This is a genomic window from Isoptericola sp. 178, assembly GCF_030586525.1.
Classification (GTDB): domain Bacteria; phylum Actinomycetota; class Actinomycetes; order Actinomycetales; family Cellulomonadaceae; genus Isoptericola; species Isoptericola sediminis.
Map to the genome: position 1 here is coordinate 677,551 of NZ_JAUQYN010000003.1, position 57,671 is coordinate 735,221.

At 73.2% G+C, this 57,671-nt stretch carries 50 protein-coding genes and 1 tRNA gene (1 of these 51 running past the window's edge); 19 read left to right on the top strand and 32 right to left on the bottom strand.

Annotation, left to right across the window (positions count from 1 at the left end):
- Window positions 1–75: 75 nt before the first annotated feature.
- The gene (locus tag Q6349_RS12365) at window positions 76–2,553 is read right to left on the bottom strand and encodes a glycogen/starch/alpha-glucan phosphorylase (RefSeq protein WP_304604316.1); all 2,478 of its coding nucleotides are present in this window, start codon (window positions 2,551–2,553) and stop codon (window positions 76–78) included.
- A gap of 166 nt (window positions 2,554–2,719) precedes the next feature.
- Between Q6349_RS12365 and Q6349_RS12370 the strand changes: the two genes are divergently transcribed.
- A complete protein-coding gene (locus tag Q6349_RS12370; protein ID WP_304604317.1) occupies window positions 2,720–3,508 on the top strand; it encodes a hypothetical protein in 789 nt (262 codons plus the stop codon).
- A 16-nt stretch (window positions 3,509–3,524) separates the two neighbouring features.
- On the opposite strand, the gene Q6349_RS12375 is transcribed toward Q6349_RS12370, so the two are convergent.
- The 9 genes from Q6349_RS12375 to Q6349_RS12415 form a co-directional block, all read right to left on the bottom strand.
- The gene (locus tag Q6349_RS12375) at window positions 3,525–6,893 is read right to left on the bottom strand and encodes an ATP-binding protein (protein ID WP_370375618.1); all 3,369 of its coding nucleotides are present in this window, start codon (window positions 6,891–6,893) and stop codon (window positions 3,525–3,527) included.
- Window positions 6,890–7,597 (bottom strand): DUF4194 domain-containing protein, encoded by a 708-nt coding sequence (locus Q6349_RS12380; protein ID WP_304604318.1) that lies wholly within the window; start codon window positions 7,595–7,597, stop codon window positions 6,890–6,892. The genes Q6349_RS12375 and Q6349_RS12380 overlap by 4 nt, the downstream gene beginning before the upstream one ends.
- On the bottom strand, window positions 7,590–9,122 hold the full coding sequence (locus tag Q6349_RS12385) for a DUF3375 domain-containing protein (protein WP_304604319.1): 1,533 nt from the start codon (window positions 9,120–9,122) through the stop codon (window positions 7,590–7,592). The genes Q6349_RS12380 and Q6349_RS12385 overlap by 8 nt, the downstream gene beginning before the upstream one ends.
- Window positions 9,109–12,090 (bottom strand): leucine--tRNA ligase, encoded by a 2,982-nt coding sequence (gene leuS, locus Q6349_RS12390; protein ID WP_304604470.1) that lies wholly within the window; start codon window positions 12,088–12,090, stop codon window positions 9,109–9,111. The genes Q6349_RS12385 and leuS overlap by 14 nt, the downstream gene beginning before the upstream one ends.
- A gap of 112 nt (window positions 12,091–12,202) precedes the next feature.
- On the bottom strand, window positions 12,203–12,859 hold the full coding sequence (locus Q6349_RS12395) for a vitamin K epoxide reductase family protein (RefSeq protein WP_304604320.1): 657 nt from the start codon (window positions 12,857–12,859) through the stop codon (window positions 12,203–12,205).
- Between the two features lie 14 nt (window positions 12,860–12,873).
- Window positions 12,874–14,079, bottom strand: coding sequence for an MFS transporter (locus Q6349_RS12400; RefSeq protein ID WP_304604321.1), 1,206 nt, complete (start codon window positions 14,077–14,079; stop codon window positions 12,874–12,876).
- A 75-nt stretch (window positions 14,080–14,154) separates the two neighbouring features.
- Window positions 14,155–14,853: a metal-dependent transcriptional regulator gene (locus Q6349_RS12405; protein WP_171247924.1), complete on the bottom strand. Its 699-nt coding sequence runs from the start codon at window positions 14,851–14,853 to the stop codon at window positions 14,155–14,157.
- Between the two features lie 21 nt (window positions 14,854–14,874).
- On the bottom strand, window positions 14,875–16,581 hold the full coding sequence (locus Q6349_RS12410) for a metallophosphoesterase (protein WP_304604322.1): 1,707 nt from the start codon (window positions 16,579–16,581) through the stop codon (window positions 14,875–14,877).
- A 57-nt stretch (window positions 16,582–16,638) separates the two neighbouring features.
- Entirely contained in the window at window positions 16,639–18,189 is a 1,551-nt protein-coding gene (locus Q6349_RS12415; RefSeq protein ID WP_304604323.1) for an MFS transporter, read from the bottom strand.
- A gap of 103 nt (window positions 18,190–18,292) precedes the next feature.
- Here Q6349_RS12415 and Q6349_RS12420 point away from each other — a divergent pair, with 103 nt between their 5' ends.
- Complete coding sequence (locus Q6349_RS12420; protein WP_304604324.1) at window positions 18,293–18,823, top strand: TetR/AcrR family transcriptional regulator; 531 nt, start codon at window positions 18,293–18,295, stop codon at window positions 18,821–18,823.
- A 9-nt stretch (window positions 18,824–18,832) separates the two neighbouring features.
- Here Q6349_RS12420 and Q6349_RS12425 read toward each other — a convergent pair whose 3' ends face one another.
- The 3 genes from Q6349_RS12425 to Q6349_RS12435 all read right to left on the bottom strand — a co-directional run bounded on the left by Q6349_RS12425 (window position 18,833) and on the right by Q6349_RS12435 (window position 20,821).
- Window positions 18,833–19,624: a Ku protein gene (locus Q6349_RS12425; protein ID WP_304604325.1), complete on the bottom strand. Its 792-nt coding sequence runs from the start codon at window positions 19,622–19,624 to the stop codon at window positions 18,833–18,835.
- A gap of 39 nt (window positions 19,625–19,663) precedes the next feature.
- On the bottom strand, window positions 19,664–19,885 hold the full coding sequence (locus Q6349_RS12430) for an SCO4848 family membrane protein (RefSeq protein WP_304604326.1): 222 nt from the start codon (window positions 19,883–19,885) through the stop codon (window positions 19,664–19,666).
- A gap of 69 nt (window positions 19,886–19,954) precedes the next feature.
- Window positions 19,955–20,821 carry an SGNH/GDSL hydrolase family protein gene (locus Q6349_RS12435; protein ID WP_304604327.1) on the bottom strand — a complete coding sequence of 289 codons (867 nt, stop codon included), beginning with the start codon at window positions 20,819–20,821 and terminating at the stop codon, window positions 19,955–19,957.
- Between the two features lie 116 nt (window positions 20,822–20,937).
- Here Q6349_RS12435 and Q6349_RS12440 point away from each other — a divergent pair, with 116 nt between their 5' ends.
- The gene (locus Q6349_RS12440) at window positions 20,938–23,478 is read left to right on the top strand and encodes an ATP-dependent DNA ligase (protein WP_304604328.1); all 2,541 of its coding nucleotides are present in this window, start codon (window positions 20,938–20,940) and stop codon (window positions 23,476–23,478) included.
- Between the two features lie 2 nt (window positions 23,479–23,480).
- Here the strand turns inward: Q6349_RS12440 and Q6349_RS12445 are convergent, their stop codons facing one another.
- Window positions 23,481–24,164 carry a class F sortase gene (locus tag Q6349_RS12445; RefSeq protein WP_304604329.1) on the bottom strand — a complete coding sequence of 228 codons (684 nt, stop codon included), beginning with the start codon at window positions 24,162–24,164 and terminating at the stop codon, window positions 23,481–23,483.
- Window positions 24,164–24,952, bottom strand: a complete 789-nt coding sequence (locus Q6349_RS12450; protein ID WP_304604330.1) for a hypothetical protein — start codon at window positions 24,950–24,952, stop codon at window positions 24,164–24,166. Before Q6349_RS12450 ends, Q6349_RS12445 begins: the two co-directional genes overlap by 1 nt.
- Window positions 24,953–25,091: 139 nt before the next feature.
- Between Q6349_RS12450 and Q6349_RS12455 the strand changes: the two genes are divergently transcribed.
- Both Q6349_RS12455 and Q6349_RS12460 read left to right on the top strand, forming a co-directional pair.
- Window positions 25,092–26,015, top strand: a complete 924-nt coding sequence (locus Q6349_RS12455; protein WP_304604331.1) for an NADP-dependent oxidoreductase — start codon at window positions 25,092–25,094, stop codon at window positions 26,013–26,015.
- A gap of 122 nt (window positions 26,016–26,137) precedes the next feature.
- Window positions 26,138–26,950, top strand: coding sequence for a DUF2599 domain-containing protein (locus tag Q6349_RS12460; protein WP_304604332.1), 813 nt, complete (start codon window positions 26,138–26,140; stop codon window positions 26,948–26,950).
- Window positions 26,951–27,008: 58 nt separating this feature from the next.
- Here Q6349_RS12460 and Q6349_RS12465 read toward each other — a convergent pair whose 3' ends face one another.
- Together Q6349_RS12465 and Q6349_RS12470 are read right to left on the bottom strand one after the other, a co-directional pair.
- Window positions 27,009–28,031: an NAD-dependent epimerase/dehydratase family protein gene (locus tag Q6349_RS12465; protein WP_304604471.1), complete on the bottom strand. Its 1,023-nt coding sequence runs from the start codon at window positions 28,029–28,031 to the stop codon at window positions 27,009–27,011.
- 2 nt (window positions 28,032–28,033) lie between these two features.
- Window positions 28,034–29,383: an MFS transporter gene (locus Q6349_RS12470; RefSeq protein ID WP_304604333.1), complete on the bottom strand. Its 1,350-nt coding sequence runs from the start codon at window positions 29,381–29,383 to the stop codon at window positions 28,034–28,036.
- A gap of 37 nt (window positions 29,384–29,420) precedes the next feature.
- On the opposite strand from Q6349_RS12470, the gene eis reads away from it, so the two are divergent.
- Window positions 29,421–30,638, top strand: coding sequence for an enhanced intracellular survival protein Eis (gene eis / locus Q6349_RS12475; protein WP_304604334.1), 1,218 nt, complete (start codon window positions 29,421–29,423; stop codon window positions 30,636–30,638).
- 4 nt (window positions 30,639–30,642) lie between these two features.
- On the opposite strand, the gene Q6349_RS12480 is transcribed toward eis, so the two are convergent.
- Window positions 30,643–31,368: a hypothetical protein gene (locus Q6349_RS12480; RefSeq protein WP_171247912.1), complete on the bottom strand. Its 726-nt coding sequence runs from the start codon at window positions 31,366–31,368 to the stop codon at window positions 30,643–30,645.
- A gap of 140 nt (window positions 31,369–31,508) precedes the next feature.
- Between Q6349_RS12480 and Q6349_RS12485 the strand changes: the two genes are divergently transcribed.
- Entirely contained in the window at window positions 31,509–32,174 is a 666-nt protein-coding gene (locus tag Q6349_RS12485; protein WP_304604335.1) for a pyridoxal 5'-phosphate synthase, read from the top strand.
- Between the two features lie 129 nt (window positions 32,175–32,303).
- A complete protein-coding gene (gene mqo / locus Q6349_RS12490) occupies window positions 32,304–33,872 on the top strand; it encodes a malate dehydrogenase (quinone) (protein ID WP_304604336.1) in 1,569 nt (522 codons plus the stop codon).
- A gap of 61 nt (window positions 33,873–33,933) precedes the next feature.
- Here the strand turns inward: mqo and pntB are convergent, their stop codons facing one another.
- The 9 genes from pntB to paaI form a co-directional block, all read right to left on the bottom strand.
- Window positions 33,934–35,340, bottom strand: coding sequence for a Re/Si-specific NAD(P)(+) transhydrogenase subunit beta (pntB, locus tag Q6349_RS12495; RefSeq protein ID WP_304604337.1), 1,407 nt, complete (start codon window positions 35,338–35,340; stop codon window positions 33,934–33,936).
- Window positions 35,337–36,938, bottom strand: a complete 1,602-nt coding sequence (locus Q6349_RS12500) for a Re/Si-specific NAD(P)(+) transhydrogenase subunit alpha (RefSeq protein ID WP_304604338.1) — start codon at window positions 36,936–36,938, stop codon at window positions 35,337–35,339. The genes pntB and Q6349_RS12500 overlap by 4 nt, the downstream gene beginning before the upstream one ends.
- Before the next feature lie 160 nt (window positions 36,939–37,098).
- Window positions 37,099–37,536 (bottom strand): DUF1801 domain-containing protein, encoded by a 438-nt coding sequence (locus Q6349_RS12505; protein ID WP_304604339.1) that lies wholly within the window; start codon window positions 37,534–37,536, stop codon window positions 37,099–37,101.
- A 4-nt stretch (window positions 37,537–37,540) separates the two neighbouring features.
- Window positions 37,541–38,911, bottom strand: coding sequence for an NAD-dependent succinate-semialdehyde dehydrogenase (locus Q6349_RS12510; protein ID WP_171247906.1), 1,371 nt, complete (start codon window positions 38,909–38,911; stop codon window positions 37,541–37,543).
- Between the two features lie 11 nt (window positions 38,912–38,922).
- Window positions 38,923–40,176, bottom strand: coding sequence for an ectoine hydrolase (gene doeA, locus Q6349_RS12515; protein WP_171247905.1), 1,254 nt, complete (start codon window positions 40,174–40,176; stop codon window positions 38,923–38,925).
- Between the two features lie 17 nt (window positions 40,177–40,193).
- Window positions 40,194–41,438 (bottom strand): aspartate aminotransferase family protein, encoded by a 1,245-nt coding sequence (locus tag Q6349_RS12520; RefSeq protein WP_304604340.1) that lies wholly within the window; start codon window positions 41,436–41,438, stop codon window positions 40,194–40,196.
- Between the two features lie 260 nt (window positions 41,439–41,698).
- Entirely contained in the window at window positions 41,699–42,322 is a 624-nt protein-coding gene (locus Q6349_RS12525) for a TetR/AcrR family transcriptional regulator (protein ID WP_304604341.1), read from the bottom strand.
- A 68-nt stretch (window positions 42,323–42,390) separates the two neighbouring features.
- The gene (locus tag Q6349_RS12530; RefSeq protein WP_304604342.1) at window positions 42,391–43,695 is read right to left on the bottom strand and encodes an AMP-binding protein; all 1,305 of its coding nucleotides are present in this window, start codon (window positions 43,693–43,695) and stop codon (window positions 42,391–42,393) included.
- Window positions 43,696–43,741: 46 nt separating this feature from the next.
- Entirely contained in the window at window positions 43,742–44,212 is a 471-nt protein-coding gene (paaI, locus tag Q6349_RS12535) for a hydroxyphenylacetyl-CoA thioesterase PaaI (protein WP_304604343.1), read from the bottom strand.
- Between the two features lie 185 nt (window positions 44,213–44,397).
- On the opposite strand from paaI, the gene paaA reads away from it, so the two are divergent.
- From paaA to paaZ, 11 genes are all read left to right on the top strand, one after another.
- Complete coding sequence (paaA, locus tag Q6349_RS12540) at window positions 44,398–45,366, top strand: 1,2-phenylacetyl-CoA epoxidase subunit PaaA (protein WP_304604344.1); 969 nt, start codon at window positions 44,398–44,400, stop codon at window positions 45,364–45,366.
- Between the two features lie 40 nt (window positions 45,367–45,406).
- Window positions 45,407–45,712 carry a 1,2-phenylacetyl-CoA epoxidase subunit PaaB gene (paaB, locus tag Q6349_RS12545; RefSeq protein ID WP_171247900.1) on the top strand — a complete coding sequence of 102 codons (306 nt, stop codon included), beginning with the start codon at window positions 45,407–45,409 and terminating at the stop codon, window positions 45,710–45,712.
- Window positions 45,709–46,533 (top strand): 1,2-phenylacetyl-CoA epoxidase subunit PaaC, encoded by an 825-nt coding sequence (paaC, locus tag Q6349_RS12550; protein WP_304604345.1) that lies wholly within the window; start codon window positions 45,709–45,711, stop codon window positions 46,531–46,533. Before paaB ends, paaC begins: the two co-directional genes overlap by 4 nt.
- A complete protein-coding gene (gene paaD, locus Q6349_RS12555) occupies window positions 46,530–47,039 on the top strand; it encodes a 1,2-phenylacetyl-CoA epoxidase subunit PaaD (RefSeq protein WP_171247898.1) in 510 nt (169 codons plus the stop codon). The genes paaC and paaD overlap by 4 nt, the downstream gene beginning before the upstream one ends.
- Window positions 47,040–47,066: 27 nt before the next feature.
- Entirely contained in the window at window positions 47,067–48,176 is a 1,110-nt protein-coding gene (gene paaE / locus Q6349_RS12560; RefSeq protein ID WP_304604346.1) for a 1,2-phenylacetyl-CoA epoxidase subunit PaaE, read from the top strand.
- Window positions 48,177–48,200: 24 nt separating this feature from the next.
- Window positions 48,201–48,989, top strand: coding sequence for an enoyl-CoA hydratase/isomerase family protein (locus tag Q6349_RS12565; protein WP_304604347.1), 789 nt, complete (start codon window positions 48,201–48,203; stop codon window positions 48,987–48,989).
- Complete coding sequence (locus tag Q6349_RS12570) at window positions 48,986–49,432, top strand: PaaI family thioesterase (protein WP_370375619.1); 447 nt, start codon at window positions 48,986–48,988, stop codon at window positions 49,430–49,432. Before Q6349_RS12565 ends, Q6349_RS12570 begins: the two co-directional genes overlap by 4 nt.
- A gap of 95 nt (window positions 49,433–49,527) precedes the next feature.
- Window positions 49,528–50,733, top strand: coding sequence for a thiolase family protein (locus Q6349_RS12575; RefSeq protein WP_304604348.1), 1,206 nt, complete (start codon window positions 49,528–49,530; stop codon window positions 50,731–50,733).
- Window positions 50,730–51,503 (top strand): enoyl-CoA hydratase/isomerase family protein, encoded by a 774-nt coding sequence (locus Q6349_RS12580; RefSeq protein WP_304604349.1) that lies wholly within the window; start codon window positions 50,730–50,732, stop codon window positions 51,501–51,503. Before Q6349_RS12575 ends, Q6349_RS12580 begins: the two co-directional genes overlap by 4 nt.
- Window positions 51,500–52,393, top strand: a complete 894-nt coding sequence (locus Q6349_RS12585; protein WP_304604350.1) for a 3-hydroxyacyl-CoA dehydrogenase family protein — start codon at window positions 51,500–51,502, stop codon at window positions 52,391–52,393. The genes Q6349_RS12580 and Q6349_RS12585 overlap by 4 nt, the downstream gene beginning before the upstream one ends.
- Before the next feature lie 30 nt (window positions 52,394–52,423).
- Window positions 52,424–54,457: a phenylacetic acid degradation bifunctional protein PaaZ gene (gene paaZ, locus Q6349_RS12590; protein ID WP_304604351.1), complete on the top strand. Its 2,034-nt coding sequence runs from the start codon at window positions 52,424–52,426 to the stop codon at window positions 54,455–54,457.
- Window positions 54,458–54,633: 176 nt separating this feature from the next.
- Here paaZ and Q6349_RS12595 read toward each other — a convergent pair.
- The 5 genes from Q6349_RS12595 to nadD form a co-directional block, all read right to left on the bottom strand.
- Window positions 54,634–54,706, bottom strand: a tRNA-Ala gene (locus Q6349_RS12595).
- A gap of 66 nt (window positions 54,707–54,772) precedes the next feature.
- Complete coding sequence (locus Q6349_RS12600; protein ID WP_304604352.1) at window positions 54,773–55,459, bottom strand: histidine phosphatase family protein; 687 nt, start codon at window positions 55,457–55,459, stop codon at window positions 54,773–54,775.
- Between the two features lie 4 nt (window positions 55,460–55,463).
- A complete protein-coding gene (rsfS, locus tag Q6349_RS12605) occupies window positions 55,464–55,907 on the bottom strand; it encodes a ribosome silencing factor (RefSeq protein ID WP_171247890.1) in 444 nt (147 codons plus the stop codon).
- A complete protein-coding gene (locus Q6349_RS12610) occupies window positions 55,904–56,722 on the bottom strand; it encodes a hypothetical protein (RefSeq protein WP_304604353.1) in 819 nt (272 codons plus the stop codon). The genes rsfS and Q6349_RS12610 overlap by 4 nt, the downstream gene beginning before the upstream one ends.
- A 388-nt stretch (window positions 56,723–57,110) precedes the next feature.
- Window positions 57,111–57,671: the 3' portion of a nicotinate-nucleotide adenylyltransferase gene (nadD, locus tag Q6349_RS12615; protein ID WP_304604354.1), read on the bottom strand. 45 nt of this gene lie beyond the right edge of the window; 561 of the gene's 606 nt are visible here — the last part of the coding sequence; the start codon falls outside the window, past its right edge — the gene reads right to left on this strand; its stop codon occupies window positions 57,111–57,113.

Consider the following 57,671-nt stretch of genomic DNA (forward strand, 5'->3'; position numbering starts at 1 on the left):
CTCTTCCCCGCCCGCGCGGGCCGGGCCCGCCGTCGGGCACCGGTGACGCACCGGTGCCCGACGGCGAGGCGGCGGTCAGGACTCCAGCGGCTCCGCGTGCCAGATCCGGTCGAGGTAGTCGCGCATCGACCGGTCCGAGGAGAAGAAGCCCGACCGTGCGACGTTGAGCACCGCGGACCGGCTCCAGGCGTCCGGGTCGCGGTAGGCGGCCTCGACGCGCTGCTGGGCGTCCAGGTACGACTGGTAGTCCGCCAGGACCATGAAGCGGTCCTCGCCGAGCAGGTTGGACACGATCGGCTCGAACGTCTGCCGGTCCCCGCCGGAGAACTCGCCACGGGCGATCAGGTCGAGTGCCCGCCGCAGCGTCGCGTTCTCCTCGTAGTACGTGGCCGGCCGGTAGCCGGCCTCGGCGACGGCGGCGGCCTCGGGCTCCGTCAGACCGAACAGGAAGAAGTGGTCGTCACCCACGAGCTGGCGGATCTCGACGTTCGCCCCGTCGTCGGTGCCGATCGTGAGCGCACCGTTGAGCGCGAACTTCATGTTGCCGGTGCCCGAGGCCTCCTTGCCGGCCAGCGAGATCTGCTCCGAGAGGTCCGCGGCCGGGATGAGCGTCTCCGCCACCGTGACGTTGTAGTTCGCCGGGAAGGCCACGCGCAGCACCCGGGAGACCTCCGGATGGTTGTTGACCACCGCCGCGACGTGGTTGATCAGCCCGATGATCTGCTTGGCCATGGCGTACCCCGGGGCGGCCTTGGCACCGAAGACGACGGTGCGCGGCACCACGTCCTCGAGCGCGAGGCGGCCGGAGACGATCCCGTCGTAGAGGGTGATGACGTGCAGGATCTGCAGCGTCTGGCGCTTGTACTCGTGCAGGCGCTTGACCATGACGTCGAGCATCGTGTCGACCGGGACCTCGATCCCGTCGCGCCGTGCGAGGAAGTCGGCGAGCCGCTCCTTGTTCGCCGACTTGACCTCGCGGAACCGACGCCGGAACTCCGGGTCGTCGGCCAGCGGCTCCAGCTCGCGCAGGCGGTCCAGGTCGGTGACCCAGCCGTCACCGATCGCCTCGGTGATCAGCTCCGACAGCCGCGGGTTGGCCATCCGGACGAAGCGGCGCGGGGTCACGCCGTTGGTGACGTTGGTGAACTTCTCCGGCCACAGCCGGGCGAAGTCCGCCAGCACCTTGTCGCGGAGCAGCTGCGAGTGGAGCTCGGCGACGCCGTTGACCTTCGTCGCGGCCACCGTGGCCAGGTGCGCCATGCGCACGGCGCGTCCGGGGTGCTCGGCGATGATCGACATCCGCCGCACGAGGACCGCGTCGTCGCCGGAGGCCTCGCGGACCTCCTCGAGGAACTCGTCGTTGATGCGGTAGATGATCTCCAGGTGCCGGGGCAGCAGCCGACCGAGCAGGTCGACGGGCCAGACCTCGAGCGCCTCGGGCAGCAGGGTGTGGCAGGTGTAGGCGAAGCAGCCCTGGGTGACCTCCCACGCCTCGTCCCAGGCGAAGCCCTCCTCGTCGACGAGGATCCGCATGAGCTCGGGCACCGCGATGACCGGGTGCGTGTCGTTGAGCTGGAAGCAGACCCGCTCCGGCAGCCGGTGCAGGTCGAACCCCTGCGGCAGGAGCTGGTCGATGAAGTCCCGCAGGGAGCAGGCCACGAAGAAGTACTGCTGCTGCAGCCGCAGCTCCTTGCCCTGCGGTGTCGAGTCCTCCGGGTAGAGCACCTTGGAGATGTTCTCGGCGAACGTCTGGGCGCGCACCGCCTCGGCGTAGTCGCCGTAGTTGAAGGTCTCCAGGTTGAAGGCGTGCGTGGCCCGGGCGCTCCACAGCCGCAGCGTGTTGACGCACCCGTTGCGGTAGCCGGGGACCATGTAGTTGTAGGGCACGCCGAGGACCTCCCAGCCGGGCACCCAGCGCGACGTCTCGACGGCGTCGGCGCCCTCCCCCTCGGAGACCGTCTCGACGTGACCGCCGAAGCTGACGGTGACCTCGTGCTCGGGGTGGGCGAACTCCCAGGGCGAGCCGTTGTCGAGCCAGCGGTCGGGCTTCTCGACCTGCCACCCGTCCTCGAACTTCTGCCGGAAGATGCCGTACTCGTAGCGGATCCCGTAGCCGATCGCCGGGATCGCCATCGTCGCCAGCGAGTCAATGAAGCAGGCGGCCAGCCGGCCGAGGCCGCCGTTGCCGAGCCCCGGCTCCACCTCGGCCTCGCGCAGCTCGGCCACGTCGATGCCCAGGGAGGCGAGCGCCTCGGAGGCGATGTCGGTGAGGTCGGCCGCGATGAGGGCGTTGTCGAGCTGCCTGCCCAGCAGGTACTCCGCGGACAGGTAGGCCACGGCCTTGGGCTGGGTGCGCAGGTGCTCGCTCGTGGTCCGCATCCAGCTCGCCATCAGGTAGTGGCGGACGGTACGGGCCAGGGCCAGGTACTTGTCGTTCGTGCTGGCGCGTTCCAGGACCGTGCCCTGGGTGAAGTTGAGCTCGCGCAGGTACTCGCGCACGAACCCCTCGACGGAGGGCTCGGGGCTGGCGATCAGCGGGGTCGATTCGGTCACACGGGTGACACTACCTACGCGTCCGCGCGCTGTCCTCGGGTGGTGCTCGGCGGACGCCGGATCGTCACGTCCGCGAACCATGCCCGACACATCGGCCCTGCAGGGCCGTGTGACGGATGTCGCTATAGTCCTGCTCATCCTGATGTCGCGCCCCCTCGGAGCACCCATGGCCGCCGGTCCCCGCCCTGTTCGCCGACGCCTCCTCGGCGTGCTCCTCACCGTCGTCGTGGCGCTCTCCGGGACGCTGGTCGCGGCGCCCGCCGCGACGGCGGCCGACGACACCCCGCCCACGACTCCCCAGGTCACGCAGAAGCGCTGGCTCCCGCCGAAGGAGCCCGACTTCTCCGGCATCTGGTGGTGGAAGCCGCGGGCCACGTGGACGGCGTCCCGGGACGACAGCGGGGTCACCGGCTACCAGGTCCAGGTGCGGCACCCCGGCAGCCACTGGCACACGCCCGGCTCGACCACGTGGAGGTCGCCCGACAGGCTGAGGTACCGGCTCCTGCTCGAGCCCGGTGAGCAGGACTGCCTGCGCGTCCGCGCCCGCGACGCCGCCGGGAACGTCAGCCGGTGGTCGAAGCGCCGTTGCACCACCGCGCCGCTGACACCCCTCATGGACTTCGTCGACACGACCCTGGTGAAGGACGACGGCGCACTCACCCACCCGTACGCCTACCTCACCACCACGTGGGGCGGCCCGACGAAGACCGAGGACAGGTTCACGGACGTCCGCGGCGTCCGCCTGCGGGTGCGCACCGGGCCGAAGGCCGGGCGCACCACGGTCTACGTCGGCAGCCGGCGCCTCGGGACGATCGACGCCCGGTCCTCGACCGGTCGGTGGCGCACGATCACGATCCGCGTGCCCGCGGAGGACGCCCACACCGGCCGCATCCGGTTCGTGCCCCGCACCGAGGCCCCCGTCAAGATCCGGTTCGTCTGGCCGATCGGCCGCTGACCCGATCCGCGGCCGGTCACGCCCCCACGAGCGTGACCAGCCGGGAGCGGCCCACCGGGTCCTTGACCGCCTGCAGCACCACGTCCACGTGCGGCTCCAGCGCACTGACCTTGTCCAGCGGCGCGCCGATGACGAGCTGGAATCCCAGCCCCTGCCACGCCCCGACCGCACGTCCGGCGAACCGGGCGTCGGCCTTGATGAACGCCTCGTCGAGGAACACCGGCGCGTACCGGGGGCGCTCGGCCCCGGCGTCACCGAGCTGGTACCGCAGGGCCGCGCCCACGATGAACGCCACGAGCTCCTGCGACTCCCCGCCGGACTTGCCGGCGATGTGGTCGTACACCGAGACGTGGTTCCCGTCGAGGTCGACGCACTCGGCGCTGATCCGCACGTGCTCGCGCACGTCCACGAGCCTCCGCCGCTCCGGGGAGTCGGGGCGGATACGGTCGACGAGCCGTGCCATCCGTTCGTAGCGCCGCTGCCGCTCGGCGGGGGTCTGCTCCCCCGGGTCCGCGGCCAGCTCGCGCAGGCGACGCCTGAAGGACACGACGTCCCGCGCCTCCGTCACCTGCGCGGTGATGCGCAGCCGGTGGGCGTCGTCGCGGAACGGCAGGGTCGCCAGGATCTGGTTGACCGGTTCCATGCGCTCGCGGATCTGGGCGACGGACCGGCTCATCACGTTGCCGAGCAGGGTCAGGTCGTGGCCGCTGAGCCGCCCCAGGGTCCGCGACCACCGTTCGGTCAGCTCGTAGAGCCGCTGGTCCTCGATCTCGGCGAGGATCCGGGCGAAGTCGTCGTAGGACGCGTCCGGGTCCGTCCCCAGGTCGGGGTGCGGCCAGGCGTCGCAGAACCGTTCGAACACGCCGCGCAGACCCGCCCGGGCGGCCTCCGCGGCCGCGACGGAGGCCTCCCGGTCGCGAACCAGCTCGCGGGCCACGGCGGTGGTCGCCTGGTCCAGCGCGGCCAGCGGCAGCCGGTCGGGGTCGCCGGGCGCCACCGCCGTCAGTGCCGACTCGAGCCGGCGCTCCTGCACCTCGGTGCACCCCACGCCCGACTCCTCGGCCCCCTCGACGGCGTCGGTGACCTGGTCGACGAGGTCGGTGATGGCCGCCCACTGCTCGCCGAGCTCGCGGACACGGTTCTCGGCGTCGGCGCGCTCGCGGTACAGCGCGGTCAGCCGGGCTCGCAGCTCCTGCTCGTCGTCGCCGAGGGCGCGCACGACGTCGGACCCGTCGCGCAACGACGCGAGACGCGCCTGTCGCACGGCCAGGGCCTCCTCGGCCCCGTCGACGTCGACGTCCTCCCAGCTCAGCCGCAGGAGCTGGCCGGCGGCGACGAACTCGTCGGTGTGCGCCGCCTGCCGCAGCCGTGCCCCCTCCAGCGCCGCGCCGGCGTCGTGCAGCGCGGTGCGTGCGGACTCGATGTCGGCGGCCAGCCGGTCACGACGTCGCGCGTTGGAGAACCCGAGCACGGATCCCCGCGGGCTGCCGCCGTGCGCGCCGCGGCTGCCGTCGGCGATCTGTCCCGTGCGGGTCAGCGCCCGCCGGTGCTCGCGCAGCTCTGACGGGTCGTCGACGCAGACGTGGTCGAACCGGTCCGCGAGCCGGTCGGCGAGCCATCCGCCGAACGGTCCGGCCTTGATCTCGAGCCGTCCCGGCAGGGTGCGCGGGTCGGCGTCCTCCCCCATGGGCCGGTGCGTGGGGACGCCCTCGAAGCGCAACCGGCGGCGCAGCGGGACGCGGTCGATCGCGGACCGGAAGTCCGCCAGGCGCTCGGCGTCGACGAGCAGCGTGGTGGCGAAGCCGCCCAGGGCCAGACCGATGGCGTCACGCCACGGCTCGTACTCGCCGCGGACCTCGAGCAGCTCGCCGACGAACGGCAGCTCGTCGGCGTCGAGGCCGGCCGCCTCGGCGAGCGCGACCCGGGCGGCGTGGTCCTCCGCGGAGACGTTGCCGCGACGCCGGGACAGCGAGGCCGCCTCCTGCTCCAGCCGGGCCAGCCGCTGCTCGGCGTCCGTGACCGCGCGACGGGCGCCGTAGACCGCGTCCTCGAGCTCGGCGGACCGCTCGGAGCGGTGCTCGACCAGGTCGTGCGCGGCACGCCGGACGCGGTCGAAGTCACGGCGGGAGCCCACCGACTCCTCGAGCACGGCGAGCTGCGTCTCCAGGCTGGCGCGGGCGGTGTGCACCTGCGCCATTTCCTCGGACCGGCGGCGGATCTCCCGCTCCGCCGCCTCGATGGCGTCGCCGCCCTGGCGTCGCAGCGCGGCCCGGGTCTCCTCGAGGTCGGACTCGGCGGTGGCGATCCGCGCGGCGGCGGCGGTGCGGCGTTCCTCGGCGGCACGGTGCGCGGCGCGGTTGACCTCCTCCTCGGCACGGACGAGCGCGAGCCGGCGGCGGTCGCGCCACACGCTGAACGGTGTGGTGGTGGCCTCGGCGCCAGAGCCCGGCGCGCCCAGCGTGTCGAGCAGCGCCACGGCCGCCTCGGCGTCGTCGACCCGTGCGCGCAGCTCGCGCATCGGACGCAGCACCTCGACCTGGCGGGTGGCGGTGAGCATCTCGGTGCGCACGGCGCTGAGCTCGTCGAAGTGCTCCACGGCGCGGTCGGCCACCTCGAGCGTCTCCGGCTCGGTGAGCACCATCGCCTTGTACAGGGCGTCGACGGTGGTGATCGCCTGTCCGGCCTGGATGCGTCCGAGCAGCTGCATCGCCCGGTGCCCGTCCCCGGCCGCCCCGATCCCGAGCGCGGCGTGCAGCCGGGTGGCGAAGGCGATGTCGGTGTCGAACGGCGTGAGCCCGGCCTCCGCCAGCCCGGGGCGCGCGAACCGCCCCGGCGCCAGAGCCTCCAGGTCCCGCAGGTCGAACGCGCCGTCGGCGGTGGCCCGCACGACGACGCACTCCTCGTTGCGGGTCGCGCCACGCGGCACGTACCAGGCACGCAACGCGGTGAAGACCTCCCCGGACTGGTCAGTCCACGACATCGCGATCGCCGTCCACGTGTCGACGCCGTCGCCGCGCAGCACCTGCTCGCGGCTGGTGGCGCCGTCCGCCCGGGACTCGTCCTGCTTGCCGCGGGCGTACGACAGGACGTTGCGCTGCTCGCGCCCGCGGGCCCGCCCCGCGGCCGCACCGTTGGACGCCCCGTTGAACGGGGTGGTGTGGCTCATCATCAGGGCGATGTAGGCGTCCAGCAGCGTCGACTTGCCCGAGCCCGACGCCCCGGACAGCAGCGTCGCCCGCGGGGAGAAGCGCACCTCGTGGTGCCCGTGGTAGCCGCCCCAGTTGACGAGCTGCATCGAGGTGGCCGTCCACTGGCGCCCGTCCGAGGCCGCGGGGATCAGCCCGAACAGCGAGTCGTTCATGCGGACCGTCGTCGTGGTGGTCACGCGTCCTCCCCCGTCCCCGCCGTGCCGTCGTGGCGGTCGGCTCCGTCCTGGCCGCTCAGCCAGGCCGTCAGCTCGCGCAGCCGGTCGACCGGCAGCAGGATCTCCACGACCGGTCCGACGCGGTAGCGCCCGGTCGCGACCTCCTCCAGCACGCGTTCGCGCACCAGGGCGGCGACGGCGTTGTCGATCTCCCGGTGCCGAGCCGCCAGGTTGGTCTCATCGTGGGCGAGGAACCCGAGCGCGTAGTCGGTCATCTCCTCGGCGTCGACGTAGGCGGCCGGGTGCCCGGCGCCCTGCTCCTGGTGGTACCGGTTGCGCACGTAGAGCATGAGCAACGTCTCGACCCGCTTGAAGGGCTCGTCCCGCAGCAGCACCGGGACCGCGAGGCCGTCCGGGCGCACCTGGCGCTTGTACGCGATCTCGTAGTCGCGGTCCACGACCAGCTCGACGAAGAGGTCGTGCAGTCGGGACGACAGCACCTGCTGGTGGGTCAGCAGCGCCGTCCACTCCGCCGGGTGCTCGGCCGCCGACAGGTACCGCCGCTGCATGACGAGCGCCAGGACGCGGCGGGCCTCGAACGGCAGCACGCCGGTGTCGCCGGCGAACAGCGCGGTGTCCTCGTCCTCGATCGCGGCGGCCTCCACGAAGGGCTCGTCGGCGCCCGTGCCCGACGGCGGCACCTCGGTCTCGGCGACGTCAGTCATCGGTCCTCCTGATCGGGGTACGGGGCAGCACGAAGTCGCGGGTGGTGCCGTCGGCGCGGGTGGCCGTGACGCGTTCGAGGTCGGCCGCGGGGACGTCGCCGGTGCCGGCTCCTGCGGTCGCGTCGGCGTCGCCGTCCGCGGCGACGAGGTCCAGGTAGCCGAGCAGCTCCACCGGGCGCCGCAGGGCGGCCGGCCCCTGCGCGAAGACCGCCCCGACCGTGCTCGGTGCCGTCAGGGCGGCCAGCCGGGCGGCGAGGTCGAGGTGGTGCGGGCCGCCCATGGCCCGCAGGTCGTCGATCGCCCCGTCGGTGTCGCCGACGTCGTCGGCGGCCCCGGGGTCGAGCTCCTCGGGCGGCGTCTCGGGTCGCAGGTCGTGCAGCGTGGTACGCAGCCGGCCGGGCACGGCACGCTCGAACCAGCGCAACGGCTCGACGCGGGCGGCGCGCGCGCTGGCCGGGAACCAGTCCGCCATGGCGGCGGTCGCCTCCCGCAGCGCGGTGTCGACCTCCCGGTCCCGCAGCGGGTTGTGGTGGCGGATCTGGGCGGTGACCGTGCGCGAGACCCGGGCCTGGGCCGCCAGGACCACCTCGATCGCCGAGACGAGCTGGGCGCGCAGCCCCTGCAGGGCGACGCGCTGCGCCGCCGGGAGCTCGGCGGCGAACGGGTGCTCGAGGATCTGCCGGACACGCTGCTCGAGCGAGTCCAGGAGCTCGGGGTCACCGAGCAGCTCCATGGCCCCGGCGAAGGCGCGTCCCTCCGGCGTGCCGTCGAGGAGGTTCTCCGAGGCGTCCAGGTACTCGGCGACGACCACGCCCGTGGACCGTTCGTCCTGACGCAGCCGGGTCACCAGGTCGCGCTGCAGCACCGACAGCGACTCCACGACGCGGGCGAAGTCCGTCGGCAGCTCCCGCACGAGGAACAGCAGGTGGTCGTACTGCTCGCCGAGGCGCTCGTCGGGGACGGGCTCGACCTCTCCCCCGGCCTCGAGCCGCGCGAGCTCGCCCTGCGCCTCGTCGATCCGGGCGCGCAGCCGGCGCATCTGCGCCTCGCGGTCCGGGTAGGCGTCCCGGGCCAGGTCGTCGAGCGCGACCAGCAGGGTGCGGATCCGCGACTCGCTGACCAGGCCCCGGCCGCCCTGGGTGCGCGCGACGACGTCGAGCGCCTCGGTGGCGTAGCTCGAGAGCTGGTAGCGCTCGGTCCCGTCGTCGTCGAGCGCCCGCACCAGCCAGCGTTCGCGCACCCAGCGCGTGCAGACCACGCGCGCCGGATCGCCGGGCACCCGGGGAGCCTGCGGCCCCGCCTCGGCCCGGAACCCCGCGAGCAGGTCGTCCACCTCCACGTGCAGCTGCTCGGTGCCCACGGTGGGACGGTCCGGCGTGAAGACGCAGCGCAGCACGGCGACCACCAGGGGCGCCTCGGCCTTGTGCAGCAGCCCGAGGGTGGGCGCGGCGAAGGCGCGCTCGACCCCTGCGAGCGCCCCGGCCAGCCGTGATCCAGGTGCCGACGCCACCTCAGACGACGACATTCACCAGCTTCGGCGCCCGGACGATCACCTTGCGGATCTCGGCACCGTCGATCGCCCGCATGACGTTGGGCTCGGCCAGCGCCGCCGCCGTCAGGTCGTCGTCCGAGATCGAGGGCGAGACCTCGATGCGGCCGCGCACCTTGCCCTTGACCTGGACCACGCAGGTGACGGTGTCCTCGACCAGGTACTCGTCCTGCGCCGTCGGGAACGGCTCCCGGGCCAGCGAGTCGGGGTGCCCCAGCCGCTCCCACAGCTCCTCGGCGATGTGCGGCGCGATGGGCGCCACCATGAGGACCAGCGGCTCCACGGCGGCCCGCGGCACGGAGTCCAGCCCGGTGAGGTGGTTGTTGTAGGTGATGAGCTTGGCGATGGCCGTGTTGGGGCGCATCTGCTCCATCTCGAGGCGGACGTCCGCGATGGTGCGGTGCAGCGCCCTCAGCGTCTCCCGGTCCGGCTCGTCGTCGGTGACCACCAGGGAGCCGTCGGTCTCGTCGACGACGTTGCGCCACAGCCGCTGCAGGAACCGCTGGGACCCGACGACGTCGCGGGTGTTCCACGGACGGGACAGGTCCAGCGGGCCCATCGCCATCTCGTAGACGCGGAAGGTGTCCGCCCCGTACTCGGCGTACATGTCGTCGGGGGTGACGACGTTCTTCAGCGACTTGCCCATCTTGCCGTACTCGCGCTCGACGGGGCGGCCCTCGTAGGTCCACCCCTTCTGCTCGTCACCGTCGACGTCGGCGGCGGGCACGTAGGCGCCGCGGGCGTCGGTGAAGGCGTAGGCCTGGATGTAGCCCTGGTTGAACAGCTTGCCGAACGGCTCGATCGAGCTGACGTGGCCCAGGTCGTGCAGGACCTTGTGCCAGAACCGGGCGTACAGCAGGTGCAGCACCGCGTGCTCCACGCCGCCGACGTACAGGTCGACGCCGCCGGCCGGGCCGGTGGTGTCGTTGTGCCGCGGCCCCATCCAGTACTCCTCCAGGGCCGGGTCGACCACGGGGCGGGTGCCGTCGGCCCGGTCGTCGGAGCCCCACGTGGGGTCCAGGTACCGCAGGTAGTACCAGCACGAGCCGGCCCAGTTGGGCATGGTGTTCGTGTCACGGCGGTACCGCTGCGGGCCGTCGCCCAGGTCGAGGGTGACGTGCACCCAGTCGTCGTTGCGGCCCAGGGGCGCCTCCGGCTCGGAGTCGCGGTCGTCCGGGTCGAACGTGCGGGGGGCGTAGTCCGGCACCTCGGGCAGGCTCACGGGCAGCCGGTCGGTGGGGATGGCGACCGGGCGGTCCTCGGCGTCCCACAGGATCGGGAACGGCTCGCCCCAGTACCGCTGCCGGCTGAACAGCCAGTCGTTCAGGCGGTAGGTGGTGGTGCCGCGGCCGGTGCCCTTCTCCTCGAGCCAGGCGATGATGCGCGCCTTGGCGTCCTCGACGCCCAGCCCGTCCAGGGAGATCTCGTCGTTGGCCGAGCGCACCGTGACGCCGTCACCGGTCCACGCGCCCTCGTGCCCCTCGGGCAGACCGCCCGCAGGCTCGACGGTGTGCACGACGGGCAGCTCGAAGGCCGTCGCGAACGCGAAGTCGCGGTCGTCACCGCCCGGGACGGCCATGATGGCGCCGGTGCCGTACCCCATGAGCACGTAGTCGGCGGTGAAGACGGGGACCGTCTCGCCGTTGACCGGGTTGACCGCCAGGTGGCCGGTGAACACGCCGGTCTTCTTGCCGGCGTCCGCCTGGCGCTCGACGGCGGTCTTGGCCGCTGCCTGGCGGCGGTAGGCGGCGACGGCCTCGGCCGGGGAGGCGTGCCCGCCGGTCCAGACCTCGCGGGTGCCGTCGGGCCAGGTGGCCGGCACCTCGTCCAGCAGCGGGTGCTCGGGGGAGACGACCATGAAGGTCGCGCCGAACAGGGTGTCGGGGCGGGTGGTGAACACCTCGATCGCGCCACCGGCGCCCGCGGCGTCGGCGTCCGCGTCCCCGGCGCCGACCACGTGGAAGGTCACGTTGGCGCCCGTCGAGCGGCCGATCCAGTTGCGCTGCATCGCCTTGACCTTGTCCGGCCAGTCGATCAGGTCCAGGTCGTCGACCAGGCGGTCGGCGTAGGCGGTGATCCGCATCTTCCACTGGCGCAGGTTCTTGGTGAACACCGGGAAGTTGCCGCGCTCGGAGCGGCCGTCGGCCGTGACCTCCTCGTTCGCCAGCACGGTGCCCAGGCCGGGGCACCAGTTGACCGGGGAGGAGTCGACGTAGGCGAGCCGCTGGGAGTCCAGCACGTCGCGCTGCTCGTTCGCGTCCAGCGCGGACCACACGGCACCGCCCGTGTTGTCGCCGTCGTGGCCGGGCACGGCACGCGCGCCCGCGGCCAGCTCGTCGCGCAGCTCGGCGATCCGTCGGGCCCTGCCGCGCTGGGCGGTCGGGCTGCCGTCGGCCCGCTTCCCGGCCTGCTCGGCGTCGGCGTCGTACCAGGAGTCGAAGATCTCCAGGAAGATCCACTGGGTCCAGCGCACGTAGTCGTCGTCGATGGTGGCGAAGCTGCGCCGCGGATCGTGCCCCAGGCCCATCCGGCGCAGCTGGCGCCGGTAGGTGACCATGTTGCGCTCGGTGACCAGGCGGGGGTGCTCACCGGTCTGGACCGCGTACTGCTCGGCGGGCAGGCCGAAGGCGTCGAAGCCCATGGCGTGCAGCACGTTGTCGCCGCACATCATGCGGAAACGGCCCACGACGTCGGTGGCGATGAACCCGAGCGGGTGGCCGACGTGCAGACCCGCGCCCGAGGGGTACGGGAACATGTCCATGATGAAGAACGGCCGACCCGTCGGCCGGGCACCGCCCGCCCCCGTGAGGTCTCCGGTCGGGTTCGCGGCGTAGAAGGTGCCGCGCTCGTCCCACCGGTCCTGCCAGCGCAGCTCGATCTCCTGCGCGAGGGCGGGGGTGTACCGGTGCACCGGCTCGTCCGGGCGCTGCGGGGTGACGGGCATGTCCGTGGTGTCGGCGTTCGGCGTGCTCACCCGGGCGAGTCTACCGGCCGGGCCGTCCGGGACCCGCGGCCTTTTCGCCGGTCCGGACCTCGCCGTCGGGCGGCGGCCCGGCTCAGAACGAGGCGACCAGCGCGGCGCCGACGGCGACGAGCAGCCAGGCGACCGCCACGACGTAGCCGATGACGAGGATCACGCCGCGGTTGCCCACGACGATGCGGCGCAGCCCGTCCCCCACCCGGAGGTCCCCCTCCTGGACGGCCCGCACGACCTGGAACCACAGCAGCGGCCACATGGCGGTCCACACGACCATGCAGGCCGGGCAGAGCGCCACGAGCACGTAGAAGCTCGTCCACATGAGGAAGAACACGAGCAGCTGGCCGAGCACGGTGCCGCCGAGCAGCCACAGGTGGTACCAGCGCGGCAGCCGGGCACCGGTGAGCAGCACGACACCGGTCGTGATCACCACGGGGAACGCCGCCACGCCGATGAAGGGGTTGGGGAACCCGAGCAGGGACCCCTGCCACGACTCCATGGCGACGCCGCAGTCGAGGAACAGGTTGATCGAGCAGGAGGTCACCCGGTCCGGGTCCTGCAGCTTGAGGATCCGCTCGATGGCCAGCCAGAGCGCTCCGCCGAAGCCGACCGCCCCGAGCACCACGAGGAGCAGGGCGTAGGGGCGGGTGGCCAGCGGGCGCGGCCCCGTCGCGGGAGCCGCGGCGTCGTCGGCGCCCGGGCTGCCGCCCGTCGCGTCCGCGGAGATCTCGGTCACGAGGTGACGGTACCTCACACGGTGCGGGCCGGAGCCGGGCGGGGCGTGCGCAGCGAGACCAGCACGACGGCCAGACCGACGACGGTCAGCCCCAGGCCGGCCCACGCGGGCGCCACGTACCCCCAGCCGCCGGCGATGACCAGCCCGCCGACGAACGCACCGCCGGCGTTGCCGACGTTGAGGGCCGAGTGGCACAGCGCCGCGCCCAGGGACTGCGCCCGCGGCGAGAGGTCCATCAACCGTGTCTGCATGGCCAGCCCCAGCACCTGCGAGGTGACCCCGAGCAGGAAGAGCCCGGCCACGGCCCCGAGCGGGCTCGTCGCGGTGAGCGCGAACAGCACCAGCGACAGCCCGGTGCTGACGAAGCCGCCCAGCACGGTGCCCACGACGGACCGGTCGGCGAGCCGGCCGCCGAGCAGGGTGCCGACGGTCATCCCCACGCCCATGACGGCGAGCACCCACGGCACGGAGCTCTCGCCCATGCCGGCCACGCGGGTCACGGTGGGTGCGACGTAGGTGTAGACCGCGAACAGCCCGCCGAACCCCACGGCCCCACCGACGAACGCGACCCACAGCGGGCCGTTGGCCAGCGCGCCCAGCTCCTGGCGGACGCTGCTCTCGACCGGCCCCTGCTCCGGCACGAACCGCCACAGCCCCAGCAGCGTGATCCCACCGAGGACGCCGATGAGCACGAACGCCACGCGCCAGCCGAACGCCTGGCCGACGGCGGTGGAGATCGGCACCCCGACGACGTTCGCCACGGTGAGTCCCGTCATCATCATCGCCACCGCGCGTCCCCGGCGGCCCGGCCCCGCGACCGCGGACCCGACGGCGGCCCCGACGCCGAAGAAGGCGCCGTGCGGAAGTCCGGCGAGGAACCGCCCGGCCACCAGCCACTCGATGCTCGGGGCGGCGGCGGACAGCACGTTCGCCACCGTGTACGACCCCATGAGCAGCAGCAGGAGCCGACGGCGGGACATCCGTGCCGCGGCCACCGTGAGCAGCGGTGCGCCGACCACGACGCCCACCGCGTAAGCGGTGATGGCGTGCCCGACGACGGGGTCGCTGGCCTGCAGGTCGGCCCCGATCTGGGGCAGCAGACCCATCGTGGCGAACTCGGTGGTGCCGATGGTGAAGCCGCCGAGGGCCAGGGCGAACAGGGCCCAGCCGGCGCCCTGGACCGAACCGCGAGTGGGGCTAAGGGGCGGTGCGACGGTCACGATCACATCCTCTCGAAACGATTCGACGACGCCGCACGCCTCAGGGGGTGCACGTCGTCGGGGATGCCGACCAGCCTACGCGCGGACCACCCGGACGCGCGAGGCCGCGAGATGACCCAGGTCCACCGCCACCGGCCCGTCCGGACCGGTCCAGGTCAGGGAGAGCGTCCCGGCGTAGTCACGGCGTCGCTCGACCGTGACCTCGACGTCGAGCTCCAGGCCGAGGCCGGCGAGGTAGCGCAGCGCGTCCGGGTCGGCGTCCGAGATCCGGGCCACCGCACCCCGCTCCCCCTCGGCCAGGTCCGCCAGGGGGACGGCGTCGGGGCGCACCACGCGCCCGTCCGCGGTCGGGATCGGGTCGCCGTGCGGGTCGCGGACGGGGTGGCCCAGCCGGGCGTCGATCCGCTCGACCAGCCGGTCGGAGACCGCGTGCTCGAGGACCTCGGCCTCGTCGTGCACCTCGTCCCAGCCGTAGCCGAGCTCACGGACCAGCCAGGTCTCGAGCAACCGGTGACGCCGGACCATCGTCAACGCGTGGCGGCTCCCCTCCTCGGTGAGCCAGACACCGCCGTAGGGCTCGTGGCCGAGCAGCCCCTGCGCCGTCAGGCGGCGGACGGTCTCGGAGACGGTGGACGGCCCGACACCGAGGCGGTCGGCGAGCAGGCCGGTCGTGACCTTGTCGTCGGTCCACTCCTGCGCGGACCAGATCGCCTTGAGGTAGTCCTGCGCCACCGGCGTCAGGTCGGCCGGGCCGGCGGTGTCGGTGTCGTTCACACCCGCAGCCTACGTGGTGGCCTACGGCGCGATCGGGCCGACCGGGCTCGCCGAGGGCGAGGGCCGCACCTCGTCGTCGCCGGTCGCGCCGCCCGTCTCCGTCGGGTCCGGGGAGGACGAGGGGTCGTCCTGCGACGTGTCGAACGGACCCTCCGACGGCGTCGTGCGGTCGAGCTGGCCCACGGCGGGCACCACGGGCGGCACCGGCTCCCGGTCGTGCACCGTGGCCTGGCCGTCCGGGTCCACCGTGATGACCTGGAGGTCGATCACACGACCCTCCTCGGGATCGACGCGCAGGAGCGTCATCTCGGCCGTCCCGCGCAGCGGCCCGACGGTCGCCTGGCCCGACGCGGCGCCCGCCGTGCTGGCGGACACGTACCGCATCCCCTGGCCCACCTGCTCCGGACCGGCCCGACGGTGCGTGTGCCCCGAGACCTGGAACGGCACGCAGCCGGACTCCAGGGCGGGTGTCCCCACCACCGGCGTGTGCACCAGCAGCAGGTCGACGTCACCGTCCTCGCACGCCGTCTCGGCCAGGTCCTCCGCCTGCTCCGCCGGGGTCCGCTCGCGCGCGACCGACGTCCCCTCGCCGATGCGGGTCTCCAGCGCGTCGCGGTCGCCCAGGATGCGCACGCCCGCCACCTCGACGACGGACCCGTCGAGCACCGTCTGGCCGTGCGCGGCCTCCTGCTCGGAGGTCAGGACCGAGTCGTGGTTGCCGTCCGCGACGATCATCGGCACGCCGTCCGGGACCGCCGCGGCGAACGAGTCGACGCACGCCTTCTCCACGGCCGTGCCGTTCATCGTGGTGTCCCCGGCGTTGAGCACGACGTCGGCGCCGGCCAGCGTCGCGGCCGAGTTGATCAGGGTCGACATGCCGGTGTTGCAGTGCAGGTCGGAGACCACGAGCATCGTCACCACGTCGTCGCCGCTCGCGGACACGTCGCCGAGGTTGGTCCGCACCGCGTCCCGGATCAGCCAGGACCGCCACGCCTGGTGCAGGTCGTCGTCGGCGGCGGCGTAGAAGGCCTCGTTGTCGTCGTACAGCTCCAGGAGCTGGCCGCCGTAGGTGTCGACCACGGACGCCAGCCGCCCGGTGATGCGCGCGCCCTCCAGCGCCGTCCCGGCGAACACCTCGGACGCCGGACGGCCGGACCGCACGGGTGCCTCGTCACCGGACACGACCGTCGCCCCGACGACCGCCACCACGACCACCCCGGCGGTGAGCTGCCAGGTCCGCGGCGCCAGCACCGCCGAGAGCTCCTTCCGACGGCGTCGGCCCAGCAGGGCGCTCAGGCCCCACCCGGCCAGCCCCACGACGACGAGCGCCGCCACGGACCGGCGGATCGCCGACGCCACGAGCGCCCGGGTGGCGGCGTCGATGGTGATCTCGGGGCTGTCGTAGAACTGCAGGTAGCGGTCGAGGTCGCCGACCAGGCGGTCCAGCGTCGAGGCCTGGTCGACGGCCGTGAGGTCCGCCGGGATCTCCTTGACCGTGATGTCCGCCCCCAGGCCGAGCGGCAGGGGCGAGTCGATCTCGAGGGTGCCCAGCGGGCCCAGGTCGGTCACCACCAGGCCGTCGGTGTCGACCTCGTAGAGGGCCTCGTGCGGGCCGAGGTTGAGCTCGGCCGACGCGGTCGTGACCCCGTAGACGAGGCAGGCGACGACGGCCGCGGAGGCCACCAGGGTCCAACGCAGCCAACGGGGCGGTTCACGGCGATCGGTCATCGTGCCACCATCCTGACACCGATCCCGCGCCGTTCCGTCCACGACCCCGCCGGCCGGTCAGGCGGTGGCGCGCCGCAACGTCACCAGGGCGATCCCGGCGGCGGCGAGCACCGCGACGAGGCCGATGACCGAGGTCGTCACGACACCGCTGCCGAAGGCGGCGTGCGCCGAGTCGAGCAGGGCACGGGCCTGGCCGGGGGGCAACGTCGCCGCGACGTTCGTCGCCCCGCCGAGCGTCTCGGTCGCCCGTGCCGCGGCGCCGGGCGCCACGCCGTCGGGCACCCGGACACCCGCCTGGTACGAGGCCGTGAGGATGCCGCCGAGCACCGCCGTGCCGAGCACCGCGCCCAGCTCGTACGCCGTCTCGGAGATCGCCGAGGCGGCGCCGGCCTTCTCGGCCGGGACGCTGGAGACGATGAGGTCGTTCGAGATCGTCTCGGCCATCCCGACACCGAGCGCGAGCACCACGAACGCCAGCGCGATCCAGCCCGCCTCGCCGCGCCCCGCGACCAGAGCGGTCACGAGGTAGCCGGTGGCCGACACCGCGAGCCCGGAGGCGACGATGACCGCGGGCCGGACACGCCGCACGAGACGCACCACCGACAGCCCGGCCGCGACCGTGGTCACCGTGCCCGGCACGAGGACGAGCCCGGCCTGGACCGGGGACAGACCGAGGACGAGCTGCAGGTCCTGGGAGACGAAGAAGAGGAATCCCACGAGCGCGAAGACCGACAGCAGGTTGACCAGCACGCTGCCGGTGAACGCGGTGTGGGCGAACAGCCGCACGTCGAGCATCGGGTCCGGCCGCCGGAGCTGGCGACGGACGAACACCGCCCCGACGCCCAGGCCCACGGTGAGCTCCGCGAGACCGAGGAGGTCGCCCTTGGCCAGCGTCTTGATCCCGAGCACGACCGTCAGCATCGCGGCCATGACGAGCGCGATGGACACCGGGTCGACGCGGCCGGGCGCCGGGTCGCGGGACTCGGGCACGAACACGGGTGCCAGGACGACCAGCAGCGCGAGCACCGGCACCGCGAGCAGGAAGACCGAGCCCCACCAGAAGTGCTCGAGCAGCACGCCGCCGACGATCGGGCCGACGGCGGACCCCACGGTGAACGTGGACGCGAAGACGGCGACGGCGAGCCGGCGCTCGGTGCGGTCGGTGAAGACGTTGCGCAGCAACGACAGCACCGAGGGCATGAGCATGGCCCCGAAGAACCCGAGGCCCGCCCGGGCGACCAGGAGCGCACCGGCGCTGGGCGCGAAGGCGGCCAGTGCGGACACGGCGGCGAAGCCGGCGGCCCCGGTCAGCAGCAGGCGGCGGCGGCCCACGCGGTCGGCGACGGAGCCCAGGGGGACGAGCAGGCCGGCCAGCACGAGCGAGTAGACGTCGACGATCCACAGCAGCTGGGTGCCGCCGGGTTCGAGCGCGGCCGAGATCTGCGGCAGCGCGAAGCTGAGGACGGTGTTGTCGATGGACACGAGGAGCACCGGCAGCATGAGCACGGCGAGCGCGACCCACCGCCGCACCGGGGCGGCCGGGGTGGCCGCGGGAACGGTGGCGGGGGTCGTCGTCGAGGAGGCCGGTGCCGTGAGGATCTGAGCCATGGGGAGGCCTTTCACGAGCACGGGACGGCCAGGGCGACGCGTCGCGTCGGACTTCTGCACCGTCTAGTCGGTACAGTAACGAGTTCGCCGGTAGGGTGCAACCATGCCTCCCCCTCCCGCAGCTCGAGCAAAGGTGCTCGAGGCGTTCACCGACCTCCTCGTCACCTCCGGGGAACGGTCCGCCACCCTCGACGCGGTCGCCGACCACGCCGGCGTCTCCAAGGGCGGCCTGCTCTACCACTTCGGGTCCAAGGACGCCCTGGTCGACGGGCTCGTCGAGCATCTCACCAACCTCATCGCCGCCGACGCGGCCGCGATGCGCGCGGATCGCGGGGGCCCGGTGCACTACCTGCTGCGCACCTCCTCCGACGTCGGCCACGAGTTCGACCGTGCCTACCTCGCGGTCGCCGAGCTGGCCCGCGGTGCGTACCCCCGGGCCCGCGGGGCGCTGGACGCGGCCGAGCAGGCGTGGACCGACGCCGTCGTCGAGGAGGTCGGTGACCCCGCCGTCGCCCGGGCGGTCGTGCTGCTGTCCGACGGGATCTACCACCGCACGTCGCTGGGCGCCGCACCGCCGCCGCTGGAGGAGCTGCTCACCCTCGTCGACAGCCTGCGTCGGACGACCACGGGCTGACGCCCGCCGTCAGCCCGTCCGGCGCTGGGCCTCGACCGAGCGGCGCAGCGCCTCCATCAGGTCGACGACCTCGGCGCCCTCACCCTCCGGCTGCTCGCCGAAGGTCTCGGCGGCGTCCACCGTGTCGCCCTGCTCGATCTTCGCGTCGATGAGCTGCCGCAGCTGGGCCTGGTACTCGTCGGTGTACTCCTCGGGCGCGAAGTCCGCCTCGTAGGCCGACACGAGCTGGGCGGACATCGCCAGCTCCTTGTCGCTCACCGACGTCGACCCGTCGAGCGCGGGGAACTCCGCCGCCCGGATCTCGTCGGCCCACAGCAGCGTCTGCAGCGTGAGCACCTCCTCGCGCACGCGCAGCGCCGCCAGCCGGGTGCGCTGACGCAGCGCGAACTTCACGATCGCGGTGCGGTCGGTCTCCTCGAGGGTGCGGCGCAGCAGCACGTAGGCCTTCGGGCTCTTCGAGTCCGGCTCGAGGTAGTAGGACCGGTCGAGCAGGATCGGGTCGACCTGGTCGCTGGGGACGAACTCGACGACCTCGATCTCGCGGTTCGACTCCGCCGGCAGCGCGGCGAAGTCCGCCCGGGTCAGCACCACGACGTGCTCGCCGTCGTCGTAGGCCTTGTCGATGTGCTCGTACGGCACCGTCTCGCCGCACACCTCGCACACGCGCCGGTAGCGGATGCGACCGCCGTCGGCGTCGTGCACCTGGTGCAGCGACACGTCGTGGTCCTCGGTGGCGCTGTAGATCTTCACCGGGACGTTCACGAGCCCGAACGTCACGGCGCCCTTCCAGATCGCCCTCATCACCCCATGGTCACGCGGGCGGTCACCGGACGCGACCGGTCAGCCGAGCAGGCCCAGGACCCCCACGACACCGACGAGGGCACCCAGGAGCAGGGACACCCCCACCAGCACGGCGTGGACGGTGTAGAAACGGGTGGGCCGCCCGGCGTCGTCACGGGCCCGCGGGTCGCGCGTGACCCGCTTCCAGAACGGCGGCCACACCACGAGGTTCCACACGGCGGCGACGACGAGCACGAGCGACCAGGCGACGGGGATCTCCACGGCGACGAGTATCCCACCCGGGGCCGGGCGCGGGGCGGCGCGCCGACGAGCTCGCCGCCCCGCGGTTCCTCAGCGGCCGAGCGTCGCGAGGACGGCGTCGGCCATCCCCGCCTCGCCGCGGGCGTTGGGGTGCACCGGCACGACGTTGGTGCCGAAGAGGATCGGCTCGATCCACCGCTCCCCGTACGGCGCGCAGGCGTCACGGCCCTCGCTGCGCTCCGCCATGTCGACGAACGTCGCCCCCGTCTCGGCGGCGGCCTGCTCGATCACGCCGTTGAGGGTGGCCTGCAGGTCGCGCAGGTAGGGGATGTCGCCCTGCGCGATCGACATCTTGGCGAAGCAGCCCTTCTCCGCCGGCACGATCCAGGGGTAGCCCACGATGGCGACCTCGGCCTTCGGCGCGCGCTCCTGGATGTCCAGCAGGGCCTGCCGCACGGCGGGGTAGGTGACCTGCTCGACCTGGTCGGTGAAGTGGCTCCCGTAGGTGTTCTTGCACGGGCTGCCGAAGCCCACCGTGAGCGCACCCAGCGACCCGCACTTGAGGATGGCGCTGATGAACGTGCTGTTGTCGTTGCCGCCGATGGTCAGCGTGACGACGTCGGTCTTGGAGGTGAGCGCGTCGAGCTGGGCGGGCACGAACAGGTGCTGGTTCCGGTAGAGGTCCCCCGTCTCGGCACCGGAGCAGCTGACGTCGGTCAGGTCCGCACCGACCCGGTCGGCCACCAGGTGCGGGTAGTTGCGGGTGCTCTGCAGGCAGACCGGTCGGGCGTCCGGGGCCAGCGGCAGGATGCCCGACCCGGCGGAGTAGGAGTCGCCGAGGGCGACGTACTCCTCGGGGGGCGGGGCGGCCGCGGCCGCCGGGACGAGGCAGCCGGCGACGAGGACGGTGGCGGACGCGAGCGCGGCGGCCAACCGTCGACGGGGGGCGAGGGGCATGAGACAACTCCTTCGTTGTTTCGTCCGGCGCTCGACGGTGAGCACCGGTACCGAGTATCACGATCTGCGACTCCGTCCACAAGGCATCGCGGCAGATCCATGGCCAGGATGAACACGTGAGCCGGCAGCCCCAGCGCGTGTCGGTGGAGGGGCGCAGCCTGACCCTGACGAACCTGGACAAGGTGCTGTACCCCGCCACCGGCACCACCAAGGGCGAGGTGCTGCAGTACCTCGCCCGGGTCGCGGACGTCCTCGTCCCGCACGCGGCGCACCGGCCGGCCACCCGCAAGCGATGGCCCGACGGCGTCGAGGGCCAGTCGTTCTTCCAGAAGAACCTCGACGCCTCCACCCCCGACTGGGTACCGCGACGCACCATCCGGCACCGGCACTCCGTCAACGACTACGTGCTCGTCGACGACCTGGCCACGCTCACCTGGCTGGGCCAGACCGCCACCCTGGAGATCCACGTCCCGCAGTGGCGGTTCGGGCGCACCGGTGACCCGCTGCCCCCGGACCGCCTGGTGCTGGACCTCGACCCGGGTCCCGGCGTCGGGCTGCCCGAGTGCGCCCGGGTCGCCCGGTGGGCCCGCGACATCCTCGCCGGGACGGGCCTGGAGCTGCTGCCCGTGACCAGCGGGTCCAAGGGCCTGCACCTGTACGCACCGCTCACCGGACCGCACGGTCACCTCACCAGCGACGACGTCTCCGCCGTCGCCAAGGAGCTCGCCCAGCACCTCGCCACCGAGCATCCCGACCACGTGGTCGCCGAGATGAAGCGCTCGCTGCGGGCGGGCAAGGTGTTCGTCGACTGGTCGCAGAACAACGGGTCCAAGACCACGATCACGCCCTACTCGCTGCGCGGACGGGAGCGCCCGACCGTCGCCGCGCCCCGTACCTGGGACGAGCTCGACGACCCGGACCTCGGCCAGCTCACCTACCCCGAGGTGCTGGAGCGCGTCGCCCGCGACGGTGACCTGCTGACCCCGCTGCTGGCCGGTCACCTGGACCGCCTCGAGCCGACGCCGGAGCACCTGGCGTCGTTCGAGCGGCTGGAGACCTACCGCGCCAAACGTGACCCGGGACGGACCCCGGAACCGTTCGACAGCGACACCGACCGCCCCGTCGACGCGGCGCCCCGGTTCGTCGTCCAGGAGCACCACGCCCGCCGTCTGCACTGGGACTTCCGGCTCGAGCACGAGGGTGTCCTGGTGAGCTGGGCGCTGCCGAAGGGGGAACCCACCGACCCCGCGCAGAACCATCTCGCCGTGCAGACCGAGGACCACCCCCTGGCCTACGGCGACTTCGAGGGCACGATCCCGGCCGGCGAGTACGGCGCCGGGGAGGTGACGATCTGGGACGCCGGGACCTACGACCTGGAGAAGTGGCGCGAGGGTGCCGAGGTCATCGTCACCCTCCACAGCGAGCGCCGCGGGTCGCGGCGGCTCGCGCTGATCCGCACCGGCGGACGCGGCGGGGACGACCAGAAGTCGTGGCTGATCCACCGCACGAAGGCCCAGCCCGGCGACGCCGCACCGGTGACGTCCGACGGCGGGTCCGCCGTCGCACCGCCGCCGTCGGCCGCCACCCTGGCCGCGCCCCGTCCGATGCTCGCGACGAGCGCGAGCGAGGCGGAGCTGGCCCGGCTGACCCCGGACGACTGGGCGTTCGAGGCCAAGTGGGACGGTTTCCGCACGATCGTCGAGGTGCTGCCGCCCGAGGCGTCCGCGCAGCACGGGGACCGTGCGTCGGCCGAGGACGAGGCGTCACCCGGGCACGGGGCACCACCAATGCGGGTGCGGCTGACCTCCCGGTCGGGCCGGGACCTGACCCCGACCTTCCCCGAGCTGCAGGCGGTGGGGGGCATGGTCCGTGCCGCGGACCTCCCGCTCGTCCTGGACGGCGAGGTCGTCGCCCTGGACCCCGACGGGCGACCGAGCTTCCGCCGTCTGCAGCAGCGTGCCAACCTCGCGAAGCCCCGCGAGGTCGAAAGGGCGCGGCGGCGGGTCGGCGTCGACCTGGTGCTCTTCGACGCGCTGCGGGTCGCGGGGGTCGACATCACGGACCACCCCTACGACGAGCGGCGCGCCGCCCTGGCACGGGTCGTCTCCCCCCGCTCCCCCGTCCACGTGCCGACGGCGCTGGAGGGCACGGCCGAGGAGGCCCTGGCCGAGTCCCGCCGGCTCGGCCTGGAAGGACTGGTCGCCAAGCGGCGCCACGCCGGCTACACGGCCGGGCACCGGTCGCGGGAGTGGCTCAAGATCAAGCACACGCCGACCCAGGAGGCCGTGGTGATCGGCTGGCGTCCGCTGCGGGTCGGCACGCCCACCGAGGACCCCCGCTCCGTGGGTGGCCTGCTGCTGGCCCTGCCCGTCGAGGACGACGGCTGGCGGTACGTGGGCCGGGTGGGCACCGGGTTCTCCGACCGCGTACGCCGCGAGCTCGCCGACCGGCTCGCCGGGCAGGAGCGCCCGACGGCGCCGGTCGGCGACGTCCCGGCGATCGACGCCGCCGGCGCCCGGTGGGTCTCCCCCGACGTGGTCGTCGAGGTGCGCCACACGGGTTGGACGGGCGACGCCCCCGGCGAGGGGAGCCTGCGCCACGCCGTGTGGCGCGGGATCCGCGACGACAAGGACCCGCGCGCGGTGCGGGTCGAGTGAGCTCACGCCTCGTGGGCGTAGACCACCGTGTTGTCCACGTAGTGCCCCCAGTCCGCGTCCCAGGCCCCGCCGCAGGTGATGACCCGCAGCTCGGCCCCGTCGGTGTTGGCGTACACCGCGCGCGTCGGGAACTGCTTCTTGGGGTACTGCTCCACCCGGTCGACGACGAACGTCGCCGTGGAGCCGTCCCGGCGGTCGACGTGGATCTCCTGGCCGGGTTCCAGCTCCGCGAGGCGGAAGAAGACCGACGGCCCGTTCGGGCTGTCGACGTGCCCCTCGATGACGGCGGGGCCGTCCTCGCCCGGACGCGGTGACCCGTCGAACCACGCCGCGCGGTCGATGTCGTCCCCGGCGGGGACCTCGATCGTGCCGTCGTCGTTCAGCCCCAGGTGCAGCAGGTCCGAGGCGACGCCGACGGCCGGGATCCGCACCTGCTCCGGCAGCGCGGCACGCTCCTGCCGCGGCGGCTCCGCCGGCGACGGCGCCGCGGACGAGGCGGCGGACGTCGGGGCGGGTACCGCTCGGGCCGACGTGACCGGGTCCGGGGACGTCGCGGCCGCCGTGCCGGGCGCCGCGGCCGGACCCGGGGTGGCTCCTCCCTGGACGCCGAACCCGACGGCGACCGCCGTCCCGCCGCCGAGCACCAGCCCGGCGGCGAGGACGACGGCCACGCGTCGGCGACGCATCAGGAGTCCTGCGCCGTGCGACGACGGCGGGCCACCAGACCGGCACCCACGCCCGCACCGGCGAGCAGCGCGACGCCGCCACCGGCGATCAGGGCGGCGTTCCCGGTCCCGGCGGTGCTGCCGGTCCCGGTCTGCACGCCGCCGGCGGGCATCTCGTCCATCTGCGAGGCGGCCAGGATGCCGCACAGGGCCGGGTCGGTGGCCTCGGCCGGCAGCGACGGGTCGAGGTCCGAGGGGGTGTCGCCGTCGTAGGCACCGCTGCCGTCGTGGTCGACGCCGTGGACGACCAGGGCCACGTCACCGGCGAGGATGTCGTCGGCGAGGTCCTGCGAGACCTCGATCTCACCGCGCTGGTAGTCGATGCTGCCGCCCGCGGCGGTGTCGAAGCGGTCGACGGCGAGCGCCGAGTCGCCGGAGGTGTCGCCCTCGGTGGTCAGGGACACCTGGACCGAGCCGTAGGACGGCACGCCCTCGGTGGTGGTGATGGTGCCCGAACCGTCGGCGTCGTCGGCCTCGGTCGGGCACTGGTTCGCGGCGTCCTCGCCGTAGTGCAGGTGCGCGGCGTGCGGGCTGCCGGCGAGCAGGCCCGAGGCCGCGAACTCGACCGTCACGGTCGTGCCGTCGACCCAGACCATCGCGTCGCCGCCGCCGTCGACGCCGTTCAGCGGCACCGGCGTGAGGTCGCCGGAGGCGGTGCCGTCGGCCGCGGCGGCCGGTCCGGTCACGGCCAGCAGGCCGGCGAGCGAGAGGGCGGGCGCGACGAGCGCTGCGCGGGTACGTGCCTTCATGATCGATCCCTTCGTCCGGGTCGCGGCGTTCGCGACCTGTCGAGGGTTCGGAGCACCCCGCGCGGCGGATGGGTCCGGATCCGGACCGGTGTGCGCGAGGCCACGGAATGCTCGCGGCAGGTGCTCGGTTGCCCGTGACATGCGAGCCATCACCTATGCCCAGTACGGAAGCGCCGACGTCCTCGAGCTCACCGAGCAGCCCGACCCGCACCCGGGTGCGGACGTCGTGGTCGTCCGCGTGAAGGCGGCCTCGGTCAACCCCGTCGACTGGAAGGTCCGCGAGGGCTACCTCGACGGTCTGCTGGACACCCAGTTCCCGGTCGTCCCGGGCTGGGACGTGGCCGGCGTGGTCGAGCAGGTCGGCCTGGACACCCCCGAGTACTCCGTGGGCGACGAGGTCTACGGCTACGTCCGCAAGGACTGGGTGCACGGCGGGACCTTCGCCGAGAAGGTCGCCGCTCCGGTGCGCACCCTCGCGCCGAAGCCGTCGACCCTCAGCTTCGAGGAGGCGGCCGCCGTGCCGCTGACCGGCCTGACGGCGCTGCAGTCGATCCGGCGTGCCGGCGTGGCCTCGGGCCAGACGGTGCTCGTGCACGCCGCGGCCGGTGGCGTCGGCTCGTTCGCGGTCCAGATCGCCAAGGCCCGCGGGGCCCGCGTGATCGGCACCGCGAGCGAGGGCAACCACGACTTCCTGCGGTCGCTCGGTGCCGAGCCCGTGACGTACGGCGACGGCCTGGCCGACCGCGTCCGCGCCCTCGCGCCCGAGGGCGTCGACGTGGCGCTGGACTACGTCGGCGGCGACGCCGTGGCGGTCAGCGCGGACGTGCTCGCCCCCGGCGGCACCATCTCCTCGATCGCCGACCCGGCCGCCCGCGACGAGCACGGCGGTCAGTACGTGTGGGTGCGCCCCTCGACGGAGGACCTGGCCGAGCTCGGCGCCCTGATCGACGAGGGCACCGTCGGCGTCGAGGTGGCCGAGGTCTACGACCTGGCGGACGCCGCCGCGGCGCACCGGGCGAGCGAGACCGGCCACGTGCGCGGCAAGATCGTCGTGAAGGTCTGATCTCGCGACCATCCCGCGGACGGCCCGGGGACGCCGCAGCGCGTCCCCGGGCCGTCGTGCGTCCGGAGCCACGACCCGCCGGTCGGCGCGAGGTCGGGCGACGGACCCCGCACACTGGGACCGTGCGCCACTCCCCCACCGGCGGCCCCGGCCCCGTGGCCGCGACGGCCGTCCTCGCCGTGCTGCTGACGTCGTGCGCGCCGGGAGACGACGGCGGGCCGGACGACGAGGCCCGGACCTCACCACCCGCGGCGAGCAGCACACCGCCCGCGCCGAGTCCCTCGTCGCCCTCGGCCTCACCCGTGGCACGTCTCGAGCTCGTGGCCGGCGACCTCGGGCTGGACGTCACGGGCCGCTGGACGGACTCCACGGCACCGCGTCCCGAGGGCTCCGGCACGACGACGGCGCTCACCGTCCCGTCCGGAGCGCTCCCGCTGACCTTCGCCCTGCCGGAGGGCGGCTTCGTCCAGCACGCGGACGGCAGCGTCGGCGTGCTGGGCGCGCCCGACGGCGGCACGCCGGTCGCCGGGCTGAGCGCGCCCGACGGGCCCGCCGTGTTCCGGCAGGTCGACACCCGGCACGTGGAGCTGGTGCGGACCGGCGACGGGGGGACGTCCGATCCCGGCGACGTGAGCACCACGGTGGGCACCAGGGGTCTCGTCGACGCCACGTGGGGCGAGCGCGAGGGCGGGCGGTCCCTGGCCGTCGACCCGACGGCGTGGGCCCGGTCGGCGGGGGTGGCGGGCGTCGAGCTCGTCCGGGCGGAGCTCGCGGCCGCCGACCCGGAGGCGGACACCGCCACGATGCACGACCAGCTGCGCTGCCATGCGCTCGGGGCTCCGCAGAAGGACACCTGGAACCTGGAGCCGTGGCGACCCGACGTCGGGCTGGTCGCCGTGCTGGCCGCCCGGTGCAACCCCGTGGAGGGTTCCTGAGCGACCGCCGGCCGTCGCGGCGCTCAGCCGCGCGCCCCGGCGATGCTCCTGTGCCCGGTCAGCGGTGCGGGGCGCCCGGCCCGTCGGCTCCCGACCGGGCCAGCACGTCCGCCTCCTGCGCCGCGGTCAGCCCGGTCACCGCGGCCTCGGGGTCGGCGCGCAACCAGTCGAGCACGTCGGCAGCGGTCTCCTCGACCGGTCGGACGGACAGACCCGCCAGCAGCGCCGGGTCCGCGGCGTGGGTCACCATGCCGTCGTACCCCGGGCGGGGCAGCCACAGCGGCAGCGACCGCTCCCCGGCCCACGGGCGGACGCCGAGCGCGGCGAGGCGGTCGCCGTCCACCCAGCGCCAGCGCGGTGCGGCCCCGCAGCCGCGGGCGACGTCCGCCAGCAGCTCGCCGATCGGCACGGCGGGTGCGACGGCGTCGAACGTCCCCACCGCCCGGTGCTCGGCCAGGTCGACGATCCAGACGGCCAGGTCGCGGACGTCGATCACCTGGACGCGGTCGGCCGGGTCCCCGGGTGCCAGCACGTCCGCGGACAGGAGGTCCTCCGGGCGGGCGTCGAGCACCCGCCGCATCCGGGCGGGCCAGTAGGCGAACCGTCCGGACGGGTCGCCGGGTCCCACGACGAGTCCCGGCCGCACGACGGTGGCGCTCGCCGCACCGTCGTGCACCGCGTTCTCGCAGGCGACCTTCATCGGCCCGTAAGCGGCGGGGTCCGCGGCGAGGTCGACGTCCTCCGGCTGGGCCTCGACCAGCCGGCCGACACCCGGGCCACCGGGGTCGGCGACGTCCGCGTAGACGCTGATCGTCGACACGAGCACCCAGTGCGCGTCCGGCCACGCCGCGACGGCGCGCCGCACGTGCGACGGGGTGCGCGAGACGTCGACGACGGCGTCGAACGGCTCGCCCGCGAGCGCCGCCGGCAACGGGTCCGCACGGTCGTGCACCACCTGGCGCACGCCGTCCGGCACGGTGCCGGAGCGGCCGCGGTGCACCGCGACGACCTCGTGGCCGCGGGCGACGGCGAAGGCGGCGACGGCGCGTGACAGGAACACGGTGCCGCCGAGCACGAGCATCCTCACGTGACCTCCTCCGGGGCGGTCCGGGTGTCCCGGATGCCGACCATGCTCACCAGACCGCCCGCCACGAGCAGCCCCGCGGTCACCAGCAGCGCCCGGTGGAAGGACTCGACGTCGAGCACGCCACCGAGGATGACACCGGCGAAGGCGATGACGACCAGCCCGGCCACCCGGGAGACCGCGTTGTTGACGGCCGAGGCGATCCCGGCGTCGGCCCTCGGGACCGCGCCGAGGATCGCCGAGGTCAGCGGGGCCACCGTGATCGCCAGTCCCAGGCCGAACACGAGGATGCCCGGCAGCACCTGGGTGAGGTAGGTGGCCTCCGCGTCCATGCCCAGCATCAGCAGGAACCCGCCGCCCGCGACGATCGGCCCGACCGTCATGAACCAGCGGGCGCCGTACCGCCCGGCCAGGGTGCCGAACAGGGTCGACAGCGCCAGCATCGCGAAGGTCGTCGGCAGCTGGGCGACGCCGGCGGCGGTAGCCGAGTACCCGGCGACCTGCTGCAGGAACAGCGTCAGCACGAACCCGCCGAAGGCCAGCGCCCCGTACACGGCGAACGTCGCGACGTTGCCCCAGGCGAAGGTCCGCGACCGGAACAGGCGCGGCGGGAGCATCGGGTCCGGGGCGCGCCGCTCGACCACGACGAAGGCGGCCAGGAGCACCGCGCCGACGATCACGACGGGCCACCACTCCTCGATGAGTCCGAGCACGGCGGCGGCCAGCCCGAGAGCGGCCAGGGCGGCACCGGGGACGTCGATCCGGCGCCGCACCGTGGCCTCGGCCTCCGGCACGCGCCGGAGCAGCACCAGGTTGACCACGACGACGGGGACGTTGATCCAGAACACCCACCGCCACGAGATGAGGTCGACGAGCCCGCCGCCGACGAAGGGGCCGACGATCATCGCGGTCCCGGTCCAGGCCGTCCAGCGTCCGATCGCCCTCCCCTGCGCGGGACCGTCGAACGTCGAGATGATCAGCGCCAGCGAGCTCGGGACCAGCAGGGCCCCGGCGACACCCTGCAGCAGCCGCGCCACCACCAGCACCGGGCCGGTGGGGGCGACGGCGCACAGGACCGAGGCGGCGGCGAAGCCGATGAGCCCGACGAGGAGGACGCGCCGCCGACCGTGCACGTCGGACAGCGAGCCGGCCAGCAGGATGAACGACCCGAGGGTCACGAGGTAGCCGTCGACGACCCACTGCTGCAGCGTGAGCCCGGCCTCGCCCGGACCGCCGAGCTCGTCCGCGATCGCGGGCAGGGCGACGTTGACGACGGTCCCGTCGAGGAACGAGACGAACGAGGCGAGGATCGCGACGACCAGCACGCGTCGCTGCACAGCCGTGTCCACGAGCGTCACGCTACGCCTGCCCGGCTATCGTCGTGATGTGAGCCATGACGTCCGCCGGCTGCCCTTCGCCGATGCCGAGGCCTCCCGCAGGCTCCAGCAGGAGGCCTTCGGCGGCGCGGCCCCGGTGCCGGACGCCGACGGATGGCCGCCGGCGGGGTCGAGGCCGTGGGGCGCGTGGGTGGACGGCGGGCTCGCCGCCCGCGCCACCGTGCGGTCCTTCACCTCCTGGTTCCACGGCGCACGGGTGCCGACCGCGGGCCTCGGCGGCGTCACGGTCGCCGCGGAGCACCGCGGGACGGGGCTGCTGCGTCCCCTGGTGGCGGCGGCGCTGGCCGAGGCGCGGGAGCACGGCGAGGTGGTCTCCACGCTGTACCCGTCCGCGCCGGGCGTCTACCGCGGCCTCGGGTACGAGATCGTGGGGTCCTACGACGAGATCACCGTGCCCCTCTCCGCGCTCGCCGCGCTGCGCCGGCCGCCGGGGGTACGGACCCGGCGCGCAGCCGAGGCCGACGTCCCCGCGGTCCGCGCGGTCTACGAGCGGTGGGCCGCGGCGCAGAACGGCCCGCTGACCCGGACCGAGGCACCGTTCACCGTGGACGCCGAGGACCTGGTCGGCCCCGACGCCGACTACACCGGTGTCACGCTGGCCGTGGACGCGGCCGACGGCGGCGTGCTGGGTTTCGTCAGCTGGACCCGCGGCGCCGGGTACGACCGCGCGGGCGTGCTCGAGGTCGACGACCTGGTGGCGCTCTCCCCCGACGCCGCCCGCGCGCTCTGGTTCGTGCTGGCGTCGTTCGGCACCGTCGTCGGCTCGGCCCGGATCTCGACCTCGGGCGCCTGGTCCGGTGCCGACGTGAGCCGTCTGGTCCTGCCCGACCACGCCGCCACGGCGACGTCACGCCCCTACATGCTGCGGCTGCTGGACGTCCCCGGCGCCCTCGGCTCGGCCCGGCTCGCGCCGTGGACCGCCGAGGTGCCGTTCGCGGTGGTCGACCCGCGCACGCCGGACCTCGAGGGGTCCTGGGTCCTGCGCGTGTCCGACGGTGCGGTGCGGGTGGACCCCGACGACGCCGCCCCCCGCACGCCGGCCGACCGGCCGGTCTTCACCGCGGGCGGTCTCGCGCAGTCGTACGCCGGGTCGCAGACGTGCGCGAACCTCCGGCTGGCCGGGCAGCTGCACGGTCCCGACGGCCACGACGCCGTCTGGGACGCGCTGTGGACCGGCCGCCCGGTGCACGTGCGCGACTACTTCTGAGCGCTCAGCAGGAGGCGGAGACGTCCTTGCGGTAGCCCAGCGCCCAGCACAGCACCCCGACGTCCTGCCGGATCCCCTCGATCGAGGACCGCAGCGCGCTGAGGTCGCCGCGGAGCGCGCCGACCTCGCCCCGCAGGGCGTCGACGTCCGCCGCGGACGGCGGTTGCGGGCCGCTGGAGAGGTCGTTGCGCACCGTCGCGAGGTCGTTGCGCACCCCGCCCAGACCGTCCTCCAGGTTCGTCTCGAGGCTGTCGATGCCGTTGGACACCTCGACCAGCCGCGTCTGGAGGTCGTCCATGCCGTCGAGCTCCTGAGGCATCCCGGTCCACGACTCGACACCGTCGACCCGCCCGGCCAGCGCCTCGACCGTCGCCGTGTCCGGCGCCTCCTCGAGCGCGACGCGCAGCCGGGCGGACTCGGCCTCGGCCAGCTCGGACTGCGCGACGGCCGCGTCCACCTCGGACGCGAGCTTGCGGTTCGCCGACCAGAGCATCGCGACCCCGACGGTGGCCACGAGGGCGATCACCAGGGCCGCGGCCACGAGGACCATCTGCACGTTGACACCTGCGCCGCGGGCGGGGACCGGTCCGGTCGGACCCGGGGCCGGAGGCGGCTCGGCAGGCAGGAGGGTCGCGACCGACGTCATGGCACCGCTGCCCGGCTCGAGACGGCGGCGCGCGATGCGCCCGCCACCCTCGGGACGGCCCACGGCTCCCGGTGGATACGTCATCGCTCTCCTTCGCGCAGCAGCACGGTCTGTCCTCATCGTCGCCCGTCCCGCACCCGTGCACAAGAGTGAACACCGCACAACGGGCGGAAAAGGACGCAGGATCACCCGCTCGGAGGTCCTCCGGTCGCTACGGTGAGAGAGTGACGAGCTTCCGCGCGCGACTCCGTGACCTGCAGGTCCTCCCCGACGGCCTGTCCGGCTGGGAGCTCACCGACCTCTCGGTCCTGCCGGGCACCCCGCACGAGCTGTTCGAGACCTGGTTCGACGAGGCCGCGGCCGCGGGACTGCACGCCCCGCACGCGATGACGCTCTCGACGGCCGGTGCCGACGGCACCGTCGCCGCGCGGACGGTGCTGCTGACGGACCTCAGCTCCGCGGGCTGGTGGTTCGCCGGCCACGCCACCAGCCCCAAGGGCCGCGAGCTGGCCGCGAACCCGCACGCGGCCCTGACCTTCCTCTGGCAGGGGGTCGGACGCCAGGTCCGGGTGACCGGCGCCGTGACGTCGCACCCGGAGGCCGGTGCCGCCGACCTCCGGAGCCGGTCGGCCGGGTCCCGCGCCACGGCGCTGGTGGACCACCAGAGCGAGGTCCTCGACGACCTGGCCGACCACCGCGAGGCCTGGTCCGCCGCACTGGCGGAGGTGCGCGCGGACCCGGAGCTGGTGGTGCCGACGTGGACGGCATGGTGCCTGGCGCCGACGACCGTCGAGTTCTGGCGCTCGGGCGGCGGCACGGGACAGACGCGGGTGCGGTACCGCCGCGGCGGGCAGGAGGAGGCCTGGACCACGGAGCTCCTGTGGCCCTGACGCACCGCACGCCCCTGACCTGCGGGAACGAGATCGACCTGGTGTGACGTGCATCACTGCAGGTCAGACGCCTTGTGACGTTGTTCACATTCTTTGTGACAGTTTTCACCAACGACCTAGCATGGCCCGGTGACTTCGCGCGAAACAGCCCCCCGCCAGCGGCCCTCGGACGCCGTCGACGTCGTCCTCGTCGGCGGCGGCATCATGAGCGCCACCCTCGGAACCCTGATCCAGCAGCTCGAGCCGACCTGGTCGATCCGCATCATCGAGCGGCTCGACGACGTGGCGCTGGAGTCGTCGAACCCGTGGAACAACGCGGGTACCGGCCACGCCGCCCTGTGCGAGCTGAACTACACCTCGGAGAAGCCCGACGGCACCGTCGACATCTCCAAGGCGGTGCAGATCAACGAGCAGTTCGAGACCTCCCGCGAGCTCTGGCAGCACCTGCTCGCCACCGGCCAGCTCGCCGACCAGTCCTTCATCCAGCGCACCCCGCACATGACCTTCGTGCGCGGGGCCGAGAACGTGGAGTTCCTGCGCCGGCGGCACGCGACCATGACCGCGCACCCGCTGTTCCGCGACATGGAGTTCTCCACCGACCGCGCCGAGATCGCCCGCTGGACCCCGCTGCTGACCGAGGGCCGCGACGCCGACGAGCCCGTCGCCGCCACCCGGTCCGTGGCCGGCACCGACGTGGACTTCGGCAACCTCACCCGCCAGCTCGTCGACAACCTGGTGCGCCACGGCGCCGAGCTGCAGCGGCAGCACGAGGTGACCTCCCTGAAGCGGACCAAGGACCGTCGCTGGCGGCTCAAGGTGAAGGACCGGTCGTGGAACGCCCCGCGCCGCACCTCCACCGTGACCGCCCGGTTCGTCTTCGTGGGCGCCGGCGGCGGGGCTCTCCCCCTGCTCCAGTCCGCGGGCATCCCCGAGATCAAGGGCTTCGGCGGCTTCCCGATCTCCGGGGAGTTCCTGCGCACCGACAACCCCGAGATCGTCGCCCGCCACCACGCCAAGGTCTACGGCAAGGCCGACGTCGGCGCCCCGCCGATGTCCGTGCCGCACCTCGACACCCGCGTGGTCGACGGCAAGAGCTACCTGATGTTCGGTCCCTACGCCGGCTTCAGCCCCAAGTACCTCAAGCAGGGCAAGTACCTCGGGCTGATCACCTCGCTGCGCGCCCACAACATCACCTCGATGCTCGGCGCCGGCCTGAAGAACATCGACCTGACCCAGTACCTGCTCGGCCAGCTCGCCGCGGCGCCGGAGTCGAAGTTCCACTCCCTGCAGCAGTTCATGCCGACCGCGCACCCCAAGGACTGGGAGAAGATCACCGCGGGCCAGCGTGTCCAGGTGATCAAGCGCGACGCCGACGGCAAGGGCGTCCTGCAGTTCGGCACCGAGGTCGTCTCGGCCGCCGACGGCTCCATCGCCGGTCTGCTGGGTGCGTCGCCGGGGGCGTCCACCGCGGTCTCGGCGATGGTCGACGTGCTCGACCGCTGCTTCCCGGAGGAGTTCCCCTCCTGGCGTCAGCAGCTCGCCGCGATGATGCCCAGCCTCGACGGCGTCCCCGCCGACGCCCGCGAGATCGACACCACCGCCAGCGCCGCGGACGAGCCCGCGGCCGGGCTGCCGGAGCCGGTCGACGGCGTGCTGCCCGCCAGCGTCTACGAGTCCCGGGCGGACTCCCGCTCCTGACGGCGGTCGCCCGACGGCCCGGTGCCGGCCCCGCGACGGGCCGGCACCGGGCCGTCGTCGTTCACAGCTCCTGGATGATCCGCTCGACCTGCTCCTTGGCGTCGCCGAAGATCATCGCCGTGTTCTCCCGGAAGAACAACGGGTTCTGCACCCCGGCGTACCCGGTGGCCATCGAGCGCTTGAACACCACGACGTCACGCGCCTGCCACACCTCGAGCACCGGCATGCCGGCGATCGGCGAGCCCGGGTCCTCCTGCGCGGCCGGGTTGACGGTGTCGTTGGCGCCGATGACCAGCACCACGTCGGTCGTGGTGAAGTCGCTGTTGATCTCCTCCATGCTCAGGACCACGTCGTAGGGCACCTTGGCCTCGGCCAGCAGCACGTTCATGTGGCCGGGCAGACGGCCCGCGACGGGGTGCACACCGAACCGGACGTTCACCCCACGGTCCCGCAGCTTGTCGGTCAGGTCCGCCACCGGGTACTGGGCCTTGGCCACGGCCATGCCGTACCCCGGCACGATGACCACGGAGGTCGCGTTCGTCAGCTGCTGGGCGACGTCCGCCGCGTACGTCTCCCGGTGCTCACCCTCGACCCCGGCGGCCGCCGGGCTGCCCGGCTCGGCGCCGAAGCCGCCGAGGATGACGGAGACGAACGACCGGTTCATCGCCCGGCACATGATGTAGGACAGGATCGCACCGGAGGATCCCACCAGGGCGCCGGTGATGATCAGCAGGTCGTTGCCCAGCATGAAACCGGCGGCCGCGGCGGCCCAGCCCGAGTACGAGTTGAGCATCGAGACCACGACGGGCATGTCGCCGCCGCCGATCGAGGCGACCAGGTGCCAGCCGAGGGCCAGGGCGATCACCGTCATGAGGACCAGCGCGGTCAGGGCCGCACCGTCGGCACCGGAGCCCGAGGCCGTGAGGAACCACGCCAGCAGCCCGGCAGAGGTGACCACCATCAGCAGGTTGAGCCAGTGCCGGCCGGGGAGCATCAGCGGAGCCGACCGGATCCGCGCCGACAGCTTGAGGTTGGCGACGATCGACCCCGTGAACGTCACGGCGCCGATGAGCACGCCGAGGAAGACCTCGACGAGATGGACCGTGTCGGACTGCGGCTCGGACAGGTACGAGCCGAAGCCCACGAGCACCGCCGCGAGTCCGACGAAGGAGTGCAGCAGCGCGATGAGCTCGGGCATCTGGGTCATCTCGACCCGACGGACCCGCCAGGTGCCGACGGCGGCCCCGACGACGAGGACCGCCAGGATGAGCCCGGCGGTGACCTGCCAGGGGCGTGCGGAGGTCTCCAGCGCGAGGGCGACGGTGGCGACCAGCGCCAGAGCCATGCCGATCATGCCGAGGACGTTGCCGCGGCGCGCCGACTCCTGCTGCGACAGCCCCGCGAGGGAGAGGATGAACAGCACGCCGGCGACGACGTAGGTGGCCTGCACGGCCGAGAGCACGGTCATCGGGTCGCCTCCCCGGTCGGCGCGGTCACGTGCGGGGCGGGCGCCCCCTTGCGGAACATCCGGATCATCCGGTTCGCGACGAGGAAGCCGCCGAACACGTTGATGCTCGCGACCGCGGCGGCCACGACCGCCAGCCCGGTGACGAGCCAGTCGTCCGTGCCGATCTGCAGCAGGGCACCGACGAGGATGATGCCGCTGATGGCGTTCGTCTGCGCCATCAACGGGGTGTGCAGGGCGTGCGTGACCGCCGAGATCACGTAGAAGCCCACCACGACCGCCAGCGCGAACACCGTGAAGTGACCCACGGACTCCGGCGGCGAGGCGGCGATCGCGAGACCACCGACGACGGCACCCAGCCCGGCCAGGGCGGTGCGCCGGACCCGGCGACGGCGGCGCCGGGCGGCGAGCTCCTCCGGGTCGGGCCCGGGAACCGGCTCGGGAGCCGGCTGCCCGGCGGGCGCCGCCGGTGCCGCCGAGACCTGGACGGGTGGCGGCGGCCAGAGCACCTCGCCCTCGCGGCACACCGTCATACCGCGGATGACGACGTCCTCGAGGTCGACCACCGGGCGACCGTCCTTGGCGGGGGTCATCAGCGTCAGCAGGTTGACGATGTTGGTGCCGATGAGCTGGGAGGTGTGCTGCGGCATCCGCCCGGGCAGGTCGGTGTAGCCCAGGACGATCACGCCGTTGTCGCTGACGACCCGCTCCCCCGGCACCGTGAGCTCGCAGTTGCCGCCTCCCGGCGCGGCGAGGTCGACGATCACCGATCCGGGCTTCATGGCGGCCACCATCGCCGCGGTGATGGTCGTGGGTGCCGTCCCGCGCACCAGGGCGGTGGTGATGACCACGTCGGCCCCCGCGGACTCCGCGGCGTACATCGCCTGCGTCGCGGCCTCCTGGTCGGAGGTCAGCTCGCGGGCGTACCCGTCGCTGCTGACCTCCTGCGCCGTGCCCTCGGCCTGGACGAACGTCGCACCGAGCGACTCGATCTGCTCCCCGACCTCGGGGCGGACGTCGAAGGCGCGCACCTTCGCGCCCAGCGAGGAGGCGGTACCGATCGCGGCGAGCCCCGCGACCCCCGCACCGATGACGAAGACCGTCGCCGGCGGCGTGGTCCCGGCGGCCGTCACCTGTCCCGTGAACATGCCCCCGAACTCCTCGGCGGCCTCCACCACGGACCGGTAGCCGGCGACGTTCGACTGCGCGGAGAGCACGTCCAGCGCCTGGGCCCGCGAGATGCGCGGGACGGCGTCCAGGGCGAGGGCGGTCACGTGCCGCTCGGCCAGCGCGTCGACGAGCTCCGGGTGGGTGGCCGGTCCGATCTGGGAGATCAGCACGGCGCCGGGTCGCAACAGCTCGAGCTCCGGTGGGGCCGGCGCGTTGACGCAGGTGACGACGTCGGACCCCCAGACCTCCTCCCGGCCGGCGATCCGCGCACCGGACTCGACGTAGGCGCGGGTGGGCATGCTCGCCCGCTCGCCGGCTCCGGACTCGACGAGCACGTCGTAACCGAGCGCGGTCAGACGCTGGACGGTCGCGGGGGTGGCGGCGACCAGCCGCTCACCGTCGCGCGACTCCCGAGGGACACCGATCTGCACGAGGCTCGAACCTCCTTTGGTCGAGGACACGAGCAACCTACCGGGTCTGAGGCCTGACCACGAGGGACCACCCACGGAGCGAGACGCCGCGCCCACCGGTCGGCACGCACCCGGGGCGGCGTGCGCCCGACGGCTCGTCGTCCCGGGCCCCGCACGGACGTCACGCCGTCGGCGGCGTCCCCTCGTCGAGCGTGCGCCCGGCGTGCGCGAGCATCTCGCGCAGCACCGCCTCGTCGAGGTCGTCGAGACGGGCGAACGAGATGCTCGCCGCCCCGACCTTCGCACGCCCGAGCCGGTCGGCGTACCGCCGACCCAGGTAGGCGCCGTCCTCGACGGCGTTCACGTACAGGCTCAGGTGCCGCTTCTGCTGGGCGAGGCCGACCAGGAACCACTCGACGTCCGCACCGCGCGGGCGCGGCTGGACGATGTCGCCGTAGCCGATGATCACCTGCTCGGTGCCGCCCCAGAACACGCCCCGCCACAGGGACCGGGAGAGCCCGGGCAGCACGTCCCGCACGACGGCGTCGGTGCGTGCCAGGTCAGGGGCCACGTCGTCGCCGTGCAGGTACGCGTCGACGTCCTCGGCGGTGCGGCGCACGGGCTCAGTCCTGCCGCGGCCCCACCCACACCTGCTGGACGTTGACGAACTCCCGGATGCCGTGCGGGCCGAGCTCGCGCCCGTAGCCCGACCGCTTGACGCCTCCGCTGGGCAGCCGCGGATCCGTCTTGACGATGCCGTTGACCGCGACCTGTCCGGCCTCGATCCGCCGGGCCATCGCCACGCCGCGCTCCGCCGTCGACCAGACGCTGGCCGCCAGCCCGTACTCGGTGCGGTTGGCCATCGCCAGCGCCTCCTCCGCGTCCGGGGCCTCCATGACCACCATCACCGGCCCGAAGGTCTCCTCGCGGCAGGCGGTCATGCCCTCGGTGACGTCGGCCAGCATCGTCACGGGGTAGAACCAGCCGTCCCCCTCGGGCAGCTCGCCGCCGAGCAGCAGCCGCGCCCCGGCGTCGACGGTCTCCGTCACCTGGCGGTGCAGCGTCTCGCGCAGGTCCTCGCGGGCGATGGGCCCGACGTCGGTGGACTCCTCGGCCGGGTCCCCGACGGTGAGCCGTGCCAGCCGCTCGCGCAGCTTGTCGACCATCTGCGGGTACACCGCGCTCTCCACGATGATGCGCTTCGCGGCGATGCAGGACTGCCCGGCGTTGATGATCCGGGACAGCGCCACCGTGTCCGCCGCGGCGTCCAGGTCGGCGTCCGCGAGCACCAGGCAGGGGTCCGAACCGCCCAGCTCCAGCACCGTCGGCTTGATCTCCGCCGCCGCCGTGCTCGCGACCGCGGCCCCGCCGCGGGCCGACCCGGTGAAGGACACGGCGTGCACGCGCGGGTCGCGGATGACGGCCTCCACCTGCGGGGTCTCCAGCGGCAGGTTCTGGAAGACACCGTCCGGGGCACCGACCTGCGTGAACACGTCCGCGATCGCGGCCGCGCAGCCCGGGACGTGCGGGTCGTGCTTCATGACGCAGGTGTTGCCGGCCATGAGCGCCGGGGCGGCGAACCGGGACCACAGCCAGAAGGGCGCGTTCCACGGCAGCACGCCGAGCACGGTGCCGAGCGGCAGGTGCTGCACGTAGCTCGTGCTGGCGTCCGAGGGGAGCATCTCGTCCGCCAGGTAGTCGGCCCCGTGGTCGGCGTAGTGGTCGAAGCACAGCGCCGCCTTGGCGACCTCGCCGCGCGCCTCGCCGACGGGCTTGCCCATCTCCTCGGTCATGAGGGGCGCCAGCTCGTCGACGTGCTGACGCAGGTAGGTCGCCACGGCGTGCAGGACCTCCGCCCGCCGGTCGAAGGTCAACCGTCCCCACCCGACGGCGGCGTCCGCGGCCGCGGCGAGGATCTCCTCCACCTTCTCGGGGCCGGCCGGCTCGACCTCGCGGATGACCTTGCCCGTGCTCGGGTCGATCGCAGTGAGCATCGAGACTCCTCTCAGGCGACTTCGGGTCGGATCGGGGTGGTGTTGTCCAGGGCGTCGGACCGTTCCTCGCCGGACTCGGCGTCGCGGGCTCCGGCCCCCCGGTCGGGCTTCACGGTGAAGTCCTCGTCGAGGGTGAAGAAGGACTCGCACCCCCGGTCGGTGACGTAGACGGTGTCCGAGATGCCGACGGTCTTGTCCCCGTCGACGCCCCACATCCACGGGATGATGTGGAAGGTCATGCCCTCGCGCAGGATCGTCGGGTTGCCCTGGTTGAGGCTGGCGATGTAGCCCTCGTCCCAGCTCGGCGGGAACGCGATCCCGATGGAGTACCCGGAGCGGGTGATGAGGCGGGCCCCGACGTGGTTGTCCGTGATCACGCTGCGCACGATGTTGTCCGCGTCGGAGACCGTGATCCCCGGACGGATCGCCTTCTTCACCTCCGCCAGCGCCGTCTTCATCCGGTGCTGCGCCGCCGCCAACGACGGTGAGAGGTCGTCGAGCACAGCCGTGCGCATCATGGCCGTGTGGTAGCGCCGGAAGCAGCCGCCGACCTCGAGGAAGACGTGCTCGCCCGGCTGGACGACGCGGCCCTCCCAGGTGGCGTGGCCGATCATGCTGCGCGGTCCGGAGGCGACGTACGGCATGACGGCGGGGAACTCGCCCCCGGCACGGAACATCGCGGCGCTGATCTCCGCGGCGATCTCGTTCTCCGTCACCCCGGGCGCGCAGGCCTCCAGCCCGGCCTGCATGCCGACCTCGGTGGCCCGGGCGGCCTTCCTCATGATCTCGATCTCGGCCGGGGACTTGGTCACGCGACCCTCCTCGACGATGCCGAAGCAGTCGAGCAGGCGCCCCTCGGTGAGCGAGGTGTGGATGTAGTCCTGGTGATAGGCCGGGAAATAGTAGCTGTTGCGTTCGTACCCGATGTCCTTGGTGTGCAACCCGAATTCCCGCAGCGACTGCACAAGGCTCTGAATCGCGTCGCCGGTGTCCGGATAAGGGCGGGTCAGCTCGACCCACGTGCGCGCATAGACGTTCGACTCCTCCATGCTCCGCGTGATCATGAAGGGTTCCTCGGTCAACGGGACCACGAGCGCCTGGAAGAACGAATACCCCGTCGTCTGATAGTCGGTGAGATACATCAGGTTCTCGGGATCGGTGATCACGACGGCGTCCAGGAGCCGGTCGGCCATCCGTCGGCGCAGGTCACCCAGGCGCCGCTCGTACTCCTCGAACGGGAACGTCATGTCGTCGCGCTGCTTCACACCGGCCTCCAGGGTGGTCAGATGGTGCTGTGGACGGCCTTGGCGAGGATCTCGAGGCCCTCGTCCAGGTCGGCGTCCGGGATCGTCAACGGCGGGATGAGCTTGAGCACGCGTCCCCCGGTCCCGCAAGGACCGATGAGCAGTCCGTCGTCGAAGCACTTCTTGGCGATGGCCTTGGCGAGCGCGCCGTCACCGATGTCGAGACCCTGCATCATGCCGCGGCCGCGGACCTCGAAGCGTCCGTCCGAGCCTGCGGCGAGGTCGTCCAGGACAGCCGTCATGGTCTCGCGCTTGGCCGCCACCTGGTTCATCAGCTCGTCGTCGTCGAAGTACTCCAGCGCGACCCTGCCCGCCACGAAGGACAGCCCCTGGCCGCGGAACGTGCCGGTGTGCTCACCGGGTGACCAGTGGGCGTCGAGCTCGGGCTTGTTGAGGTTCATGGCGATCGGGGTCCCGTACCCGCCGAGGCCCTTCGCCAGCGTGATGATGTCCGGGTCGAGCCCCATGCCGTCGAAGCTGAAGTAGCTGCCGGTCCGGCCGCAGCCGGTCTGGATGTCGTCCACGATGAACAGGGCGCCCACGTCGTGGGCGAGGCGCTGGACCTCGCGCAGCCACTCCGCGCTCGCGACGTGCACGCCGCCCTCGGCCTGGATCGTCTCGACGACGAAGGCCGCCGGCGGGAGCAGGCCGCTCGAGGAGTCCTCCAGGAGCGCACGGAAGTCGGCGAGCTGCTGGACGCCGCCGCCGGGCGCCGTCTCGAACGGCAGCCGCACGACGTTCTCGAGCGGCACCCCCGCCGCGGCGCGGAAGTAGTCGTTGGCGGTCAGCGCCAGGGAGCCGAGCGTCATGCCGTGGAAGCCGTTGCTGAACGCCACCACGTCGCGGCGTCCGGTCACGCGTCGCGCGAGCTTGAGCGCGGCCTCGACGGCGTTGGTGCCCGTCGGCCCCATGAACTGCATCTTCATGGTCATGTCGCGCGGGGCGAGCACCGTGGCGGCGAACTTCTCGATGAAGTCCCGCTTGGTCGTGGTCGCCATGTCGAGGCTGTGCGCGACGCCGTCCGCCTCGAGGAAATCGATCATCGCGCGCTTCATGCGCGGGTTGTTGTGCCCGAAGTTGAGCACGCCGGCGCCCGCGAAGAAATCGAGATAACTACGTCCCGATTCGTCGACCTGACGCGCATTGGATGCCGAGGCAAAAACAGTCGGGTATGCCCGGCTGTAGCCACGGATCTCGGATTCCCACTTCTCGAACGCCTCCATGGACCATCTCTACGCGACCCCCCAGGGGGTGTCAAGAGGTCCGAAGTCCGCCGGGTAACAACTCTGTTTCCGCCGGATTCGCGGGCTCGTCGACGGGGTCGTCGACCGTCGGGCTCCCGGTGCGCACAGGGGTGCGACCGGCGCCGTCGACCTCGCCACCGAGGCCGGGTCCGCCCCGGCCCGTCGAGCGCGGCCGCGCGTCGTCGGCCGGCGCGATCACGCCCGCTCCCGCACCGTCCCGACGTGTCGGGCACCCATGGTCATCGGAAGTCCGTCTCGTCCAGGCGCAGACCCGTGCGCACGTAGGAGAGCAACGCGTCGGCCAACGCCTCGGGATCGATCGGCCCGTCCGGCCGGTACCACTCGACGAGAGAGTTGACGAGGCCGAAGGTGAAGCGTGCCGCGAGACCGGGATCGAGGTCGTCGCGGAGCGACCCCTCGTCACGCGCGGCCTCGAACGTCCCCCGGAGCCGCGCCGTGAGGACACGCCGGCGCTCCAGCGCCCTCAGCTCCACGTCGGAGTTGCCGTGCAGGCGGAGCAGCAGCGTGAGGTACTGCCGTCGTTCGCAGGCGACGAGCACCGCGTGCCGCACGATGTAGCCGATCCGGGACACCGCGTCGCCCGGCTGGGACTCGGCCTCGTCGAACACCCGCTCGAGCTCGCCCAGGGCTCGCTCCAGGGCGATCTCCAGCATCTCCGCCTTCGACGAGAAGTGGTAGTACACCGCCGACTTCGAGAGCCCCAGCCGTCTCGCGATCATCTCGAGCGACGAGGCGTCGTAGCCGTGGTCGGTGAACACCTGCACGATGACCTCGAGCATGCTGTTCCGGTCGTGGCCGGGCCTCCCCCGGCGGGGCGCTCCGCGCACGTCGGCGCTCTCCACCTGGCGAACCTCCCCTTCCGCGCGCTTCGCGGCACCCTGACGGACCGGGCCGGCGCCGGTCGCCCACGTTACCGCAGGTCGTACAGCCGCTTGAGCTTGCCCTGGGAGCGCGGCAACGTCCCGGTCCCGACCAGCTCCACCCCGAGCGTCGTCCCGATCCGGTCCTTGATCCGCTGCTGGAGCAGCAGCAACCCCTCCTCGGCCTCCCGCGGCGCAGCCCCGTCCCGTGCCTCGATCTTCACCGTGAGGTGGTCCATCCTCCCCCTCGTCGTGAGCTCGAGGACGAAGTGGGACGTGAGGTCCGGGATCTCGCAGACGATCTCCTCGACCTGCGTGGGGAAGAGATTGACCCCTCGCAGGATGATCATGTCGTCGTTCCGGCCGGTGATCCGCGCGATCCTCCGGTGCGCGGGTCGCGCGGTGCCGGGGTGCAGCGACGTGAGGTCCCGCGTCCGGTAGCGGATCATCGGGAAGGCTTCCTTGGTCAGCGTCGTGAGGACGAGCTCCCCCGTCGTCCCGTCGGGCAGGGGCCGCAGGTTCTCGTCGAGCACCTCGGGCAGGACGTGGTCCTCCCAGAGGTGCGGCCCGTCCTGCGTCTCGGCACACTCGTTGCCGACGCCCGGTCCCAGGATCTCGGAGAGTCCGTAGATGTCGACGGCCGTGAGGTCCAGGCGATCCTCGAGCTGGCGCCGCATCGAGTCGGTCCACGGCTCGGCGCCACAGATCGCGACCTTGAGGCTGGTGTCCCGCGGGTCGAGCCCGGCCTCCTCGAAGGCGTCGGCGATCGTCAGCAGGTAGCTGGGGGTGCACATGATCGCGTCCGGTTCGAAGTCGCGGATGAGCTGCACCTGCTTCTCCGTCTGGCCGCCCGACATCGGGACCACCGTGCAGCCGAGCCTCTCGATGCCGGCGTGAGCACCGAGACCGCCCGTGAACAGCCCGTAGCCGTACGCGTTGTGCACCGTCCACCCGGGACGCACGCCCGAGGCGTACAGCGAGCGGGCGACGAGACTCGCCCAGTGGTCCAGGTCGTTCTCGGTGTAGCCGACGACGGTCATCCTCCCGGTCGTGCCGGACGACGCATGGACGCGGCGCACCTGGTCCCTCGGCACGGCGAAGAGCCCGAACGGGTAGTGGTCGCGCAGGTCGTCCTTCGTCGTGACGGGCAGCTTCACGATGTCGCCGAGCTCGCGGACGTCGCCGGGGGCGACGCCGGCCTCGTCGAGCTTCCGCCGGTAGAAGGGCACGTTCTCGTAGGCGTGGCGCACCGTCCATCGGAGGCGCTCGAGCTGCAGCGCCTCCAGCTCGGCGCGGTCGAGGCGTTCCTCGGCGTGCAGTCCCACCTGGTCGGTGAGGCTCTGGATCGCGGGCATGGCTCTTCCTCGCAGGGTGGGTCGGGTCGGGCGACGGCAGGACCGGTCAGGAGGCCGGCGGCGCGGGGCGATCGGTGGCGAAGGACCGACCGCGGAACTCGGCGACCACGTCGCCGCGCTGGTCGGCCACGGTGACGTCGTAGAGGCCGTTGCGCCCCCGGAGCCAGCGCCGCTCGGCGGTGGCGGTGAGCACGTCACCGGACCGGCTCGCCCTCGTGAAGACGATGTCGGCCCCCGAAGCGACGACCGGCGTCGCCCCCTCGTTGCACGCATAGGCGAACGCCGTGTCCGCGAGGGCGAAGACCATGCCGCCGTGCGTGATCCCGAACCCGTTCACCATCCCCTGGCCGACGCGCATGGACAGCACCGCGCGGCCGCGCTCGAGCACCTCGACACGGATGCCGAGGGCGTCCTTCGCGGGGTCGTCCTGGAACATCGCCGTCGCCGACCACGTGGGATCGACCTCGATCGCGTCGTCGGCACGTCCGCTCGTCGGGGGGTTCGTCGTCGAACTCATCTGCGCTCCGTTGCGTGGGCCGTGGTGGGAGCCCGCCGTCCTGCTTCGTTGCGGCTCCGCCCGATCCGTGGCTATGCTCAATGAACGGTCGGTAAGTAATTCCTGGCCGGAACCGTACCACCCCTCCCCACCGGCGGGAGAGGGCCGACGACGGCCCCGGGGACCCTGACGCAAGGAGGCAGCAGATGGTCACGACCACGGCCGAGCTCGCCGAGGACGAGGACGGACGGGCTCGCTTCGACGCGCTCATCGCGGCGGACCAGCGCATCGAGCCACGCGACTGGATGCCGGACAAGTACCGCAGGACCCTCGTCCGGCAGATCTCGCAGCACGCCCACTCCGAGATCATCGGCATGCAGCCGGAGGCGAACTGGATCACCCGAGCGCCGAGTCTCAAGCGCAAGGCGATCCTCATGGCGAAGGTCCAGGACGAGGCCGGGCACGGCCTGTACCTCTACGCGGCGGCCCAGACGCTCGGCATCTCGCGCGAGGAGATGACCGCGCAGCTGATCGAGGGCCGGGCCCGCTACTCCTCGATCTTCAACTACCACACGCCGACGTGGGCGGACATGGGGGCGATCGGATGGCTCGTCGACGGGGCCGCCATCTGCAACCAGGTGCCGCTCTGCCGCGCCTCCTACGGGCCCTACGGCCGGGCGATGGTGCGCATCTGCAAGGAGGAGTCGTTCCACCAGCGTCAGGGCTTCGAGATCCTCTACGAGCTCGCCCACGGCACACCCGAGCAGAAGCAGATGGCCCAGGACGCGGTGGACCGCTGGTACTGGCCGTCGCTCATGATGTTCGGCCCCAGTGACGACGCCTCCCCGAACTCGGCGCAGTCGATGGCCTGGAACATCAAGCGGTTCTCCAACGACGAGCTGCGCCAGCGCTTCGTCGGGATGTGCGTCCCCCAGTTCGAGGCCCTCGGCCTCGAGTGCCCGGACAAGGACCTCCGCTACGACGAGGAGACCGGCACCTGGATCACCGGCGAGATCGACTGGGACGAGTTCGCCGCCGTGCTCGACGGCCGCGGCCCGGCGAACGCCGCACGGCTGCGTCACCGCCGGGAGGCGCACGACGACGGAGCGTGGGTCCGCGAGGGGGCCGCCGAGTACGCCCGCAAGCAGCATGACAGCGAGCGCGTCGCGGTCTGAGCAGCGACCGCCCGCCCCATGGACACCGAAGGAGACGAGGATGCCGACACCGGGTGAGACGGGAACCGAGGCATGGCCCCTGTGGGAGGTGTTCGTCCGCGCGAACCGCGGGCTGAGCCACGTCCACGCCGGGTCGCTGCACGCGCCCGACGAGGCGATGGCGCTGCGCAACGCCCGCGACCTGTACACGCGGCGCAGCGAAGGGGTGTCGATCTGGGTGGTGCCCGCCGCCGCGATCACCACGAGCGACCCCGACGCGAAGGGCGCCTTCTTCGAGTCGCCGGCCGGGAAGAACTACCGCCACGCGGTCTACTACACCCGCGCGGAGGGGGTGAAGCACCTGTGAGCGAGCACAGCGGGGCGCACGGTGACGTGAGCGTCGACGAGCTGACCCTTGCCGAGGAGCTGCTGGGCTCCGGCGCCACGGCGACGCCCCCGGTGGCGGAGTACGCGATGCGGCTGGGGGACGACGCCCTGATCCTCTCCCAGCAGCTCGGCGGGTGGATCTCTCGCGCGCCCGAGCTCGAGGAGGACCTGGCGCTCGGCAACATCGCGCTCGACCTCATCGGCCATGCGCGCGCGTTGCTGCGCTACGCCGGCACGGCGTCGGGCCGCTCGGAGGACGACCTCGCGTTCTGGCGCGACGAGCCCGAGTTCCGCAGCTGCTGGCTGGTGGAACAGCCCAACGGCCACTTCGGCGACACGATCGCCCGACAGTTCCTCTTCTCGGCCTACCAGGTCGAGCTCTACCACGCGCTGGCGACGAGCACGGACCCGTCGCTCGGCGCGATCGCCGGCAAGGCCGAGCGCGAGGTGGCGTACCACCTCGACCACGCCGCGCAGTGGATGCTGCGGCTCGCGGGCGGCACGGAGGAGTCGCGGGGCAGGATCACCGTGTCGCTGGGCGACCTGTACCCGTACGTGGACGAGCTCTTCGAGGACGACGAGCTCACCGACCGTCTCGCCGGTGTCGCACCGCGGCCCTCCTCGCTGCGAGCCGGCTTCGACCGCACCGTCGCCTCCGTGCTGGCGGAGGCAGACCTGGAGACTCCCGCGGTGAAGCCGGCTCGCGGTGACGGGCGCCGTGGCGGGCACACGGCGTCGATGGGCTACCTGCTCGCGGAGATGCAGTGGCTGGCCCGCCGCCACCCCGGAGCCACCTGGTGACGGGCACCCGACCCCACGAGCCCGCCGCGGCCCGCGTGTGGGACATCGCCGCGGAGGTCCTGGACCCGGAGGTGCCCGTGCTGACGATCGAGGACCTCGGGGTGCTCAGGACGGCCGAGGCCGACGAGCGAGGGGCCGTCCGGGTCGTGCTCACCCCCACGTACTCGGGCTGTCCCGCGATCGACCAGATGCGCGACGACGTCCGCTCCCGGCTCCGGGCCGCGGGCTACGAGCAGGTCGTGGTCGAGTACACCCTCGCCCCGGCCTGGTCGACCGACTGGATGAGCGAGGCCGGCAAGCGCAAGCTCGCCGACTACGGGATCGCGCCACCGGACTTCCGCGCCGCCTCGCGCAGGGGTCCGGTTCTCGTGCAGCTCTCGGTCAGGTGCCCGCGCTGCGGCTCGACCCGCACCCGTGAGGTCGCCCGCTTCGGCTCGACGTCGTGCAAGGCGCTCCACGAGTGCCTCGACTGCCTCGAACCCTTCGACTACTTCAAGGTCCACTGATCTCGCACGAGTCCCGGAAGGGAAACCATGGCCACCACCACCGTCGGTGCGAAGAAGCGCGCGACGTTCCACGAGCTCCGTGTCGCCGAGGTGCGGCGTCTCACCGGCACGAGCGTGGAGGTCACCTTCGAGGTGCCCGAGGAGCTCGCTGACGCGTACCGCTACCTCGCCGGGCAGTACCTCGCCCTGCGCACGACGATCAATGGCGAGGACGTGCGGCGTTCCTACTCCATCTGCCGGCCACCTGCCGACGGCCGCATCTCCGTGGCCGTCAAGCGCGACCACGGCGGGCTCTTCTCCACCTGGGCCAACGACGAGCTCCGCGCCGGCGACACGCTGCAGGTGATGACCCCGCAGGGTGCGTTCACCTCGAACCTCACGGAGCTCGACGGGCGGCACGTCGTCGGGATCGCGGCGGGGTCGGGCATCACACCCGTCATCACGATGGCGCACCAGGTGCTGCAGCACAGCGCGACGAGCCGCTTCGACCTGCTGTTCACGAACCGCTCGTCCCACGACGTGATGTTCGTCGAGGAGCTCGCCGACCTCAAGGACCGGTACCCCCGGCGCTTCGCGATCCACCACGTGCTCTCGCGCGAGCAGCGGTCGGCCCCGATCATGTCGGGACGCCTCGACGAGGAGCGGTTGCGCAGGATCCTGACCTCGGTCGTGCCCGTCGAGATGGCGGACGAATGGGTGCTGTGCGGCCCCTTCGAGCTCGTCCAGCTGTGTCGCGACCTCCTCGACGGGTACGGGGTGGACGCCGCGCACGTGCGCTACGAGCTGTTCACGACCGGCGAGCCCGGCGCCCCGTCCACCCGCCCGCGTCCTATCGAGGTCCGGGCCGGAGAGAGGACGGTCACCGTCGACATCAACCTCGACGGGACCTCGGCGTCGGTCGAGAGCCCCCTCAGCGCGAACGAGACGATCCTGAACGCGGCGCTGCGCGTGCGCCCGGACGCACCCTTCGCCTGCACGGGCGGGGTGTGCGGCACGTGCCGGGCCCGCGTCCTGGAGGGGTCCGTGACGATGACCGAGAACTACGCGCTCGAGCCCGACGAGGTCGAGAACGGCTACGTCCTCACCTGCCAGTCGCACCCGCAGTCCGACCACGTGGCCGTCGACTACGACGCCTGACCCGAGAGAAGGTACCGACCGATCATGATCACCCTGTCGATCGCCGACGACGTGGCCGAGGTCGTCCTCGACGCACCCACCCGCCTCAACGCCCTCGGGCCCGACGACGTGCGCGAGCTCTCCGCCGCCTACACGCAGGCGGCGGAGGCCGGCGTGCGCGCACTGGTCCTGCGTGGCGAGGGCCGCGCGTTCTGCGCGGGCCGGGACATCTCGGGGGTCGACCCCCGGGAGGACGACGTGCTCGGGTACCTGGAGGGGCTGATCCAGCCGCTGCTCGAGCAGATGAGCGCGTTCCCCGCCCCCACCTTCGCCGCCGCCCACGGAGCCTGCCTCGGCGTCGGTCTGGGACTGCTCGTCGCGAGCGACGTCGTGTACGTCGCCGACACGGCCAAGATCGGCAGCCCCTTCGCGAACCTCGGCGCGACGCTCGACTCCGGCGGTCACGCGCTGTTCCACGAGCGGCTCGGGGCGCACCGCACGCTCGACCTCGTCTACACCGGACGGCTGATGTCGGGGTCCGAGGCCGTGGCGGCGGGCCTGTTCTCCCGCGCGATGCCCGCCGACGAGGTGCTCGACACCACGCGTGCCGCGGCCGCGACAGCCGCCCGCGGGGCGACGCAGGCGTTCCTCGCGTCGAAGGCGCTCGTGCGCGAGCTGCGCGACCGCCGCGTCGGCCTGTGGGAGTCGATGTCCGCGGAGAACCGCGCGCAGGCCGCCCTGTGCGACACCGACGACTACCGCGAGGGCTTCGCCGCGTTCCAGGAGAAGCGCACGCCGGTGTTCACCGGCGGCGAGCGCGGCGGCGTCGCATGAGCACGGCGAGGGTGACGGACCCCGGGACCGCGCCGGTCGGCGCCGGCAACTGGGTCGCGCAGAACGGCTCGGGCGAGCTCGCCGACATGATGGGCATCGAGTTCCTCGAGTACACGGTCGAGCGGACCGTCGGGCGGATGCCCGTGCGCGGCAACCGCCAGACGGTGGGCTACCTGCACGGCGGGGCGTTCGTCGTCCTCGGCGAGTCGCTCGGGTCGATGGCCGCCAACCTCCATGCCGGCGCAGGACGCCTCGCCGTCGGCGTCGACGTCAACGCGACGCACACGCGATCGGCGACGGAGGGCTACGTCACGGGCGTGTGCACGCCCGTCCACCTGGGGCGTTCCCTCACCGTGCACGAGATCGTCGTCACCGACGACGACGGCCGGCGCTGCTGCACGATGCGCATCACCAATCTCGTCAAGGACGCGCCCGTCCCGTAGCGGTCCGCGCCGCACGGCCCGCTCGTCCCCCCCCTCACCGAAACGCTCGGTCGCCCCCGCGGGGTGACACCGCGCAGACAGGAAGGTCCATCCCCATGCCCGAGGCATATCTCGTCGACGGGGTCCGCACACCGGTCGGCCGGTACGGCGGAGTGCTCGCCGGCGTCCGCCCGGACGACCTGGCCGCGCTGGTGCTCGGCACGGTCCTCGAGCGGTCGGGCGTCCCCGCGGACGCGGTCGACGAGGTCGTCCTCGGCGCGGCCAACCAGGCCGGTGAGGACAACCGCAACGTCGCCCGCATGGCGGTGCTGCTCGCCGGACTGCCCGACTCGCTGCCCGGGTACACCGTCAACCGTCTCTGCGCGTCGGGCATGACCGCCGTCGCCAACGCCTCGCAGGCCATCCGTGCGGGTGACGCCGACCTCGTCGTCGCGGGCGGTGTCGAGTCGATGACCCGCGCGCCCTGGGTGCAGGAGAAGCCCGCCCGTGCCTGGGCCAAGCCGGGCGCACAGTTCGACACCTCGATCGGCTGGCGCTTCCCCAACCCCGTCCTCCTGAGGCGCGACAAGGCGACCTACTCGATGCCGGAGACCGCGGAGGAGGTCGCCCGCGTCGACGGCATCAGCCGCGCCGACGCGGACGCCTTCGCCGCGGAGAGCCACCGCCGCGCCGTCGCCGCGATCGAGGCCGGCCGCTTCACCGACGAGATCGTCCCGGTCAAGGCTCCGGCCGGCCGTGGGGAGACGCGGCTCGTCGACACCGACGAGGGCCCTCGTCCCGGCACGACCACCGAGGTGCTGGCGAGCCTGCCGCCCGTCGTCGCCGGCGGGAGCGTCGTCACCGCGGGCAACTCGTCGTCCCTCAACGACGGTGCCTCGGCACTCGTCGTCGCGAGCGGCGACGCCGTCGACAGGTACGGGCTCCGTCCGCGGGCGCGCATCCTCACGAGCGTGTCGGCCGCCCTCGCCCCCGAGATCATGGGCCTCGGCCCCGTGCCCGCGACGCAGAAGGCGCTCGAGCGCACGGGCCTGTCGCTCTCCGACATCGGCGCGGTCGAGCTCAACGAGGCCTTCGCCACCCAGTCACTGGCCACGATCCGCCGGCTCGGTCTCGACCCGGCCCTCGTCAACGCCGACGGCGGCGCGATCGCGCTGGGCCATCCCCTGGGCTCCTCGGGGTCGCGACTGCTCGTGACCCTGCTCGGCCGCATGGAGCGTGAGGGGTCCCGCTACGGCCTCGCCACCCTGTGCGTCGGCGTCGGCCAGGGGTCCGCCACCATCGTCGAGAGGATCGATCCGTGAGCCGAGCAACGACGGGCGTGGGACACCAGGCTCCCCTGAGGGTCGAGGACCGTGACACCCACGTGCTCGCGAGCCTCGACCGCCCCGAGAAGCGCAACGCGATCGACCAGGACCTGGTCGACGCCCTGCACGCGCTGTGCGCCGACCTCGAGGAGGAACCGCGCACGCTCGTGCTGCGCGGCGAGGGCGGCGACTTCGCCGCGGGCGCCGACATCGCGCAGCTGCGAGACCGACGAGCGGCCGATGCTCGTGCCGGCATCAACACCCACGCCTTCCTGCGTGTCCGTGCCCTCCCGATGCCCGTGATCGCCGTGCTCGACGGCTTCGCGCTCGGCGGCGGCGCGGAGCTCGCCTACGCGGCCGACGTCCGCATCGGTACCCGCTCCCTGCGGATCGGCAACCCCGAGACCGGCCTCGGCATCATCGCCGCGGCCGGGGCGACGTGGCGCCTGCCGGAGCTCGTCGGTGAGCCCCTGGCGGCCGAGATGCTCCTGACAGGGCGTGTCCTCGACGGTGCCGAGGCGTTCGCCGCCGGGCTGGTCACCCAGCTGCACGACGACGGCGCCGCCGCGCTCGTGGCGGCCGAGGGCATGGCCGACCGGATCGCGAGACTCGATCCCGCAGCCCTGCAGGCGTCCAAGCGCGCGCTGCGAGCCCCGCGGAGCGAGCACCCCCAGGTGGATCTCGCGGAGCAGGCGATCCTCTTCGAGAGCCCCGAGAAGACGCGCCGCATGACCGAGTTCCTCGAGCGGAAGCAGCAGAGCAGATGACGAGCGCACCTCGCCCCGCACCCCGGTCCCGCCCCGACGGCACGGTCCCCGCGCGCGTCGGCGTCCTCGGCGGTGGCCGCATGGGCGGCGGGATCGCCCACGCCTTCCTCCTCGCGGGGGCCTCCGTCACCGTCGTCGAGCGCGACGTCGAGTCGGCGGCGGGCGCACGAGCACGCATCGAGAGGAGCATCGACACCTCCCTCGCGCGGGGCTTCGACGGTGACGCCGCGGCACTGCGGCGGGCCCTCACCGCCGCCCCGGACATCGGTGCCTTCGGCGCCTGCCGGCTCGTGCTCGAGGCGGTACCGGAGTCGCTCGACCTGAAGCTCGAGGCCCTCGGCGAGATCGAGCGACAGCTTCCGGCCGACGCCGTGATCGCCTCGAACACCTCCTCGATCCCGCTCGCACAGCTCGCCGACGGGCTGGAGCGGCCCGAGCAGTTCATCGGACTGCACTTCTTCAACCCGGTGCCGGCCTCGACGCTGGTCGAGGTCGTCGTCCACGAGCGCAGCGGTCCCGGCCTGCCAGACCTGGCGCGCGGCTGGGTGCACGCGCTCGGCAAGACCCCGATCACCGTCACGGACGCGCCGGGCTTCGCCTCGAGCCGGCTCGGCGTCGCGCTCGCGCTCGAGGCCATCCGGATGGTGGAGCAGGGCGTCGCGAGCGCGCAGGACATCGACCTCGCCATGGAGCTCGGCTACCGGCACCCGACCGGCCCGCTCCGCACCACCGACCTCGTGGGCCTCGACGTCCGCCTCGGCATCGCCGAGCAGCTGGAGCGGGACCTCGGTGCTCGCTTCGCACCGCCGCAGCTGCTCCGCGACATGGTGGCCGCGGGCACGCTCGGCCGCAAGAGCGGCCGCGGCTTCTACGACTGGAACGACAGCTGACCGCGGCTCGGCCGCACGAACGGAGGACTGATGACGCGCACGTTGCAGAGCTATGTCGAGGACACCTGGTGGAGCCCCGCCACGAGCGCGACCGGCACCGAGGTGCGGGATGCCGCCACCGGCGAACCGGTCGCGATCGTGTCCAGCGAGGGCCTCGACCTCGCCGGCGCGATGGAGCACGCCCGCACCGTCGGCCAGGCGAGCCTCGGCCGGCTCACCTTCCACCAGCGCGCGGTGCTGCTCAAGAAGCTCGCGCTCGTCCTCACCGAGCGCAAGGCCGAGCTCTACGAGCTGTCCTCCCGCACGGGCGCGACGAAGTCGGACTCGTGGATCGACGTCGACGGCGGCATCGGGGTGCTGTTCACCTACTCCGGGAAGGGCAGGCGCGAGCTCCCGAACTCGACCGTGCAGCTCGACGGGCCGCTCGAGCCGCTCTCGAAGGACGGGTCGTTCCTGGGACGCCACGTCCGCACGACCCTGCCGGGCGTCGTCGTGCAGATCAACGCGTTCAACTTCCCCGTCTGGGGTCCGCTCGAGAAGTTCGCCCCGGCCTTCCTCGCGGGCATGCCGACGATCGTCAAGCCCGCCACACCCGGCGCGTACCTGACCGAGCACATGGTGCGGATCCTCGTCGAGTCGGGTCTGCTGCCCCCGGGTTCGCTCCAGCTCGTCTCCGGCTCCGTCCGCGACGTCCTCGACCATGCCCGGCTCGGCGACGTCGTGGCCTTCACCGGCTCGGCGTCGACGGCCGACCTGCTCCGGCGCCACGACGCCGTCAGGTCCGGCGGCGTCGTCTTCGGCGCCGAGACCGACTCGATCAACGCCTCCGTGCTCGGCCCCGATGCGGTGGAGGGCACCGCCGAGTTCGACGCCTACGTGCGTCAGCTCGTCACCGAGATGACCGCGAAGGCGGGGCAGAAGTGCACCGCGATCCGCCGCGCGATCGTCCCCACGGCGAGCGCCGATGCCGTGGTCGAGGCCGTGCGACGGCGTCTGGAGGCGAAGGTCGTCCTGGGCGACCCCCGCGACGAAGGCGTCACGATGGGCCCGCTGGCGTCGGTCGACCAGCGCGACGAGGTCCTGCGCCAGGTGCGCAGGCTCGCCGACGGCGGGGGGAAGATCGTGGTCGGTGACCAGCAGGAGGAGGGGCGTGACAGCGCCTTCCTCTCGCCGATCCTGCTGCGCTTCGAGGACGCCGAGGCCCCGCGGGTGCACGACACCGAGGCGTTCGGCCCGGTGTCCTCCGTGATCGCCTACGACACCCCCGAGCAGGCCGCGGAGCTCGTCGTGCGCGGCGGTGGCTCGCTCGTCACGAGCGTCGCCTCGGCCGACCCCGGGTTCGTCGCGACGCTGACGCGGCGAGTGGCCTCCGCCAACGGCCGGATCCTCGTGCTCGACGCCGCCGCGGCACGCTCCTCGACGGGGCACGGCTCTCCCCTGCCGATGCTCGTGCACGGCGGGCCCGGACGTGCCGGTGGCAGCGAGGAGCTCGGCGGCGTGCGCAGCGTCTTCCACTACATGCAGCGCACGGCGATCCAGGGCAGCCCCGAGATGCTCACGGCGATCACCGGCGTGTGGCACCCGGGCGCGGCGACCCGCGGCGACGCGCACCCGTTCCGGAAGTCGCTGGACGAGCTCCGCGTGGGCGACCAGGTGGTGTCGGAGGAGCGCGAGGTCACCCTCGACGACATCACCCACTTCGCCGAGTTCACGGGCGACACCTTCTACGCGCACACCGACGAGGAGGCGGCGGCCGCGAACCCGTTCTTCCCCGGACGGGTGGCCCACGGCTACCTGCTGCTCTCCTTCGCGGCGGGCCTGTTCGTCTCGCCCGAGCCCGGCCCCGTGCTCGCGAACTACGGACTCGAGAACCTGCGTTTCACGACGCCGGTGTCCCCGGGGGACAGGATTCGCGTGGCGCTCACCGCCAAGCAGATCATCCCCCGCGAGACCGACGACTACGGCGAGGTGCACTGGGACGCCGTGCTGACCAACCAGGACGACGAGACCGTCGCCACCTACGACGTGCTCACGCTGGTCAGCAAGGACGGCCACGCGGCGTAGCGCGGGACGGCGCACGACGGGCCCCGGCGGAGACCAGCTCCGCCGGAGCCCGTCCTCGTCCCGCCGGCGGTGCGGCTCGTCCCCACCCTTCCGGCCCCGCTCCGACGGGCGCGGCGGCCCGCCCCGGGAACGACGAAGGCCGGCCCACCGTGATGGTGGACCGGCCTCGTACGACGTGGAGCTGAGGGGACTCGAACCCCTGACCCTCTGCATGCCATGCAGATGCGCTACCAGCTGCGCCACAGCCCCGTGAACCGACCGAAGGTCTGATTCGTGGAGTTCCGGGGGGCTTGCCCCCTCGGGAACGACGTTATCTTAGGCAGACTTCGGCTCAGGTTCCAAATCCGCGTGCGGGCCCGCCTGCCAGCGGTCCAGCGGGTAGCCGGCACCGACGTTGTGCGCCACCAGCCGCCACCCCGGGACCGCTCCGGGCGCGGATCGGTGCAGGTGGGACCAGTGCACGTTGTGCATGCCGGAGATCCCGCGCCATGCCGTCGCGTCCAGGTCGAGCAGTCCGGTGATGGCCAGCGAGATGGCCGCCCCGTGCGAGACCACGACGAGACACTCGTCACCGTCGAGCAGGTCGGCGTGGTCCCGGACCGCTGCGGTCGTCCGCGCGGCGACCTCGGCCTTCGTCTCGGCGTCCACGCCGCGGGGTTCCCCGCCGCGCCGCCACGTCGCGTACTCCTCGGGCCAGCGGTCGACGATCTCGTCCTGGGTCAGACCCTCCCACTGGCCGAAGGACCGTTCGCGCAGCCGCGGGTCGGTCTCGACCGGCAGGCCCATCAGCTCGGCGTAGGCGGCCGCGGTGTCGGCGGCCCGTTCGAGGTCCGAGGACACGACCCGCGCGGCACGGTGCGAGGTCGCCAGCGCGGTCGCGCCCTGCTCGGCCTGCCAGCGGCCGACCTCGTCCAGCGGGATGTCGACCTGGCCCTGCAGCCGCATGGTGGCGTTGTAGGCGGTCCGACCGTGCCGCAGCAGGACGACGGTGCGGGCGGTCATCGCCTCACATCCCGCCGTGCAGACGGATCGCACCGTCCGCGCCGTCGTCGCCGAACTCGGCACGGGCCGCGGCACCGTCGCCCCCGCGGGCGTCCGGCGGCAGGTCCACGGACGGGCAGTCCTTCCAGAGCCGCTCGAGCGCGTAGTAGACCCGGTCCTCGGCGTGCTGCACGTGCACCACGACCTCGCCGAAGTCGAGCAGGACCCAGCGCGCCTCGGACTTGCCCTCGCGCCGCAGCAGCTTGGCCCCCGCTTTGTGCATGGCCTCCTCGACGGCGTCGACGACGGCCACCACCTGGCGCTCGTTGGTCCCGGTGGCGATGAGGAACACGTCGGTGAGCACCAGCTGCTCGCTCACGTCGAGCGCGATGATCTCCTGCGCCTTGCGCTCGGACGCGGCTCGCGCCGCGACGACCGCCAGCTCGACGGCACGGTCGGTCGCGGTCATCGACGTCCTCCCAGATCGGTCGTGGCGGTCGCCACGGGGGTCGGCGGCACCGGCGCGGACGCCTCCTCCGGGGCGAAGTCGTCCGGCGGGCTGAGCACGAGGTTCCAGATCAGCAACCCCAGGACGAACGCGACCACGACCAGGATGATGTAGTGCAGCCACGTGTAGGAGGGCTCGTGCTCGTCGTCCCAGTCCTCCTCGTCGTCCTCGAGGTACCGGGGACCGGCCGGACCCGGGGGCTGGGCCGCCAGCCCGCCGAACGGCGAACCGGTGGTCGGTGGGACGGAGGCCGGCGCGGCACCGGTCCCCGACGACGGCGAGCCCCACGGCAGCGCGGGCCCGTCCGTGCCCGACGCCTGCCGCGAGGCACCACCCGGTCCCGGGGAGGCGCTGGGCCAGGCGGGCGGAGGCGTCGTGCCGGCCTGCGTCTCGCTCCGGCCGGGCGCCCCGAAGGGAGAGCCGGCGCCGAAGGCCGACCGGCGCCCGGGCGTCGTCCCCTCGGACGGTGCCGGGGCCGGGGAGGAGCCGGACGCCGCCCCGGCGGACGGTCCGGGGCCGAACGGGGAGGGCGGCGTGGACGCGGGCGGCGTCGACGCGGGCGGCGTCGACGTCGGCGGGGTGTCGTTCCGCGGCGCCGACGGCGCGGGGCCCGGCGTGGGCGGGGTCGCCGACCGGGACTCCGGAGGCTGCCCGAACGCCCGGGTCGAGGCGCGGCGGGGCGTGGCCGACCCGCCCTGCGCACCGGAGGGCGGGAAGCCCGCCGACGGTGCGGCGGACGAGCCGTCGCGCGGGGGCGCGGCGTCGTTGCGCTGCACGGGCGCCAGCCGACCGGTCTCGTCCAGACCGCGCACACCACCGGACGAGCTCGGCGGGCGGACGGTGGGCGCGGGGGCCGGCGCCGGGGACGCCGAGGAGCGTTCCCGCATCGCCCGGCGGGACGGGGGCGGCGTCGGTGCGGCGCGCGGGGGCGTCGGCGCGTCGCCCGTGGCGGGGGCAGGCGTCGGCGCCGGACCCGGCGACGGGGCGGGGGCCGGAGCGGGCGAAGGGGCCGGCGTCGGGGCCGGGGACGCACCGCTGCCGAACGCGGCAGGACCCGCACCGGGGACCGGCGCCGAACCCGCGGACTGCGCGCTCTCCCGCGCGGCCGCGGCCGCACGCTCACGCTCTCTGATCTCCCGACGCGTCATCGGCCGGGACGTGTTGTCACTCATCGAGACCTCGATACAGACCGTGCTTGGCGATGTACTGGACGACGCCGTCCGGGACCAGGTACCAGACCGGCAGGCCCGCGGCGGCGCGGCGGCGGCAGTCGGTCGACGAGATCGCGAGGGCGGGGACCTCGAGCGTCGTCACGCCGTGGGTCGGCAGCTCGTCGACCGTGAGCGAGTGGCCCGGCCGCGTCACCGCGACGAAGTGCGCCATCTCCCACAGGTCCCCGGCGTCCTTCCACGTGAGGATCTGCTCGATGGCGTCCGCGCCGGTGATGAAGTGGAGATCGGCGTCGGGACGCGCCGCCTGCAGGTCGCGCAACGTGTCGACCGTGTAGGTCAGACCCGGCCGGTCGATGTCGGCCCGGCTGACGGTGAACCGGGGGTTGGACGCCGTCGCGATGACGGTCATCAGGTACCGGTGCTCGGCCGGTGAGACCTGCGCGTCCTGCTTGAAGCTCGGCTTGCCGGTGGGGACGAACACGACCTCGTCGAGGTCGAGCAGCGCCGCCGCCTCGCTCGCCGCGACGAGGTGGCCGTGATGGATCGGGTCGAA

Coding starts and splice junctions, on each gene's coding strand:
- Q6349_RS12370 (WP_304604317.1), top strand. CDS start 2,720: ATGGCCGCCGGTCCCCGCCCTGTTCGCCGACGCCTCCTCGGCGTGCTC.
- Q6349_RS12380 (WP_304604318.1), bottom strand. CDS start 7,597: ATGACTGACGTCGCCGAGACCGAGGTGCCGCCGTCGGGCACGGGCGCC.
- Q6349_RS12385 (WP_304604319.1), bottom strand. CDS start 9,122: ATGTCGTCGTCTGAGGTGGCGTCGGCACCTGGATCACGGCTGGCCGGG.
- leuS (WP_304604470.1), bottom strand. CDS start 12,090: ATGCCCGTCACCCCGCAGCGCCCGGACGAGCCGGTGCACCGGTACACC.
- Q6349_RS12410 (WP_304604322.1), bottom strand. CDS start 16,581: ATGACCGATCGCCGTGAACCGCCCCGTTGGCTGCGTTGGACCCTGGTG.
- Q6349_RS12415 (WP_304604323.1), bottom strand. CDS start 18,189: ATGGCTCAGATCCTCACGGCACCGGCCTCCTCGACGACGACCCCCGCC.
- Q6349_RS12420 (WP_304604324.1), top strand. CDS start 18,293: ATGCCTCCCCCTCCCGCAGCTCGAGCAAAGGTGCTCGAGGCGTTCACC.
- Q6349_RS12425 (WP_304604325.1), bottom strand. CDS start 19,624: ATGAGGGCGATCTGGAAGGGCGCCGTGACGTTCGGGCTCGTGAACGTC.
- Q6349_RS12435 (WP_304604327.1), bottom strand. CDS start 20,821: ATGCCCCTCGCCCCCCGTCGACGGTTGGCCGCCGCGCTCGCGTCCGCC.
- Q6349_RS12445 (WP_304604329.1), bottom strand. CDS start 24,164: ATGCGTCGCCGACGCGTGGCCGTCGTCCTCGCCGCCGGGCTGGTGCTC.
- Q6349_RS12450 (WP_304604330.1), bottom strand. CDS start 24,952: ATGAAGGCACGTACCCGCGCAGCGCTCGTCGCGCCCGCCCTCTCGCTC.
- Q6349_RS12455 (WP_304604331.1), top strand. CDS start 25,092: ATGCGAGCCATCACCTATGCCCAGTACGGAAGCGCCGACGTCCTCGAG.
- Q6349_RS12465 (WP_304604471.1), bottom strand. CDS start 28,031: ATGCTCGTGCTCGGCGGCACCGTGTTCCTGTCACGCGCCGTCGCCGCC.
- Q6349_RS12480 (WP_171247912.1), bottom strand. CDS start 31,368: ATGACGTATCCACCGGGAGCCGTGGGCCGTCCCGAGGGTGGCGGGCGC.
- pntB (WP_304604337.1), bottom strand. CDS start 35,340: ATGACCGTGCTCTCGGCCGTGCAGGCCACCTACGTCGTCGCCGGCGTG.
- Q6349_RS12510 (WP_171247906.1), bottom strand. CDS start 38,911: ATGCTCACTGCGATCGACCCGAGCACGGGCAAGGTCATCCGCGAGGTC.
- Q6349_RS12520 (WP_304604340.1), bottom strand. CDS start 41,438: ATGGAGGCGTTCGAGAAGTGGGAATCCGAGATCCGTGGCTACAGCCGG.
- Q6349_RS12530 (WP_304604342.1), bottom strand. CDS start 43,695: ATGCCCGCGATCCAGAGCCTCACCGACCAGGTGGGACTGCACGCCGAG.
- paaI (WP_304604343.1), bottom strand. CDS start 44,212: ATGAGTTCGACGACGAACCCCCCGACGAGCGGACGTGCCGACGACGCG.
- paaA (WP_304604344.1), top strand. CDS start 44,398: ATGGTCACGACCACGGCCGAGCTCGCCGAGGACGAGGACGGACGGGCT.
- paaB (WP_171247900.1), top strand. CDS start 45,407: ATGCCGACACCGGGTGAGACGGGAACCGAGGCATGGCCCCTGTGGGAG.
- paaE (WP_304604346.1), top strand. CDS start 47,067: ATGGCCACCACCACCGTCGGTGCGAAGAAGCGCGCGACGTTCCACGAG.
- Q6349_RS12565 (WP_304604347.1), top strand. CDS start 48,201: ATGATCACCCTGTCGATCGCCGACGACGTGGCCGAGGTCGTCCTCGAC.
- Q6349_RS12570 (WP_370375619.1), top strand. CDS start 48,986: ATGAGCACGGCGAGGGTGACGGACCCCGGGACCGCGCCGGTCGGCGCC.
- Q6349_RS12575 (WP_304604348.1), top strand. CDS start 49,528: ATGCCCGAGGCATATCTCGTCGACGGGGTCCGCACACCGGTCGGCCGG.
- Q6349_RS12585 (WP_304604350.1), top strand. CDS start 51,500: ATGACGAGCGCACCTCGCCCCGCACCCCGGTCCCGCCCCGACGGCACG.
- paaZ (WP_304604351.1), top strand. CDS start 52,424: ATGACGCGCACGTTGCAGAGCTATGTCGAGGACACCTGGTGGAGCCCC.
- Q6349_RS12600 (WP_304604352.1), bottom strand. CDS start 55,459: ATGACCGCCCGCACCGTCGTCCTGCTGCGGCACGGTCGGACCGCCTAC.
- rsfS (WP_171247890.1), bottom strand. CDS start 55,907: ATGACCGCGACCGACCGTGCCGTCGAGCTGGCGGTCGTCGCGGCGCGA.